This window comes from Fodinicola feengrottensis (assembly GCF_039530045.1).
Lineage (GTDB): Bacteria > Actinomycetota > Actinomycetes > Mycobacteriales > HKI-0501 > Fodinicola > Fodinicola feengrottensis.
In genome coordinates, this window is sequence record NZ_BAAANY010000002.1 from 342,044 (window position 1) to 398,073 (window position 56,030).

The 56,030-nt window shown below is 66.3% G+C and carries 58 protein-coding genes and 1 tRNA gene (2 of these 59 running past the window's edge); 32 read left to right on the forward strand and 27 right to left on the reverse strand.

Features of this window, described 5'->3' with window-relative positions; translation table 11 throughout:
* The 3 genes from ABD301_RS04060 to ABD301_RS04070 all read right to left on the reverse strand — a co-directional run.
* On the reverse strand, nt 1-962 hold the 5' portion of the coding sequence (locus ABD301_RS04060) for a sensor histidine kinase (protein WP_344307238.1). It extends 292 nt beyond the left edge of the window; 962 of the gene's 1,254 nt are visible here — the first part of the coding sequence; its start codon is at nt 960-962; its stop codon lies off the left edge, out of view.
* Nucleotides 959-1,699 carry a CPBP family intramembrane glutamic endopeptidase gene (locus tag ABD301_RS04065; RefSeq protein ID WP_344307240.1) on the reverse strand — a complete coding sequence of 247 codons (741 nt, stop codon included), beginning with the start codon at nt 1,697-1,699 and terminating at the stop codon, nt 959-961. Before ABD301_RS04065 ends, ABD301_RS04060 begins: the two co-directional genes overlap by 4 nt.
* A gap of 95 nt (nt 1,700-1,794) precedes the next feature.
* Entirely contained in the window at nt 1,795-2,265 is a 471-nt protein-coding gene (locus ABD301_RS04070) for a phosphoribosyltransferase (RefSeq protein WP_163567321.1), read from the reverse strand.
* A 141-nt stretch (nt 2,266-2,406) separates the two neighbouring features.
* Here ABD301_RS04070 and ABD301_RS04075 point away from each other — a divergent pair, with 141 nt between their 5' ends.
* Nucleotides 2,407-2,652: a PspC domain-containing protein gene (locus tag ABD301_RS04075; protein WP_163567320.1), complete on the forward strand. Its 246-nt coding sequence runs from the start codon at nt 2,407-2,409 to the stop codon at nt 2,650-2,652.
* A gap of 26 nt (nt 2,653-2,678) precedes the next feature.
* A complete protein-coding gene (locus ABD301_RS04080) occupies nt 2,679-4,229 on the forward strand; it encodes an FAD-dependent oxidoreductase (RefSeq protein ID WP_344307242.1) in 1,551 nt (516 codons plus the stop codon).
* On the opposite strand, the gene ABD301_RS04085 is transcribed toward ABD301_RS04080, so the two are convergent.
* Nucleotides 4,226-5,050: a helix-turn-helix domain-containing protein gene (locus tag ABD301_RS04085; protein WP_344307244.1), complete on the reverse strand. Its 825-nt coding sequence runs from the start codon at nt 5,048-5,050 to the stop codon at nt 4,226-4,228. The genes ABD301_RS04080 and ABD301_RS04085 overlap by 4 nt on opposite strands.
* Before the next feature lie 93 nt (nt 5,051-5,143).
* Here ABD301_RS04085 and ABD301_RS04090 point away from each other — a divergent pair, with 93 nt between their 5' ends.
* On the forward strand, nt 5,144-5,578 hold the full coding sequence (locus ABD301_RS04090; protein ID WP_163567319.1) for a PPOX class F420-dependent oxidoreductase: 435 nt from the start codon (nt 5,144-5,146) through the stop codon (nt 5,576-5,578).
* Nucleotides 5,579-5,806: 228 nt separating this feature from the next.
* Here ABD301_RS04090 and ABD301_RS04095 read toward each other — a convergent pair whose 3' ends face one another.
* Together ABD301_RS04095 and ABD301_RS04100 are read right to left on the reverse strand one after the other, a co-directional pair.
* A complete protein-coding gene (locus tag ABD301_RS04095; RefSeq protein ID WP_344307247.1) occupies nt 5,807-5,959 on the reverse strand; it encodes a hypothetical protein in 153 nt (50 codons plus the stop codon).
* 67 nt (nt 5,960-6,026) lie between these two features.
* Nucleotides 6,027-7,232 carry a TetR/AcrR family transcriptional regulator gene (locus ABD301_RS04100; protein ID WP_344307249.1) on the reverse strand — a complete coding sequence of 402 codons (1,206 nt, stop codon included), beginning with the start codon at nt 7,230-7,232 and terminating at the stop codon, nt 6,027-6,029.
* A gap of 175 nt (nt 7,233-7,407) precedes the next feature.
* On the opposite strand from ABD301_RS04100, the gene ABD301_RS04105 reads away from it, so the two are divergent.
* The 9 genes from ABD301_RS04105 (at nt 7,408) to ABD301_RS04145 (ending at nt 17,156) form a co-directional block, all read left to right on the forward strand.
* On the forward strand, nt 7,408-8,535 hold the full coding sequence (locus ABD301_RS04105; protein ID WP_344307251.1) for an acyl-CoA dehydrogenase family protein: 1,128 nt from the start codon (nt 7,408-7,410) through the stop codon (nt 8,533-8,535).
* A 23-nt stretch (nt 8,536-8,558) separates the two neighbouring features.
* The gene (locus ABD301_RS04110) at nt 8,559-9,773 is read left to right on the forward strand and encodes an acetyl-CoA C-acetyltransferase (protein WP_344307399.1); all 1,215 of its coding nucleotides are present in this window, start codon (nt 8,559-8,561) and stop codon (nt 9,771-9,773) included.
* Nucleotides 9,774-9,797: 24 nt separating this feature from the next.
* The gene (locus tag ABD301_RS04115) at nt 9,798-11,963 is read left to right on the forward strand and encodes a 3-hydroxyacyl-CoA dehydrogenase NAD-binding domain-containing protein (RefSeq protein WP_344307253.1); all 2,166 of its coding nucleotides are present in this window, start codon (nt 9,798-9,800) and stop codon (nt 11,961-11,963) included.
* Between the two features lie 81 nt (nt 11,964-12,044).
* Nucleotides 12,045-12,887 (forward strand): crotonase/enoyl-CoA hydratase family protein, encoded by an 843-nt coding sequence (locus tag ABD301_RS04120; RefSeq protein ID WP_344307255.1) that lies wholly within the window; start codon nt 12,045-12,047, stop codon nt 12,885-12,887.
* A 215-nt stretch (nt 12,888-13,102) separates the two neighbouring features.
* Nucleotides 13,103-13,420 (forward strand): AbrB/MazE/SpoVT family DNA-binding domain-containing protein, encoded by a 318-nt coding sequence (locus tag ABD301_RS04125; RefSeq protein WP_279579586.1) that lies wholly within the window; start codon nt 13,103-13,105, stop codon nt 13,418-13,420.
* A complete protein-coding gene (locus ABD301_RS04130) occupies nt 13,417-13,728 on the forward strand; it encodes a hypothetical protein (protein ID WP_344307257.1) in 312 nt (103 codons plus the stop codon). The genes ABD301_RS04125 and ABD301_RS04130 overlap by 4 nt, the downstream gene beginning before the upstream one ends.
* 138 nt (nt 13,729-13,866) lie before the next feature.
* Entirely contained in the window at nt 13,867-14,946 is a 1,080-nt protein-coding gene (locus ABD301_RS04135) for a hypothetical protein (RefSeq protein ID WP_344307259.1), read from the forward strand.
* 91 nt (nt 14,947-15,037) lie between these two features.
* Nucleotides 15,038-16,591: an anthranilate synthase component I family protein gene (locus ABD301_RS04140; protein ID WP_344307261.1), complete on the forward strand. Its 1,554-nt coding sequence runs from the start codon at nt 15,038-15,040 to the stop codon at nt 16,589-16,591.
* Nucleotides 16,572-17,156, forward strand: a complete 585-nt coding sequence (locus ABD301_RS04145) for an anthranilate synthase component II (protein ID WP_344307263.1) — start codon at nt 16,572-16,574, stop codon at nt 17,154-17,156. The genes ABD301_RS04140 and ABD301_RS04145 overlap by 20 nt, the downstream gene beginning before the upstream one ends.
* Nucleotides 17,157-17,202: 46 nt before the next feature.
* Here the strand turns inward: ABD301_RS04145 and ABD301_RS04150 are convergent, their stop codons facing one another.
* Together ABD301_RS04150 and ABD301_RS04155 are read right to left on the reverse strand one after the other, a co-directional pair.
* Nucleotides 17,203-17,964 (reverse strand): hypothetical protein, encoded by a 762-nt coding sequence (locus ABD301_RS04150; protein ID WP_344307265.1) that lies wholly within the window; start codon nt 17,962-17,964, stop codon nt 17,203-17,205.
* Between the two features lie 175 nt (nt 17,965-18,139).
* A complete protein-coding gene (locus ABD301_RS04155; protein WP_163567311.1) occupies nt 18,140-19,297 on the reverse strand; it encodes a Fic family protein in 1,158 nt (385 codons plus the stop codon).
* A gap of 113 nt (nt 19,298-19,410) precedes the next feature.
* On the opposite strand from ABD301_RS04155, the gene ABD301_RS04160 reads away from it, so the two are divergent.
* The 3 genes from ABD301_RS04160 to ABD301_RS04170 are packed head-to-tail and all read left to right on the forward strand — an operon-like array spanning nt 19,411 to nt 21,011.
* Nucleotides 19,411-19,872 carry a PPOX class F420-dependent oxidoreductase gene (locus tag ABD301_RS04160; protein ID WP_163567310.1) on the forward strand — a complete coding sequence of 154 codons (462 nt, stop codon included), beginning with the start codon at nt 19,411-19,413 and terminating at the stop codon, nt 19,870-19,872.
* 12 nt (nt 19,873-19,884) lie between these two features.
* Nucleotides 19,885-20,424, forward strand: a complete 540-nt coding sequence (locus ABD301_RS04165; RefSeq protein ID WP_344307268.1) for a molybdopterin-binding oxidoreductase — start codon at nt 19,885-19,887, stop codon at nt 20,422-20,424.
* Nucleotides 20,421-21,011: a nucleotidyltransferase family protein gene (locus ABD301_RS04170; protein ID WP_344307270.1), complete on the forward strand. Its 591-nt coding sequence runs from the start codon at nt 20,421-20,423 to the stop codon at nt 21,009-21,011. The genes ABD301_RS04165 and ABD301_RS04170 overlap by 4 nt, the downstream gene beginning before the upstream one ends.
* A 7-nt stretch (nt 21,012-21,018) precedes the next feature.
* On the opposite strand, the gene ABD301_RS04175 is transcribed toward ABD301_RS04170, so the two are convergent.
* A complete protein-coding gene (locus ABD301_RS04175) occupies nt 21,019-22,224 on the reverse strand; it encodes an MFS transporter (RefSeq protein ID WP_344307272.1) in 1,206 nt (401 codons plus the stop codon).
* Between the two features lie 48 nt (nt 22,225-22,272).
* Here ABD301_RS04175 and ABD301_RS04180 point away from each other — a divergent pair, with 48 nt between their 5' ends.
* Nucleotides 22,273-22,842 (forward strand): GtrA family protein, encoded by a 570-nt coding sequence (locus tag ABD301_RS04180; protein WP_344307275.1) that lies wholly within the window; start codon nt 22,273-22,275, stop codon nt 22,840-22,842.
* On the opposite strand, the gene hpaB is transcribed toward ABD301_RS04180, so the two are convergent.
* Nucleotides 22,839-24,290, reverse strand: a complete 1,452-nt coding sequence (hpaB, locus tag ABD301_RS04185) for a 4-hydroxyphenylacetate 3-monooxygenase, oxygenase component (RefSeq protein ID WP_344307277.1) — start codon at nt 24,288-24,290, stop codon at nt 22,839-22,841. The two genes, ABD301_RS04180 and hpaB, sit on opposite strands and share 4 nt — an antisense overlap.
* 20 nt (nt 24,291-24,310) lie before the next feature.
* Complete coding sequence (locus ABD301_RS04190; RefSeq protein ID WP_344307279.1) at nt 24,311-24,814, reverse strand: flavin reductase family protein; 504 nt, start codon at nt 24,812-24,814, stop codon at nt 24,311-24,313.
* Nucleotides 24,815-24,918: 104 nt separating this feature from the next.
* On the opposite strand from ABD301_RS04190, the gene ABD301_RS04195 reads away from it, so the two are divergent.
* Nucleotides 24,919-25,623: an IclR family transcriptional regulator gene (locus ABD301_RS04195; protein WP_344307281.1), complete on the forward strand. Its 705-nt coding sequence runs from the start codon at nt 24,919-24,921 to the stop codon at nt 25,621-25,623.
* Between the two features lie 8 nt (nt 25,624-25,631).
* Here ABD301_RS04195 and ABD301_RS04200 read toward each other — a convergent pair whose 3' ends face one another.
* Complete coding sequence (locus ABD301_RS04200; RefSeq protein ID WP_279579486.1) at nt 25,632-26,039, reverse strand: MarR family winged helix-turn-helix transcriptional regulator; 408 nt, start codon at nt 26,037-26,039, stop codon at nt 25,632-25,634.
* A 78-nt stretch (nt 26,040-26,117) separates the two neighbouring features.
* Between ABD301_RS04200 and ABD301_RS04205 the strand changes: the two genes are divergently transcribed.
* Entirely contained in the window at nt 26,118-27,290 is a 1,173-nt protein-coding gene (locus tag ABD301_RS04205) for an MFS transporter (protein ID WP_344307284.1), read from the forward strand.
* Here ABD301_RS04205 and ABD301_RS04210 read toward each other — a convergent pair.
* The 3 genes from ABD301_RS04210 to ABD301_RS04220 all read right to left on the reverse strand — a co-directional run bounded on the left by ABD301_RS04210 (nt 27,262) and on the right by ABD301_RS04220 (nt 30,247).
* Entirely contained in the window at nt 27,262-27,915 is a 654-nt protein-coding gene (locus tag ABD301_RS04210; RefSeq protein WP_344307286.1) for a GntR family transcriptional regulator, read from the reverse strand. The two genes, ABD301_RS04205 and ABD301_RS04210, sit on opposite strands and share 29 nt — an antisense overlap.
* 54 nt (nt 27,916-27,969) lie before the next feature.
* A complete protein-coding gene (locus tag ABD301_RS04215) occupies nt 27,970-29,400 on the reverse strand; it encodes an alkaline phosphatase family protein (RefSeq protein WP_344307288.1) in 1,431 nt (476 codons plus the stop codon).
* A 226-nt stretch (nt 29,401-29,626) separates the two neighbouring features.
* On the reverse strand, nt 29,627-30,247 hold the full coding sequence (locus ABD301_RS04220) for an HNH endonuclease family protein (protein WP_163567304.1): 621 nt from the start codon (nt 30,245-30,247) through the stop codon (nt 29,627-29,629).
* Nucleotides 30,248-30,533: 286 nt separating this feature from the next.
* Between ABD301_RS04220 and ABD301_RS04225 the strand changes: the two genes are divergently transcribed.
* Both ABD301_RS04225 and ABD301_RS04230 read left to right on the forward strand, forming a co-directional pair.
* Nucleotides 30,534-31,913, forward strand: a complete 1,380-nt coding sequence (locus ABD301_RS04225) for an MFS transporter (RefSeq protein ID WP_344307290.1) — start codon at nt 30,534-30,536, stop codon at nt 31,911-31,913.
* A gap of 11 nt (nt 31,914-31,924) precedes the next feature.
* Nucleotides 31,925-33,130 carry a metal-dependent hydrolase family protein gene (locus ABD301_RS04230; protein ID WP_344307292.1) on the forward strand — a complete coding sequence of 402 codons (1,206 nt, stop codon included), beginning with the start codon at nt 31,925-31,927 and terminating at the stop codon, nt 33,128-33,130.
* A 22-nt stretch (nt 33,131-33,152) separates the two neighbouring features.
* Here ABD301_RS04230 and ABD301_RS04235 read toward each other — a convergent pair whose 3' ends face one another.
* Complete coding sequence (locus ABD301_RS04235) at nt 33,153-33,749, reverse strand: TetR/AcrR family transcriptional regulator (protein WP_344307294.1); 597 nt, start codon at nt 33,747-33,749, stop codon at nt 33,153-33,155.
* A gap of 89 nt (nt 33,750-33,838) precedes the next feature.
* On the opposite strand from ABD301_RS04235, the gene ABD301_RS04240 reads away from it, so the two are divergent.
* Together ABD301_RS04240 and ABD301_RS04245 are read left to right on the forward strand one after the other, a co-directional pair.
* Nucleotides 33,839-35,038: an alpha/beta hydrolase family protein gene (locus ABD301_RS04240; protein ID WP_344307296.1), complete on the forward strand. Its 1,200-nt coding sequence runs from the start codon at nt 33,839-33,841 to the stop codon at nt 35,036-35,038.
* A gap of 183 nt (nt 35,039-35,221) precedes the next feature.
* Nucleotides 35,222-35,644 (forward strand): peptidase inhibitor family I36 protein, encoded by a 423-nt coding sequence (locus ABD301_RS04245; protein WP_344307298.1) that lies wholly within the window; start codon nt 35,222-35,224, stop codon nt 35,642-35,644.
* A 6-nt stretch (nt 35,645-35,650) separates the two neighbouring features.
* Here ABD301_RS04245 and ABD301_RS04250 read toward each other — a convergent pair whose 3' ends face one another.
* Nucleotides 35,651-36,028, reverse strand: a complete 378-nt coding sequence (locus ABD301_RS04250; protein ID WP_344307300.1) for a DUF5997 family protein — start codon at nt 36,026-36,028, stop codon at nt 35,651-35,653.
* Nucleotides 36,029-36,127: 99 nt separating this feature from the next.
* Between ABD301_RS04250 and ABD301_RS04255 the strand changes: the two genes are divergently transcribed.
* Complete coding sequence (locus ABD301_RS04255) at nt 36,128-36,757, forward strand: LysR family transcriptional regulator substrate-binding protein (RefSeq protein ID WP_344307401.1); 630 nt, start codon at nt 36,128-36,130, stop codon at nt 36,755-36,757.
* A gap of 2 nt (nt 36,758-36,759) precedes the next feature.
* On the opposite strand, the gene ABD301_RS04260 is transcribed toward ABD301_RS04255, so the two are convergent.
* From ABD301_RS04260 to dapA, 8 genes are all read right to left on the reverse strand, one after another.
* Nucleotides 36,760-37,635 (reverse strand): polysaccharide deacetylase family protein, encoded by an 876-nt coding sequence (locus tag ABD301_RS04260; RefSeq protein WP_344307302.1) that lies wholly within the window; start codon nt 37,633-37,635, stop codon nt 36,760-36,762.
* A gap of 85 nt (nt 37,636-37,720) precedes the next feature.
* The gene (locus ABD301_RS04265) at nt 37,721-39,277 is read right to left on the reverse strand and encodes a long-chain-fatty-acid--CoA ligase (protein ID WP_344307304.1); all 1,557 of its coding nucleotides are present in this window, start codon (nt 39,275-39,277) and stop codon (nt 37,721-37,723) included.
* A 49-nt stretch (nt 39,278-39,326) separates the two neighbouring features.
* Nucleotides 39,327-40,127, reverse strand: a complete 801-nt coding sequence (locus ABD301_RS04270) for a restriction endonuclease (RefSeq protein WP_344307306.1) — start codon at nt 40,125-40,127, stop codon at nt 39,327-39,329.
* A 203-nt stretch (nt 40,128-40,330) separates the two neighbouring features.
* Nucleotides 40,331-42,478, reverse strand: a complete 2,148-nt coding sequence (locus ABD301_RS04275; RefSeq protein ID WP_344307308.1) for an FUSC family protein — start codon at nt 42,476-42,478, stop codon at nt 40,331-40,333.
* 39 nt (nt 42,479-42,517) lie between these two features.
* Nucleotides 42,518-44,335 (reverse strand): glycoside hydrolase family 2 protein, encoded by a 1,818-nt coding sequence (locus ABD301_RS04280; protein WP_344307310.1) that lies wholly within the window; start codon nt 44,333-44,335, stop codon nt 42,518-42,520.
* Nucleotides 44,336-45,229: 894 nt separating this feature from the next.
* Nucleotides 45,230-46,360, reverse strand: coding sequence for a hypothetical protein (locus ABD301_RS04285; protein WP_344307312.1), 1,131 nt, complete (start codon nt 46,358-46,360; stop codon nt 45,230-45,232).
* Between the two features lie 21 nt (nt 46,361-46,381).
* Nucleotides 46,382-47,422, reverse strand: coding sequence for a cysteine peptidase family C39 domain-containing protein (locus ABD301_RS04290; protein ID WP_344307314.1), 1,041 nt, complete (start codon nt 47,420-47,422; stop codon nt 46,382-46,384).
* A gap of 72 nt (nt 47,423-47,494) precedes the next feature.
* Nucleotides 47,495-48,376, reverse strand: a complete 882-nt coding sequence (gene dapA / locus ABD301_RS04295; protein ID WP_344307316.1) for a 4-hydroxy-tetrahydrodipicolinate synthase — start codon at nt 48,374-48,376, stop codon at nt 47,495-47,497.
* 72 nt (nt 48,377-48,448) lie between these two features.
* Here dapA and ABD301_RS04300 point away from each other — a divergent pair, with 72 nt between their 5' ends.
* From ABD301_RS04300 to ABD301_RS04340, 9 genes are all read left to right on the forward strand, one after another.
* Complete coding sequence (locus ABD301_RS04300) at nt 48,449-49,330, forward strand: LysR family transcriptional regulator (protein ID WP_163567294.1); 882 nt, start codon at nt 48,449-48,451, stop codon at nt 49,328-49,330.
* Between the two features lie 201 nt (nt 49,331-49,531).
* Nucleotides 49,532-50,692: a hypothetical protein gene (locus tag ABD301_RS04305; RefSeq protein WP_344307319.1), complete on the forward strand. Its 1,161-nt coding sequence runs from the start codon at nt 49,532-49,534 to the stop codon at nt 50,690-50,692.
* Nucleotides 50,693-50,699: 7 nt separating this feature from the next.
* Nucleotides 50,700-51,812 carry a zinc-binding dehydrogenase gene (locus ABD301_RS04310; RefSeq protein ID WP_344307321.1) on the forward strand — a complete coding sequence of 371 codons (1,113 nt, stop codon included), beginning with the start codon at nt 50,700-50,702 and terminating at the stop codon, nt 51,810-51,812.
* 122 nt (nt 51,813-51,934) lie between these two features.
* Nucleotides 51,935-52,507: a MauE/DoxX family redox-associated membrane protein gene (locus ABD301_RS04315; protein ID WP_344307323.1), complete on the forward strand. Its 573-nt coding sequence runs from the start codon at nt 51,935-51,937 to the stop codon at nt 52,505-52,507.
* The gene (locus ABD301_RS04320; RefSeq protein ID WP_163567290.1) at nt 52,504-53,262 is read left to right on the forward strand and encodes a DsbA family protein; all 759 of its coding nucleotides are present in this window, start codon (nt 52,504-52,506) and stop codon (nt 53,260-53,262) included. The genes ABD301_RS04315 and ABD301_RS04320 overlap by 4 nt, the downstream gene beginning before the upstream one ends.
* 76 nt (nt 53,263-53,338) lie before the next feature.
* Nucleotides 53,339-53,812: a thioredoxin-dependent thiol peroxidase gene (gene bcp / locus ABD301_RS04325; protein ID WP_344307326.1), complete on the forward strand. Its 474-nt coding sequence runs from the start codon at nt 53,339-53,341 to the stop codon at nt 53,810-53,812.
* A gap of 131 nt (nt 53,813-53,943) precedes the next feature.
* Nucleotides 53,944-54,678 carry a YcnI family copper-binding membrane protein gene (locus ABD301_RS04330; RefSeq protein ID WP_163567289.1) on the forward strand — a complete coding sequence of 245 codons (735 nt, stop codon included), beginning with the start codon at nt 53,944-53,946 and terminating at the stop codon, nt 54,676-54,678.
* The gene (locus ABD301_RS04335; protein ID WP_344307328.1) at nt 54,675-55,364 is read left to right on the forward strand and encodes a copper resistance CopC family protein; all 690 of its coding nucleotides are present in this window, start codon (nt 54,675-54,677) and stop codon (nt 55,362-55,364) included. The genes ABD301_RS04330 and ABD301_RS04335 overlap by 4 nt, the downstream gene beginning before the upstream one ends.
* 31 nt (nt 55,365-55,395) lie before the next feature.
* Nucleotides 55,396-55,468 (forward strand) — tRNA-Leu (locus ABD301_RS04340).
* A gap of 48 nt (nt 55,469-55,516) precedes the next feature.
* Here the strand turns inward: ABD301_RS04340 and ABD301_RS04345 are convergent.
* Nucleotides 55,517-55,858 (reverse strand): hypothetical protein, encoded by a 342-nt coding sequence (locus ABD301_RS04345; protein ID WP_279579469.1) that lies wholly within the window; start codon nt 55,856-55,858, stop codon nt 55,517-55,519.
* Between the two features lie 159 nt (nt 55,859-56,017).
* A protein-coding gene (locus ABD301_RS04350) for a crotonase/enoyl-CoA hydratase family protein (protein WP_344307331.1) crosses the window boundary here: on the reverse strand, nt 56,018-56,030 show its 3' portion. Its footprint extends 773 nt past the window's final position; 13 of the gene's 786 nt are visible here — the last part of the coding sequence; its start codon lies off the right edge, out of view; the stop codon is at nt 56,018-56,020.

The window sequence follows — 56,030 nt, forward strand, 5'->3', positions numbered from 1 at the left end:
TCGACTGGCGGCGCGGGCCGACCGGGCAGGGTCGCGGTGACCTCGGCGTCGATCACCGAGTCCAGCGCGAGCGCCCGGATCGCGTCGGCCAGGCCGCGGTCGGCGAGCACCGGCGGGTGAATGCCGCGTACGAGATCACGCAGCTCGTCCAGCGCCTTCGAAGAGGCTTCCCGAGCCGAGACCAGCAGCTTGCGAGCCGCCGCCGGATCGTTGTCCAGCACTTCCTCGGCGTTGCCCAGGCTCATGCCCATCGCCACCAGCCGAGCCTGCGCGCCGTCGTGCAGGTCGCGCTCGATCCGGCGCAGCTCAGCTGCCTGCGCGTCGGTGGCGTCGGCGCGCGTACCAGCGAGCGTGTCCACCCGCTGTTCCAACTCCGCGGTACGCGACGGAGCCAGCAGCACCGCTGTCCAGCGCGCCCGCAACCGCAACATCCGTGGGCCAATCAGCAGACCGATCACGATCATGACCAACCCAATCGGCACGCAGGCCAGCGCGGTCGCTGTCGAGTTCACCTGGATGACGCCGTAGATGTTGCTGCCGCCGTCCGCGCCGATGGCCCGCCACACGAATGGCTGAACGAACGCTCCGAAGGCGCCGAAGAGTACGAACGCCAGCGGCAAGGTCGCCATCCACGTTCCGACCACCCAGTCAACGGTGGCCCAGGTCAGGTCCCGCCAGGTCGCGCTGTCCTTGAGCAGAGCCACATTGCGCTTCACCAGACCGTCCGGGAGCGGCCCGTACGGCGCCGGAATGTCGACGCCGCTCCAGCTGGCCGTACGCCTCGCTGTGTTGGCCACCGCCCGCAGCGCGGACACGGCCGGCGGCAGCAGGTAGAGGCCGACGCCGATGGCGAGCAGACAGCCGGCGGCCATCACCAGCACAGCAACCGCACCTTCGGCCAGCGCGAGACCGAGCAACAGCAGACCACGGGGCAGCACGAGAAGCCTGGCCTTGAGGTTCATCGGGTCACCTGACGATTCCCACCGACGACGACCGCCGCGATGACGACGCTGGACGCGGCGAGGATGAGCATGTTTCGCAGTCCACCTTGTTCGAAGTTGAGCAGGATCAGGATGCCCAGATTAAGCAGCCAGTGGAACACGCCGGCGACCAGCAGCGATCCGCGCCGGCTGGTGCCGCGTACGAGCACCGCCATGATCAGCGACACCGCGACGCTCATCGTCACGAAACTCAGGAAGAACGCAGGGCCGAAGGCGTAGTACTGGATGTGCCAGGTGCTCCATAGGACGCCGACGATCACCGCCGAGACGATCATCGAGAAGCGGGTCTGTAGGTGGCGCTGCAGGAACGTCCGCCAGCCCAGCTCCTCGCCGCAGGCGCCGATGAGTTGCAGCGGCGCGATCAGCCAGAACTGCTCCGGGATGGCCAGGTGCAGCGGCTGCCCGGCCAGCGCCAGCGCCGCCGCGCACACTCCGAAGAGCGCGACGACGATGCCCGCTCCGACGCCGGCGCGTACGAGTGCGTTCTTCGTGCCTTGCTGGCTGTCCTTGGCCAGCAGCCCGATGGCGGCCAGCACTCCGATCGTGGGACCGAACTGCGTCAGCATCAGCAGCTCCGGGTCCAGGTGGACGTACGGCTGCAGGACGAGCAGGGTTCCGGCGCCCAGCCAGGTGGCGATCACGAAGATCACCGTGGCGAGCCAGAATCGCGATCTCGGCAGGGTCATTACGGCGGTCACTTTTGCTCCCGAAGTAGGCGGTTCACTACCTCCTACGGTCGCCGACCGCCGACCGCCGCACACTGCGCGCGACTCTCCGGTCAGGGTGGAGTTTTCTACACCACGGCAGGCTCGGTGGACCAGGGAAAGTCGATCCACCGGTCGGTGCTGCGCCAGACGTACTCGCATTTCACCAGCGACCGCGGCTTCTCGTAGAGCACCGCGCAGCGGGCCTCGGCAACGTGGTCCGCGCAGAAGTCGCGTACCAGCCGGAGGGTCTCTCCGGTGTCCGCCACGTCGTCGGCGATCAGTACGCGCGCGCCGGTCAGGTCCACGACCTGCGGCACCGGCGGCAACACCACCGGCATCTCCAGGTGCTGGTCGACGCCGGTGTAGAACTCGACGTTCATGGTGTGCAGGTTCTTGACACTGAGCGCGTAGCCCAGCGCCCCGGCCGGGAACAGCCCACCCCGGGTGATCGCCAGGATCAGGTCCGGCCGGAACCCGTCCGCGGCCACCATCTCGGCCAACCGCCTGCTCGCCCGCCCGAACAGGTCCCACGTCAACACTTCGCGCTCGTCCGGCACCGCTCCCCCTAGTGAGTCTCCCCTGATTCTGAGTGCCACCGAACATCCGGGACAGATCAGGGTCGTACCCGATGCCAACCCACCTGCCCGCGACCGATGCTTTATTGCAAGGTCATAAGACATCGAGAGGGTTGATCCGTCATGGACACGATTCACGGCTCGTTCCGCAACCAGGGCCTCGTACGGCCACGGGACGGCCGCCTGCTGGGCGGCGTCATCGCCGGCCTCGGCCGCCGCTTCGGCCTCGACCCGTGGCCCGCGCGGTTTCTGTTCGTCCTGATCTTGCTGCTCATCCCGGGCAGCCAGATCCTGATCTACCCGGTGCTGTGGATCCTGATGCCGTCCGAGGACGCGCCGGCCATGACCCTGCACGAGGGTGGCGTGTAGACAGGCTCGCGTGCTACTTTTCGAACATGTTCGAAAAGACCTCTGTCGTTGTTGTTGGTTCCGGCGCGGCCGGCCTTTGCGCGGCGCTCGCCGCGGCGGTGGCCGGCGCGGCGGTGACCGTGCTGGAGGGCAGCCCGAAGTGGGGCGGCGCGACCGCGGTCTCGGGCGGGCAGGTGTGGGCGCCCGGCAACCACCACACGGCCGACAACCCCGAGGACGCACTGACATACGTGCTCGGCCGTACGCAGGGGCGGTCGCCGGCGATGGCGGCCGCGTTCGTACGAGCGGCGCCGCTGATGGTCCGGTTCCTGGAGCGGCACACCCCCATCCGCTTCACACCGATGGACGCGCCGGACTCGTTCGCGGAGGCTCCCGGCGGCCGGGCGGGCGGGCGCAATCTGGAGGTCGAGCCGGTCAGTCTGGGTGATCTCGGCGACCCGGACGACTTGTTCTGGCCGCCGCCGTTCTTCCAGCCCGTACTCACCAACGCGGAGATCATGGAGTTCGGCCTGATGGCCGGCGGCACGCCACCCTTCGCGGTGATGAAACGCCGGCAGGCGGCCGGTCAGGTGACGCTCGGCCAGGGCCTGGTCGCCGGCCTGTTGCACGGCTGCCGAGAAGCCGGCGTCGAGTTGCTGCGCGACCATCGCGTCACCGGCCTGCTGCCCGAAGGCGGCGTACGGGTGGGAGATCGCGAGTTTCCAGCGCCCGCCGTCGTGCTCGCCACCGGCGGCTTCGAACACGATGCTGAGCTGCGCGAACGACTGCTGGACGGCCCGTACGACCAGCCCCTGTCGCCGCCGGTCAACCGCGGCGACGCACTGCGGTTGGCTGACGGCGCAGCCGTGGACTTCGTCTCGGAGAGCTGGTCCTGGCCCGCCAGCGCCGGACCGACCACCTGGCCGGACGGCACCGCGCGCCCAGTGCTGATGCTCTCCGAGCGGATGCTCCCGCACGTCATCTGGGTCAACGCCGCAGGCCGCCGTTTCGTCAACGAATCCAGCCACAACGCGGCGCTCGCCTTCGCCGAAACGGACCCAGGCACCGGGCTCCCCCGCAACACCCCCGCGTGGGCCATCGCCGACGCCCAGTTTCGGGCTCGCTACGCCTTCGCCGGCGCCGCTCCCGGCCAGCCGCTCCCGTCCCACGTCATCCAGGCGCCGACTCTCGCCGACCTCGCCGCGAAAACCGGCATCGATTCGGCCCAGCTGGCCGCGACCGTACAGTCCTTCAACGCCCACGCCGAAAAAGGCGACGATCCCGACTTCGGCCGGGGAATCGCCGCGTACGACCACTATTGGGGCGATCGGGCGGCACCACATCCCAACCTGGGCACCATCGCGGAACCACCTTTTTGCGCGCTGCCGGTCCTTCCCGGTCTCGTCGGCACCAAAGGCGGTCTGCGTACCGACACCGACGCCCGCGTGCTGCGCTGGAACGGCCAGCCCATTCCCGGACTTTTCGCTGCCGGCAACGCGATGGCCGCGGTCATCGGACCGGCGATCATCTCCCCCGGCGCGACCATCGGCTCAGCCCTGGCCTGGGGCTGGATCGCCGGCACCGCGGCCTGCGTTTAGTTCGTCAGGGCCGTACGACTGAGCGATTCGAGCGCCACCGAAGTGGCGTCGTCGGCGGCCAGATAGGCAACCAGGCGTTGCTCGTCGGAATGCGGCAATTCCAGGCTTTCGTACGCCAACACCAATTCGCCCGCCAGCGGATGTGTCCATCGTTCGACGCCGACACGTTCGGGCAGGCTGGCAGCGTTGTCGTACCGGCTGCTGAATGGCGTGCCGACAATGACCGCCAACTCCTCGCCGAGGAAGGCGGCATGCGGGTCACCCAGAGCTGTCGCCGCTCGCAGGTCGGCCGCCCGCTCGTCAGCGACCTGATTCCAGTCGGGGTACGCGGTTTTTGCTCGCGGGTCGGCGAAAACGAAGCGGGTGAGGTTGGGTTGGTCGGCGTCCAACAGCCCGAGCGGCCGGGCCAGCCGGCGATAGCTGGAGTTGGCAGCGACTAGGTCGCCGACTCGACTGACCACCACCGCCGGGCTCGGATCAAGCCGGTCGAGCAGCGCTCCTACGGTCGGGCGGATTTCCCACGACCGCGGTTCCGTGGCCTGACAAGAGGTGCCTTTGACCAACCGGTGCAGGTGGACCCGCTCGTCGTAAGACAGATTCAGGGCGTTGGCGAGCGCAGTCACGATCTCGCTGGACGGATGCCGGTCGCGGCCCTGTTCCAGCCGGATCAGGTATTCCACGCTCACGCCGGCGAGGGTGGCCAGCTCAGCGCGGCGTAGGCCAGGGGTGCGACGGCGCGGGCCGGCTGGCAAGCCCACCTCGGCCGGCGTGACCAGCTCTCGCCGGGAGCGAAGAAACGCGCCCACTTCGTTTTCCGCCATGACCGAAACTCTAGGGTCGACCATGGTGACCTTGGCAGGGCCAGTCTCAGCGCGGCCTCCCTCCGGGCGGCCGGAATCGGCAGGCTCGAAGGCATGAGCGTATTCACCGACGAAGAAGTCGCGTACATGAAAAGCCAATTGCTGGGCCGGCTGGCCACTGTTGGCGCGGACGGCCGACCGACGGTCCGCCCGGTAGGAGTGATCTACGACCCCGAAGCCGAGGCCATCGTCATCGGCGGGGTGGTCGGGTCGAGGATGGCGAACAGCAAGAAATTTCGCGACACCACGCTGCACCCCGAGGTGTCGTTCCTGGTCGACGACATCGCCACGGTGGATCCTTGGAGACCGCGCGGGATGGAGATTCGCGGCCGCGCGCAAAACCATCTCGACGGTGGCGAACAAGTCGGCCTACGCCTGGAAGCGCCGTTCCCCTTCGAACCGGCGTGGATTCTGATCCGCCCCACCCGAGTCCTGACCTGGGGAATCGCCGCCGGATCCGGTGACCTGTCCACTCGCAAAATCACCTGAACCAAGTAGTGGTTGAGTAGTTGTGCTCAAGCGCCATCTCAAGTGGACCGTGATCGTAAGACTCGTGACGGACGAGGCAGCGGACACTCGGGAGCCCAGTGATGATGACAGCAAGGCACCCACCCAAAGCGGACCTCGTTCCGTTGGGATAGCCATCGGGTGTGTTGTCCTCGCAGTGATGGCCATCGCCTTGCTGGCGCCGACGGTGTGGCTCCTGTGGTCGTACGGTCAAGAGGTCCGCACGAGCGGCGACTCGGCGACGAGAAACGAGTTCTGGTTGCTCGCGGCCGTGGTTTTCGGCGTACCCGCGATAGGCGCCGGGATCGGCGCGCTGACCTCCCGCGGAGCGGACCACGCCGTACGGATCCTCGCCGTGCTCACGGCCTGGCGATTGCCGGTCTCGTACTCCTCATTGGTTGCTACTCCTGGTTCCTGTCGACCCTGCGGATCACTTTCTGACGAAGTTTTGGGCGGCGGACAGGACTGTGTGGGCGAGCGCCGTCAGTTCCGCACCGATCGCGGGGCGGGCGCGCAGGCGGCCGGAACGGGAGAGGTCGTTGATGATCGTCAGGGCCGCGTGCACGGCGATCCGCGACTCGGACTGGGACGCGTCCGGCGACAGCGATGACTGCAGACCAACCCACTGGGCCACGTACGCACGCTGCACCCGCAGCGACTCCAGCCGGCTGCGTTCGGGCAGGTGGGCGAGCTCGCGGTTGTAGACGTGCAGCAGCTCGCCGTGGTCCATGACCACGTCCACGTACGAGCGGATCAGCCGGTCGAGCTGCGCCGCGGGCTCGCCGGCGCCAGACAGCGCGCGGCTCGCGCCGACCGCGAGCTGGTCGGCGAGCCGTCCGCAGCCGGCCATCAGCAGGTCGGCCTTGCTGGCGAAGTGCCGGTAGACACTGGGACCAGCGATCCCAGCGGCAGCGCCAATATCCTCCATGCTGACCGCGCGATAGCCGCGCTGGACGAAAAGTTCGGTGGCGGCCGCCAGGATCTGCTCCCGCCGGGTGGCTGGAATCACTGGCTCAGCAACGAAACCCGTGGCTTCGCCGGACTCGGCGGGCACACAGGAGCTGGCGCAGACCGCCGAGGCCAGCGTATGCAGGAGTGCCACGAAGCGACGTTTGGGCAGGCTGGCGTGGTGGTCGGCGACGCTGCCCAAGACGCTCAACGCCGCCATGCAGAGCAGCTCGGCGTCGGCGGCCGGCAGGTCGGGGCGTACGAGTGTGAGCTCACCGGCCCAGCGGGTGATGAACTTGCGGCCGCGCTGGCGCACCTCGTTGCGGGCGGTCTCGTCCAGGTGCCGCGCCTGCCACCGCCACAGCGCCGAAACCCCGCGGCGTTGGACCGACTGCTCGGCCAACGCGAGCGTTACCGCGTCGAGCCGCTCGGCCGGCGTACCGGCTCCGCCAAGAGCCTGCTCAGCGGCCTCGTCCATCACTTCCTGCCCGGTCAGCAGCACTTGCGCGAGCAGGTCCTGCTTGCCCTGGAAGTGCCGGTAAAGCGCGGGGCCGGTGATGCCGGCGGCCGAGGCGATGTCCTCGATGCTGACGGCCTGATAGCCGCGCTGGGCGAACAGATCCGCGGCGAGCACCACCAGCTGACGCCGGCGGTTCGCCGGGCGACGGCCCGGCCGCTCTGAATCCATTCCGCACCTCCAGCCGGCTAAGTGAACGCTGTGGACCTCACCATAGCTGCCCAGATCCCTTGACAGCTACCAGATCCACCGCGTTATGTTAATCAGCATTAGCATCATCCACGGAAGGCCGGACGTGACTCAGACGCACGGAGCCGCACACCCCTCGGCGGTCAGGTCGCCCTGGATGGACGACGACCTGCGGGCCGTCGCCGAGCTGGCGCGCACCTTCTTCACCAAGGAGGTCGCGCCGCGCGAGCAGGAGTTCGCCGCGCAGGGCTATCCGGACCGCAAGCTCTACCAGCGGGCCGGCGAGCTGGGCCTGGCCGGCATGTCAATCCCGGAGGAATATGGCGGCGGGGGCGGCACCTTCGCACATGAGGCGGTCCTGCTGACCGAGCAGATCAGGGCCGGCGCGCCGTCACTGCAGTTCGCCGTGCATTCCGCGATCATTCCGCACTACATCGTGCATTACGGTACAGAGGAACAAAAACAGCGCTGGCTGCCCAAGCTGGCGAGCGGCGAATGGGTCGGCGCGATCGCGATGACCGAGCCAGGCACCGGATCCGACCTGCAGTCGATCACCACCAAGGCGATTCCGGATGGTGACGAATATGTCATCAGCGGAGCCAAAACCTTCATCACCAACGGCTATCTCGCGGATTTGGTGATCATTGCGGCGAAGACCGATCCGACCGAGGGCGCCAAAGGCGTGTCGCTGATCGTTGCCGAGGTCGGCGACAACCCGGAGGGCTTCCAGCGCGGCCGGCTGTTGCAGAAAATCGGGCAGCACAGCCAAGACACCGCTGAGCTGTTCTTCGACGGCTTGCGCGTACCCAAATCCAACTTGATCGGCACCGAAGAAGGTCAGGGCTTCTTCCAGCTGATGATGCAGCTGCCGCAGGAAAGACTGATCATCGCGGTCGCCGCGATCGGCGTCATCGAGGCCGCTGTCGAGCTCGCCACCGCGTACACGAAAGAGCGGCAGGCCTTCGGCAAACCGCTGTTCGCGATGCAGAACACCCGGTTCGAGCTGGCCGACTGCGCCACCATCGCCCGGGTCGGCCGGGTTTTCGTGGACGACTGCATCGCCAAACACCTGCGCGGTGAGCTGGATGTCTCCACCGCCGCGATGGCCAAGTCCTGGCTGAGCGAGCAACAGTGCGCGGTCGTCGATCGATGCCTACAGTTGTTTGGTGGGTACGGCTACATGCTCGAATACCCGATCGCGCGGATGTTCACCGACAGCCGCGTACAGAAGATCTACGGTGGCGCGAATGAGGTGATGAAAGAGCTCGTCTCGCGCACGCTCTAAATCACCGTGCTAGGAGGGAAAAGATCATGACTGAAGCATTCATCTACGACGCCATTCGTACGCCCCGAGGCCGCGGCAAGAAGACCGGTTCGCTGCACGGCATCAAGCCGATTTCGCTGGTGGTAGGCCTGATCCACGAGTTGCGGCTGCGGTTCCCGGACCTGGATCCGGCGGCCATCGACGACATCATCCTCGGCGTCGTCGCGCCGGTCGGTGACCAGGGCTCGGACATCGCGAAGATCTCCGCGATCGCCGCCGGCCTGCCGGACACCGTCGCCGGCGTGCAGCTCAACAGGTTCTGTGCGTCCGGCTTGGAGGCGGTCAACTCGGCCGCGCAGAAAGTGCGCGCCGGCTGGGACAAACTGATCATCGCCGGTGGCGTCGAGTCGATGTCGCGAGTACCGATGGGCTCCGACGGCGGCGCCTGGGCGATGGACCCGGAGACCAACTACAACACCTCCTTTGTGCCGCAAGGCATTGGCGCCGACCTGATCGCCACCATCAAGGGTTTCTCCCGCGAGGACGTCGACACTTTCGCGATGCGCTCCCAACAGCGCGCGGCGGCCGCCTGGGCCGGCGGTTACTTCGCGAAATCCGTCGTGCCGGTGCTCGACCGCAACGGTGTCGTCGTACTGGATCACGACGAGCACATGCGGCCGGACTCCACGGTGGCGGGCCTGGGCAAGCTGCCGGCGTCTTTTGAGGCGATCGGCGAATTCGGCGGCTTCGACGCGGTGGCGCTGCAGAAATACCACTGGGTCGAGAAGATCCACCACGTACATTCGGCCGGCAACTCCTCCGGCATCGTGGACGGCGCCGCGCTCGTACTCGTCGGCAACGAGCAGGTCGGCAAGGACTTCGGCATGGTGCCGCGGGCTCGCGTGGTGGCGACCGCGGTGTCCGGCGCGGACCCGACGATCATGCTCACCGGTCCCACGCCAGCCACCGAAAAAGTGCTGGCGACCGCCGGACTTTCCGCTGACGACATCGATCTCTTCGAGCTGAACGAGGCTTTCGCTTCGGTCGTCCTGAAGTATGTCGACGATTTCAAGATTCCGGACGAGAAGATCAACGTCAACGGCGGCGCGATCGCGATGGGTCACCCGCTCGGCGCCACCGGCGCGATGATCACCGGCACCATGATCGACGAGCTCGAACGCCGCAATGCCCGCTATGCGCTGGTGACTTTGTGCATCGGCGGCGGCATGGGCGAGGCCACCATTATCGAGCGCGTCTGATTCGCGTCTGATTCCGGAGAAAAAATGACTGAGAAGAACATGATCGGCTGGGACCAGGACGCGGACGGCATTGTCACGCTGACGATGGACGACCCGGACGCGTCAGCGAACACCATGAACGAGCTTTTCGGCACTTCGCTCGCGGCCACCATCGACCGCCTGGAGAAAGACAAGGACTCGTTCACCGGCGTGGTGATCACGTCGGCCAAGAAGACCTTCTTCGCTGGCGGCAACCTGCAGATGCTGATGGCCGTAAAGCCGGAGGACGCCAAGGAGTTCACCGAGCGCGTCGACCTGATGAAAAGTTACTTCCGGCGCTTGGAAACTCTGGGCAAGCCGGTGGTGGCGGCCATCAACGGCGCCGCTCTCGGCGGTGGGTACGAGATCGCGCTCGCCTGTCACCACCGCGTCCTGCAGGACGTTAAGGGAGCCGAGGTTGGGCTGCCCGAGGTCACGCTGGGGCTGCTGCCCGGTGGCGGTGGCGTCACTCGTACGGTCCGGCTGCTCGGCATCCAGAGCGCGCTCCTGAACGTGCTTTTGCAAGGACAGCGGCACAAGCCGGCGAAGGCGCTGGAACTGGGTCTGGTCGACGAGATCGCCAGCGACCGGGATGACTTGCTGGCCAAGGCAAAGGCGTGGGCCAAGGCCAACCCCGCGGCCGTACAGCCCTGGGACGTCAAGGGATACAAGATCCCCGGTGGTACGCCGTCGAGCCCGGCCTTTGCGGCGAACCTGCCGGCTTTCCCGTCCAACCTTAAAAAGCAGCTCAAGGGCGCGCCGATGCCGGCGCCGCGGAACATCATGGCGGCTGCCGTCGAGGGTGCGCAGGTCGACATCGACACCGCGACAAAAATCGAGACGCGCTACCTGTTCGACGTGGCCTCCGGTCAGGTCTCGACCAACATGATCAAGGCGTTTTTCTTCGATCTGCAGGCGATCAACAAGGGCGGCAGTCGCCCCGACGGGTACCAGCCATGGACCTCCAAGAAGGTTCTGGTGCTCGGCGCCGGCATGATGGGCGCGGGCATCGCGTATTCGGCCGCCCGGTCTGGCATTGAGGTCGTCCTCAAGGACGTTTCACTAGAGGCGGCCGAAAAAGGCAAGGCGTATTCGGAGAAGATCCTGGGCAAGGCGGTCAGCCGCGGCCAGCTCACCCAGGAAAAGGCCGACGAGGTCCTCGCCCGGATCACGCCGACCGACAAGGCCGCGGACGGCGCCGGCGCGGATCTCATCGTCGAAGCCGTTTTTGAGAGCGCTGACCTGAAGAAGAAGGTCTTCGCCGAGGTCGAGCACGTGGTCGCGCCGGACGCCCTGCTGGGCTCCAACACCTCCACGCTGCCGATCACCGGCCTCGCCGAAGGCGTGCGGCGGCAGGCCGACTTCATCGGCATCCATTTCTTCTCGCCGGTGGACAAGATGCCGCTGGTGGAGATCATCGCCGGCGAGAAGACCAGCGACGCGGCGGTCGCCAAGGCCGTGGACTTCACTTTGCAGATCAAGAAAACCCCGATCGTCGTCAACGACAGCCGGGGCTTCTTCACCAGCCGGGTGATCGGCACTTTCATCAACGAGGCAGTGGCGATGGTCGGCGAAGGTGTCGCGCCTTCGTCGATCGAGCAGGCCACCACCCAGGCCGGCTACCCGGTCGGCGCGCTCGCGCTGATGGACGAGCTGACTTTCACGCTGCCACGGAAGATCCGCGAGGAGACCAAGGCGGCTGTCGAGGCAGCGGGCGGAAAATGGACCCCGCACCCGGCGGAAGTTGTTCTGGACAAGCTGATCGACGAATACGACCGCAAGGGCCGCTCCACTGGCGCCGGTTTCTACGACTATGTGGACGGCAAGAAGGCCGGCCTGTGGCCAGGCCTCAAGGACGCTTTCAAGTCCGGCACCGCGGAAATCCCGTTCCAAGACATGCAGGAGCGGATGCTTTTCGCGGAGGCGCTGGAAACCGTCAAGTGCTTCGACGAAGGCGTGTTGCGGACCATCCCGGACGCGAACATCGGCTCCATTTTCGGCATCGGCTTCCCGCCGTGGACCGGTGGCGTGATCCAGTACATCAACCAGTACGAGGGCGGACTGACCGGTTTTGCCGGCCGCGCGAAAGAACTGGCCGATCGTTATGGTGAGCGCTTCAACCCGCCGCAGTCGCTGGTCGAGAAGGCCGAGCGCGGCGAGTCGTACGAGTAGATTGTTCTTGCACCTCCGGGCCGGTCACGTGTGTGTGGCCGGCCCGGCTTCTTTTCGGCAGCACCGCCTTGAGAGGGACTTATGAGCATCGCCGGTTTGAAAGACGAAAAACTGCTCGCGTTGGAGGTCGAGGTCGCCGACCACATCGCGACAGTCACGCTGATCGGGCCCAGCAAGGGCAATGCGATGGGTCCGGACTTCTGGCGGGAACTGCCGATCGTCTTCCGGGCCATCGATCGCGATGACGACGTACGGGCCGTCATCCTGACCGGCTCCGGGAAACACTTCTCGTACGGCCTGGATCTGCCGGCGATGGCCCCGAATTTTGCGCCGCTGCTGGCCGACGGCGCACTTGCCAAGGCGCGTACCGAATTTCTCGCCCACTTGCACGGCCTGCAGGACTCGGTCAACGCCGTCGCAGAATGCCGCAAGCCAGTGATCGCCGCCGTCGCCGGCTGGTGCATCGGCGGCGGCATCGACGTGATCGCGGCGACCGACATCCGACTGTCCACTGTGGACGCCAAATTCAGCGTACGTGAGGTCAAGGTCGCGATTGTCGCGGACCTGGGCAGCCTGCAGCGGCTGTCGGGCATCATTGGCGAGGGCCACCTCCGCGAGCTGGCGTTGACCGGCAAGGACATTGACGCCGTACGCGCCGAGAAGATCGGCCTCGTCAACGACACGTACGAGGACAAGGACGCTCTGCTGGCCGCCGCTCACGACATGGCCGCCGCGATCGCCGCCAATCCGCCGCTGGTCGTACAGGGCGTCAAGGACGTCCTCGACGTCACCCGCGGCCCCCAGATCGCGGCCGGCCTGCGATATGTCGGCGCGTGGAACTCCGCCTTCCTGCCCAGCCGCGACCTCACCGAGGCCATCCAGGCCTTCGTCGAACGCCGTCCCCCCACCTTCACCGGCTCCTGACGATCGCCGCAGGGCCGGCGATTTTCGCATGTCGCCAGCCCGGCGACGTTTTTCCACAGGACAACTTTTCGTCCACAGATTCGGGTTGGCAGCACGTACGGCGCCGGATCCGGCCCGACCATGGAGGCATGACAGCACTCACGCAACTCGCCCCCGCTCCCGCTTCCCTGAATCCAGGATCACAGGATTCATGGATTCGTGCTATCCTGCACCCCATGGATACCCACGTTGCCTTCGTCGCGATTCAGCCGAAGAACGGCACGGTGACCATTCCCGCGCACGTGCGGCGCAAGTTCGGCCTGGACAAGCCCGGAGCCCAAGTGGAGATCGTGGTGCGCGAGCGGGAGATCGCGCTCATCCCACATCTCGCGGTCCCGGCTGGGGATGCCTGGTTCTGGACCGAGGGCCACCAGGCCGCTGAGCGTGAGGTGGACGAAGATCTCGCCGCCGGCCGCTCCACCGAGTTCGCCTCCGACGAAGAATTTCTTGGATATCTCGACAGCCTTGAAAGCGACAACCCGGCCGAGAAATGAGATTCATCACGACACCGCGCTTCGCACGTGACTACGCGAGGTCTGCGCCAGAACACCGGCGACTATTCCAGCAGGCACTGCGCGAACACTTCCTGCCGGCGGTGCGCTCCGGAGCTCTCCGCCGAGACACCACATGGCCGGCGACCCTGCGCATCCACAAGCTGAAGGAAACCTCGATTTACTCGATGACCTGGAGTTTCACCTCGCCGGACGGACGAGCGACATTTCACGTCGAAATCGGCAAAGACGGCAAGCCGACGCTCGTCTGGAGGCGCATCGGCAACCATGACATCTATGAGAAGCCATAGCTGGTAAGCACGAGTGATGGCAGACAAAGTCATCACCGCTCGACGACCGGTCCGCTGTGCGTCGGATCCAACTGGTCATGGCCCGAGGCAAGCACTAAAACACCCGTACGGTCAGGCCAGCACCCGTACGATGCCGCCATGGGGGAACATGTCGACACCATCGTCGAAGTCGAGATTCCAGCACACGTCAGGTGGCACGCATTCAAGGCCAACAGCAGGACTCTCACGACAGGTGTCTGGATCTGCACGATTCTGTGCCTCGCGGCCGTGGCACTGGCCGTCTCGACGCTTGGTTCCCGACCGATCCAAGACCTTCAGCCGACTGCCGGAAACTGGGCCGTATTCCTGCTGACAGTGTATTTCACCGTCATGATCACGGCACGCAGACTAGCCAAGCTACGACTGAAGCCTTCAGACCGTCGCACGGCCGGCTCAGCTTTCTTTCGGGCCACTGCTGATGAATACACGCTGACGACCGAGAGCACGATATTCCGCTGTCCGGTGGAAGCCATTTCGTCGACTACCCAAACGCGTCGTTTCCTCAATCTACACGTCGACGAATCAATGACGTTTTCGTTGCCGCTGAAGCTGCTCAGTCCCGAACAGCGCCAGCGACTGGCGGACAGCGCGTGCCCCAGTGGGGAAGAAGTGTTCGCGTTAACCCCAAGCCGTCCTGAGGTGTCGGAGGCGGCACTCGTGGTGATTGAGCTCGCGGCCGATCCCGTCCCCCATACACGTGCCACTGTGGCGGTGCTTGAACGTACGCCTCGACGAGTGGCCAAAATAATCGCCTACGCTCCGATCGCCGTGGTGATGACGATCCTCCTGATCTGTCTGGCCGCCACCGGATTCCGGCCGAACCTGAGTTCGGACGGCCTTGACATCCCCCGGCTCCTCCCGCCTCTCTTGATCCTTCTCCTGGTCGGCGTTCTCTACGTCGGACTCATCCGCGGGGTGAGCCGAACCAGTCCCCGACGACCTGACGCGCCGTGCACGGTGGAGGTGACCTGTCGCGAGATCGTGGTGAGAAGGGGGCAGTGGTCGTACTCGATGGCTTTCCGGACACCGACGCAGGCTTTCCTCGCACACGCCGACCTGGTGTTCTGGTCGGACGGTGACATCATCGGGCTCCCACTCGCGATTTTGGGGAAGCACAGGTTCGCAGCAACGATGGCCGCGTTGAGGGCAGCCGGCGTGCCAGTCATTATGGCCGGGTAGAGTGACCCCATTCACGCTTCGGGAGGAGGTTGGACGTGCGCATTCCTAACATCTGGGTCACTGCAAGCTGGCACCTTGAGGGCTGTTCGAGTTGGCGCCTGAGCATGCTGTCCGCCTCGACCCGGCGCGGCCGGTGACCCGGCCGGACGCCGCCCGCACAGAAACGACGACCGTGGAAGTCCGCGGTACGTCGCGTTCGGTGGCGTTTTTCGACCCGCTGGCGAGCTTTGTGGCTCTTCGCGAGGCGTACGGTGAAAACGACCTTTATCTGCTGGAGTCGCTGTCTGGTCCGGAGACGGACCGGCGCAGCTCGATGATCGGCATCGGCCGGATTCTGACGATCACCGTCACTATCGACAAGGTCACGCTCGACGGCGCTCAGGAGCTGGTCGAGCGGGTCAAACAGGCGTGGCAGCGGGCCGGGGTCTTCAAAGAAGAAGACACCCTGCGATCCCGCAAGCATCTGTGGGATTTGTTGCGCGCGGTGCAGGGTGTCTTCGACGTGACAGCGTTGACGCCCGAGCAGCACAGCGGTTTCGGGCTGTTCGGCTACTACGGGTACGACACGACCTGGGCGGTCGAGGACCTGCCGATGCTGATCGAGCACGCCGGCGACACCCCAGACATCGTGCTCGCGGTCTACCAAGGCCAGCTGGTCCAGGACCTGGCGAAACGGCGGGCCCGCATTGACACGTACGACGGCGGTGCGGCCTGGGCGCCGCTGGACGTGGACGCGGTGCTCGACCGGCTGACCGGCATTCCGCTCGACGACGGCACCCCGCGGGTGCCCAAGCCGACGAAGGTCGAGCAGCCGACCACCCACGAGCATTACGTGAAGGGCGTGGAAACCGCGCTCGAACACATTCGCGCCGGTGACATTTACCAGCTGCAGCTAGGACAGGAGCTGCGCGTCACCACCAGCGCGGATCCGCTCGCGGTCTATCGCCGGCTGCGCGCCCGCAATCCCTCGCCGTACATGTATTACGTGCCCAACGGTCCACAGACGCTCGTCGGTGCCAGCCCGGAACTTTTCGTACGGCTGGAAGAAGATCTGATCACCATGCGGCCGATCGCCGGCACCGTTCGGCGCGGCCGGGACCTCGCCGAGGACGAAATGCTGGCGGCCCAGATGCTCCGCGACGAGAAGGAGGTCGCCGAGCACATCATGCTGGTGGACCTCTGTCGCAACGACATCGGACGGGTTTGCCGTACGAACACACTGGAAGTGCCCGCATTGTTGACGGTGGAGGCGTATTCACACGTCAGCCACCTGGTTTCCACCGTGATCGGCCGACAGATGTCCACTATGGACGTGTGGGACATCATGGCGGCGACCTTCCCGGCCGGTACGATGACCGGAGCCCCGAAAGTACGGGCGATGGAGATCATCGAATCGCTCGAAACGACCCGCCGCGGTGCGTATGCCGGTGCCGTCGGACAGATCAGTTTCGACGGCCAGATGAATCTCGCGTTGAACATCCGCTCGACGCTTTATCACGACGGCGTCTACCAACTGCGGGCCTCGGCCGGCATTGTCGCGGATTCCCGGCCGGACCGGGAATGGGCGGAGACCTGGCAGAAACTCGGGGCGCCCTACTGGGCCATCACCGGTGAGGAGGCAGCCGATGCGGGCGTTCGTGATTGACGCGTACGACAGTTTCGTCTATGTCGTCGCGCAATATCTGCGGCTGCTGGAAATCGAAGTCCAGGTGCACCGCAACGACAAGATCGACTACCACGACGTGCTGGCGGCCAAACCCGATCTGCTGATGCTAGGCCCCGGCCCGGGACATCCGGCGGACGCGGGCTATGTCGACATTGTGCGCGAGGTCAGCAAAGACATCCCGACCATGGGCGTTTGTCTTGGTCAGCAGGCGATCGGGCTGGTTTTCGGCGCCGAGGTCAAGCGTGCGTCCCATTTGATGCATGGGAAAACCAGCGTCATCGAGCACGACGGCAAGGGCTGTTTCAGTGCGTACGAAAGCCCTTTTACCGCGACCCGCTATCACTCACTGATCGTCGACAACGTCACCGGTGACCTGGAAGTCACCGCGCGCGCCAAAGACGACGGCTATGTGATGGGGCTGCGGCACCGTGAATGGCCGGTCGAGTCGGTGCAGTTCCACCCGGAAAGCATCAGCACCCAGGAGGGTCTGAAGGTTTTCCGCGGCTTCGTCGAGACGTACGTCAGCACCCCGGTCTCCGCCTGAGCTGCGCCCACCTGACTAGCCGTGAAAGGCCAGTCAGGTGGGTACGTCATGAGCTGCCTCCGCTGGCCACCAAGGCGGTCAGCGGCCCCACGATGACCGCGACGACAAGACAAACGATTCCGACGATCGCTGTCTCGCTGGCAATCGGAAACAGGCTCCCGGCGGTCTCCCCATCGACCGGGACGAAGACGGCCACTAGCGCGATGACCCCCGGGACCACCTGCAGGGCGCCAAAACCCACGCCGGTCAGCAAGCCGGCACGCGCCTCCCGGCCAACTGCCGCACCCGATTTCACCAGTGCCCAGACCGATCCAGCCACCGCGAACACGGTGGCCAGGCCCCCCACCGCCATACTGAGGCCGAGAATCAGCTGCGTCGCATGAGGCACCGCAACCTCGTTCATCACCATCATCGCTGCTAAGAAGCTAGTGGCCACACCAAAAAGTTCGGACACCAGGACGACGACGGCGGCCGACAGAACGACCGCGACCGCAGCACGCATCGGTCGTACGAGCGTGACCAACGCGCCAAGCGAAGCACAGACCAAGGAGATGATGAACTGGGCTACAGCCACCGGAACAGCACCGGTGAGCACCACGATAATCGCCGCATGGACGATCCCGGCCAACAGCCCGACCCCGACCGCGACCGGCAGCGCGATCGCCAAACCATCGTGACCGGATCGAAGTGTCATCGCCAAAATCGCGCAGGACGCGGCGAGAATGGCCACCATGACGGCCCGGTTCGGCACGCCGACAAGGATTCCAGGCACCACGTAGCGGATGGGGTTCGTAGCGTTCAGCGCCATAAACCCGACAGTCATCAGGACTGCGATGGCAGACAGGACGATCGCGACTCCTGCGGCAAGCCGGCCTTTCGTCGCGAGTGCATCTGATGAAGGTGAAAGAACGGTCATCGGCTAACTCCCCGTGTGTAGCTTCAACGCCCGTACGCTACCGCCCGCCGACCTCCGGAAAAGCGGATTAGGAGGTTTGCTGGACCAGTTCCGCGCGGAGATGGGGATAGGGATCCGTCAGTTCGTCGCGACGCCCACGGACTTGCCTGCGGATGTGCAGAACGGCGTGGGTGGCGACGTAGTGACGGCCCTTGGTCTCTCCGACCGGACGAAGCAGACCCTCGTCGACCAGACGCCCGAGATCCCGTGAGGCAGTACGTTCCTCGATGCCGGTGCTTTTCACGTAGGTCGACCGGCGCAGGCGATAGCCGTTAATCGCGTCAAAGAGGAGGTCAGACACGCGTTCAGGCAGTCCATGGCTGGTCACCAGGTGATCGATCTCCTCCCAGATCGCGCCGGTCTCCTTGATCCGGCCAGCGATGGTTTGGGCCTGCATGTGGTGCGCCCGCAGATTGAACGCGACCCAATGGTGCGCGTCTCGCTCCGGATGCCAGGCTCCCTGTCCCGTACACGCCAGCACGCGGTAGTAGTCGTCGGCATTATGCCCCAGCCACTCCTCAATGCTGGAAAATGCAGGCTCGACAATCGCGTCACGAGAGAGCACCTGCGTCTGCAAGGCCCTCGCCATCCGACCGTTGCCATCACGGAACGGATGGATCATCACCAGGTTCAGATGAGCCATGGCCGCTCGAACCACGGCATCCGCCTGACTGTTTTCGCGCAGGCTCAACGCCAACTCACTGACCAGAGCCGGGATCTGCGAGGCGAGTGGTCCTTCATAGACAACCTGGCCCGTTTTATCGTCACGCACATAAATCGGTCCGGTCCGATATTGCCCTGGGCTCTTGGCCAGATCGTGGGACAGCATCATGTAGTGCATGCTTCGCAGGCTCGACGTGTCGAAGTCGAAGTGCGGATCGGCAGCCATCTGCAGGACGAATCCCAGCGCCTGCCGATAGCCCCTGATCTCGGCGAAGGTGAGGGCATCGGCGCTGAGTGGATCCACGTCATCCAGCGCCGCCGCCGCGTCGTCCTCGTCAACGACATAGCCTTCGATGCTGTTCGACCCCCGAATCGCACGTGCGAGCATCGTCCGCCGCAGACTGCCTTGCCAGCGACGCGGAGCACGCAGGTGGCTGGCCAGGGCACGCCTCATGCCATGGATCTCGGCTAGTACGACGTGATCGACGCTGTCCAGGGGCGGCGCCTTGAAGATGGTCATCATTGTCCTAATGTCTCTATTCTTAGGACAGCATAGTCCAGCCAGCGGCTATGGCGTACATCCGACCGCGGCCGCCTGCTCGGCGGCGGGCCGGCCCGGCGCATAGGCTTGGAGATATGAGTCCTCAGATTGCCACCAACACGGCCGTTGACAAGGCGGCGCTCGTCGAGTTCCTGAGCAGCCGCCACAACGCGATCGTGATCACCCGACGCAAGGACGGCGGGCCGCAGGCATCCCCAGTGACCTGCGGTGTCGACGGCGAGGGGCGGATCGTCATCGCGACTTACCCGGACCGCGCCAAAATCCGCAACGCCCGGCGAGACAATCGCGTCAGCGTACTCGTCATGTCGCCCGGTTGGTCCGACCCGTGGGTGCAGGTCGACGGCGAGGCCGAGGTGCTGGACCTGCCCGAGGCAATCGAGCCGCTGGTCGACTACTTCCGGTCGATCTCCGGTGAACACCCGGACTGGGACGAGTACCGTGCGGCCATGCAGAAGCAGGGAAAGTCACTGCTGCGGGTGACCCCGCAGCGGTGGAGCCCGGTGGCGACCGGCGGTTTCCCGGCCAGCCTCGCCTAAGCAGGAGGTTTCATGCGTACGATCCGCTTCCTCGCGCTGTCCGCCGCCGCGGTGGCCACTGCGGCCGCGCTGTCCAGTGCCGCCGCACCGACCGCCGCGGCGCCAGCCACTCCGGCCCATCAGTGGTGCAAGGGCGGCGCGGTGATCAGCGGAAACGTCTCTCGGCCGGGCTGCGCGAGCGCCGCGAGCCTGGCCAAACTGGCGCAGAAAACAGTCACCGTGACCTTCTCCTCCAGCGCCGGCAACCAGACGCACACCTTCAGCGGCCCGCTGCTGCTCGATGTGATCACTGCCGCCAAGCCACGTTTTCCCAGCACTGTCAAGAATGTGCAGCTGCGGTACGCGGTGCTGGCGACCGGCTCGGACGACTACCAGGCGACGGTCGCGTGGGGCGAATTCGATCCGAAGTTCGCCGGAAAGCAGATTTTGGTGGCCACCAAACAAGACGGCGTGGCGCTCGCGATGCCGCGGCTGGTCGTGCCAGGCGACACCGCCGGCGGCCGATATGTCTCCGACGTGGTCTCGCTGCGGCTCGGTCGCCCGTTCCTGTGAGCGTACGGGCGCCGCGTCCGCCGGTCGCCGGCCTGCTGCTGGCGGCCGGCGCCGGCCGGCGCTTCGGGATGCCCAAGGCGCTCGTACGACACCGCGGCGCGCTGCTCGTCGAGTCGGCCGCGGCCGTACTAGCCGACGGTGGCTGCTCCCCCGTCATCGTCGTTCTCGGCGCTTGCGCTGAAGAAGTAGCGGAAAAAGCCGAGCTTGCGGGCGTACGTACGCTCGTCAACGACGACTGGCCAACCGGCATGGGCTCCTCTCTGCGGCACGGCCTGGACGCGCTGGCAGGCGACCCGGAGTTGGCCGCCGCGCTGATCCTGCCGGTCGACACGCCAGGCATCACGGCCGCCGCGGTCCGCCGCGTCGCCGCTTTCGCCAGCCCCAGCGCACTGGTGCAGGCCAGCTACTCCGACGTACGCGGCCACCCGGTGCTGATTGGCCGCGACCACTGGGCGGGCGTACGCGAAGTGGCCGTCGAGGACCGCGGCGCCCGCGACTACCTCAAAAGTCACGTCGTCGCCGAAATCCCCTGCGAGGACATCGCCGACGGCACCGACGCCGACCGCCCAGAAGACCTCCCCGACTGACGGTCGGTCAGGTGCGCAGGGCGGCGGCCGGGAGGTGGCGTTCCAGGGCGCGTACGGCGACGGCGGCCAAGGCAGCCAGTGCCGCGATCACGATCCACGGAAGGATTGTGGCCACCGCGAAAAGCTGGGTGAAAAGCGCCGGCGCCAAGACGTTCGCGAAAGCCCACGAATACTGGAAAGCGGCGATATAGCGACCCCGGCCGGCGACCGGGCTGGCACCTGCGGACAATCCGTTCGAGGTTGGGCCGTGCGTCATTTCGGCCGTGGTGAAAGCGGCGGTCACCACGAAAAGCAGTGGCACGACCAGGATCGACGGCGTGCGGACAGCCAGCGCCAAGCAGACCGCCCAGCCAGCCCACAGAATTCCGGAAAACATCATGATGCGAACCCGGCGGCGGCCTTTCAGCCATCTGACAACCTGGGTTTGCAACAACGCGATGGCGACCGTGTTGGCCGCGAAGAGGACGCCGGTCACCCAGCCAGGCTGGTGCAGTCCGAGGTCCACGTAGATGGGTACGCCGACGCCAAGCATCACCGAGCACAGGGCGAAAATCGTGTTGATGCCGATCAGAGCCAAGTAGGGTCGATTACGCCCGAGCGGCACCGACGGCTCGTTCGCCTCTTTCTCATGAGTTGCCGGATTTCCTGACTGGCCAACGAGCATCACCACCGCGGCCGCCACCACGAACGAGAGCCCGTTGACCACGATGACAAAGTGGTACGCGGCATGCGTACCGAGCAGGACCAGTCCGGCGCTGATCAACGACCCGACGCCGATGCCGGCATTCTGCACGGCGCCGAAAATACCGAACCAGTGGTCCCGGCGCTCCGGTTCACTGCGTTCGGTCACCAGCGTGAAAACCGCGGACCAGAAGAACCGCACGCCAACCGCGACGGTGAGCGCGGCGATCACCAGCCAGAACGGCGTACGGACCGCGAGATAGCCGAGGAAGCCCGCGCCCTGCAACAACAATCCGATGACCACCACCAGGCGCGACCCGATCCGGTCGACCAGCATGCCGACCAGCAATGGCAGCGGCAGCGAGATCAGGTTGGCGACGGTCAGGCAGATGCCCACGGTGCCGGCCGGAATGCCGGCCACCACAATGAAATAAAGCAGTGAGACCGGCAGGAAGATGCCCGTCCCGACCATGTCGATCGCCAACGCGACAATGACGGGAGCCATCGCGCGGGACCGGACGGCGGTAGTCACGAGGTGCCAGCGTACGCGACCGCCAGGCCTACCGGAAATGACTTTCCAGTGACGATCCGACGTACGAACGCCGGTGCGCTGGCGGCGACCACGGGTGACCTGGGCAAGATCGGTGCTGTGAATGGGCGTACGCGTGCGGAGCGGTTCGGCGACTTCCTGACCGGCTGGGTGGACCGGCTGCCGGCGGGCTCCCGCCGTGTGATGCCGCGCGACCTGGTGGGTTTCGCGATTCTCGGTGCCTTCACGCTCGGCATCGATCTCGCGCTGCTTTCGTTGCTCCGCGCGACAACTTCGCTTCCGTTGGGAGCGGCCATCTCGATCGCTTACCTGACCGCTTTCGGCCTGAACTTCGTGCTGAACCGCACGATCAACTTCCAGTCACACGCACCGGTCGGCAAGCAGGCGATCAAGTACGCGTTCGTGGTTCTGGGTGACTATCTGCTCACGCTCGGCGTAACGACCGTACTTTCCGGGCTGGGCCTGGACTTTCGCATCGCCCGGCTGACCGCTTCCTTCTGTGTCGCCATGTTCACGTACAGCGCGTCCCGCTGGTGGGTCTTTCGCGAACCCCGCAGGGAACCCGCCACGGCGGCGGATTCCCTGCGGGAAAAGGCCTAACCCCGGTGCAGGAATTCCTGGACGCGGTCGACATACGGCTGGCGGTCGTAGCCACTGACCAGCGCACCAGCCATCCGGACCGGGTCGCCGAAGAAGTAGTACTCGTACAAAGCCTGCCGGCCACCAAAAGCGGACACCGCCAGGTCCCACGCGAGCCGGAACAGGCGCACCCGCTCAGCGCCGTCCAAGGTAGCCGACTGCAGATACTGCGCGATATCGGCCGATGCCGGGCCGGACACGTCCGCCTCGGTCGGCAGTGACATCAGGCCGCTGGCGCCGAGCTTGCGGATGATTTCCGGGAAACGCTGGTAAAGCTTGGGATAGTAGTTGCGGGCCGCGTTCAACGGCTCCCATTTCGGCGTCAGCACACCGTACGCGTTGACCGTCGCGTCCGCTTCCGAAGCCCGCAGCAGGCCGCGCAAAATCTCCAGCGCGACAATGATCTCGGCGACGTTTTCCTGCACGTGGCTGAATTTCTCGATGCCGATCGCCTCGGTCAGCGCGGACACCAGGCCCAGCACGAATTCGGTCTTCGCGGTCGTACGCGTGACGACCTGGTGGGACATGTGCACAACCGCGCCGGTGTCGCTGTAGAAGGTGTTGCACAGCTCCGGATGCCCGAGCATGAACACCCGCTCGTACGGCACGTGGACCTTGTCGAAGATGACGACCGCGTCCATCTCCTCGAAGCGAGTGGACAGCGGGTGGTCGAAATGTGAGCCGCCGTAGTCAAAAGACTCCCGACAGACGAACCGCAGGCCAGGCGCGTCACACGGAATCGCGAAGGCGAACGAATAGGGCGCGTCCTCGGGCGTACCGCGCAGCACCGTCGACGGGAAGACGAGCAACTCATCAGCGGTCGGTCCGATGGTCGCCAGCATGCGCGCGCCTTCGACGACAATTCCGTTGTCATCCTCGGAAACAACGCGGGCGGTCAGCTTGCCGCCGAGCTGCTGGCCGCCGCCCGTGGCCCGGTTGGCCTGCGGCGGGATCAACGTGTGAGTGGTCAGCAGGTCCTGCTCGCGCACCATTTCATAGTAGTTTTTGATGTTGTCGGCGAACCGCGGATCCGCTTGGCGGAACCAGTCCTGCGCCTGCGACAACGCCATCAACGCACTGTTCAGGTAGTCGCCCGTACGGCCAAGCGAGCCCATGCTGTAATCGGCCCAGGTCTTCACCATGGTCCGGCGAGCGACCAGATCCTCGGCGGTTTTCGGGACCAGGAAAGAGGTTCCGACCCGGTCACCGCTGGTCGGCGACACATACGTGAGCTGGTCGCGAAACCGTTCGTCGTGCTGCAGATCGAAAAGCTCGGCATACGTGCGTACGACGTTGCGAAACGCCGGGTGTTCAGGGATCCCGCTGGTGACTTCCTCACCGTTGATGTGGACGGTCGGCCGCGCGTTGGCCAGCCGCTCCACGTACTCCTTGCCTGTCCTGGCACCCATCGAGGTCCGCCTTCCCAGCTCTAGAGGAGAAATTCCATCCCGGTGTCCGGTTCCGCGACACCGGTGAATCTGCTGTTCCCGTACGCGAGCGCCTCGCCGTCCCGATACGCCACATCGGTGACTTCGCCCACCACCAACGTGTGATCGCCGCCGTCGTAGCAGCGCCATGGCTTGCACTCCAGGCACGCCAGCACACCGGCGAGCCGTGGCACCCGTACGCCCGCCACCCACCGCGGGTCGACCGGCCGCACACCGGAGAAGCAGCGGGCCACCGCTTCCTGTTCGGCACCGAGCACGTTGACGCAGAATTCGCTGCTGAGCAAGGCATCGTGCGACCGCGCGCGGTGCGCGATGCTCACCAGCACCAACGGCGGCGTCATCGACACCGACGTGAACGAGTTGACCGTGATCCCGCGCGGGCCGTCGGCCTCGAAGGTCACCACCACGACACCGGTGATGAACCGGCCCAGTGCCGCTCTCAGATTTCCGGCTGCCAGCCGGTCGGCAGGTGTGTCACGCACCATGACTCGGAGTGTAGTACGAAATCCGTACGCCGTGTACCCCTTCCGTACACACTCCTTCTCGGATTTGCGGCCACGTGCGCGTTCCGACCGGATATCGTGCGGGAATGAATACGCCGGGTAAGCCGACGCCCACCGAGCACGCCGGAGCCCACTCGCTCACCCTCGAGCGCGGCCTACGCGTGCTGAAGACGCTGGGCGACCATCCGGACGGGCTGTCGGTGTCGCAGCTGGCCCAGACCCTGCAGACGCACCGGGCCGGCATCTACCGACTGCTCGGGCCGCTGGTTGAGCAACGTTTGGTGATACGACTGGAAAATGGCCGCTATGTGCTGGGCCCTGGGCTGATCGAGCTGGCCAGCCGAGTGCGGTCCCGGTTGCGCGAGGTGACCGTGCCGATCCTGCAACGGCTGGCCGACGGGCTGCGCGCCACCACCGCGCTGACCCTGCGGGACGGCGACGAAGCGGTGGTCGCCGCGGTCCTGCAGCCACGCAGCACGGACCTGCACATCGCGTACCGCACCGGCCTGCGCCACCCGATCACCGTCGCCGCCTCCGGCATCGCACTCCTGTCCGGCCGGCCGGCCCGCCCCGGCGAGCGCGACACCGTCACCCAGGCCCGCAAGGCCGGCTACGCGATTTCGCACGGCGAGCTGCTGGCCGGCGCGAGCGGCGTCGGCGCGCCGATCCAGCTGCCCGGCCGCGAGGTCGACGCGAGCATCAGCGCCGTCTGGGTCGACGACCGCGACCCCCACCTCGCCGGCCGCGAAATCGTCAAAGCGGCCCGCCAAATCACCTACGAACTCGGCTAACGCCCGGGCTAGCTCGAAACCAGCGCTCGCAGGAGTTGGCGGAGGGACTCCTGCTGGGACGTGGTGAGCGAGGTCAGCGGGGACTGGGTGTCCAGCCGTTTGAGTACGTCGGCGCGAAAGCGATGGCCGGCCGAGGTGAGGACGATCTGCTTGGCACGCCGGTCGGACGGGTGCGGCTGACGCTCGATCAGGCTCTGCTCTTCCAGCCGGTCAAGGATGAAGGTCGCGTTGGACGGCTCGCAGACCATCCGGGTGGCGAGCTCGCGGGCGGTGATCGGCTCGGAAAGCTCACGCAGCGCCACCACCTGAGTCGGCGTGATGCCCAGCTCGTCGGCGATGTGGCGCACGTGGACATCGAGCCGCTGCGCGAACTGGTGAATCAGCTTGCACACGTCCCGGTCCATCTCACTGTCCACACAGCGACTCTAGCGCGTACGCTTCGAACTGTGATAGTTCTAGTTCGCATTATGTGAACTCGAATCATTGGAGTACGCGTGCCTGTCTCCGTCTTTTCCCTCATGCTGGTGGTGTTCAGCCTCACCACCGGCGAATTCGTGATCGCCGGCATCCTTCCCGAGGTGGCCGGCAACCTGTCGGTGTCGATCCCGGCGGCCGGTCTGTTGGTGACCGCGTACGCGCTCGGGATGATCATCGGCGGCCCGGTGGTGACCGTACTCACCGCACGGCTGCCCCGAAAACCGCTCATCATCGGCCTGATTGTGGTCTCCATCCTCGGAAACCTGGGGTCGGCGCTGGCCCCGAACTACGCTCTTCTGCTGATCGCACGATTCTTCGCCGGGCTGATCGTGGCGACCTTCTTCGCTGTCGCCATCGCCGTCGCCGTTTCCACCGCGCCGCCCGGAAAAGAGGGCTCCACGGTGGCGAAACTGACGCTGGGCCTGAACCTCGGCATCATCCTGGGCACCCCGATCGGCACCTTCGTCGGCCACACTTTCGGCTGGCGAGCGACCTTCGCAGCGGTCGCCGCGGTCACTGTGCTGGCACTTTTGTTGGTGCTTCTGTACGTCCGTACGCCAACAACGCCGTCAGCCGGATCGGTCCTGGGTGAACTGCGGGTGCTCGGCAATCGGGGCGTACAACTCGCGATCATCCTGACGGTCGTGGGCAACGTCGGCATCGTCACGGTTTTCTCTTACATCACGCCACTCCTGACCGGTGTCAGTGGTTTCAGTCTGGCCGCGATGCCGGTTCTGCTGCTGGTGTACGGCGCCGGCGCGGTGGCCGGCAACTTCCTCGGCGGCTGGCTGACCGACAAGGCGCTGATGCCGTCTTTGGCTGGCCTGCTGGCCGTCCTGGCCTTGGCCCTCGGACTTTTCTGGCTGCTGAGCGGATTCCCGGTGGCCGCGGTCGCGCTGACGTTCGTCATCGGCCTGCTGGCTTTCGCGATCGTCCCCGGCACCCAGACCCGGGTGCTGACCGCGGCCGCCGGCGCACCGACGCTCGCGCTGGCGGTCAACGCGTCCGGCTACCAGTTGGCGGCGGCCTTCGCCGGCTGGCTCGGCGGCGCCATCATCGCAGGTCCGGGCGTACGCGCGATCTACCTCGTCGGCGCCGCGCTGACGGTCGCGGGGCTCGCCATCGCGCTCGGGTCACTCGCCGCCGACCGCCGGGCGGCGGCTATGAACGGCGTGCCTGCCACTCGGTGAAACTCTGCACGGTGTGGAGCTTGTGTTCGCGGGCCGCCGTTTCGATGGCGGCCGGGCCGGCGCCGGTGGACATCAGGTCGATCAGGCCGTCGTGCTCCGCGATCGAGGCCTTGCCACGGTACGGGATCTGCAGGAAAACCGTCCTGCGGATCCGATCCAGCCGGGCCGTGGTGGCCTCGATCAGCTCGACCAAATAGGGACTCGGGCAGCGAGCGTAGATGGCGGCGTGGAATTCTCGGTTGAGGGCACCAAAAGTCAGCGAGTCCATCCGGTCCAGGCAGTCCACCATCCGCGCGTTGATCTCGCGCAGCAGCCGCAGGTCCTGCGCTCGTACGAGCGGAGCGGCGAGCACGGTCGCATAGCCCTCCAGCACCGCGAGCACCGACAGCTCCTCGGTGAACTGGCCCGGGTCGACCGGCGACACCCGAGCGCCGACCTGTGGTTCGAAGATGACCAGGCCCTCGGCCTCCAGTCGGCGGATCGCCTCCCGGGCCGGCACCGCGCTCACCCCCAGCTCGCTCGCGATGCCGTCGATGACCAGCCGAAAGCCCGGGCCGTAGGTGCCGGCCAGGATACGTTTGCGCAGCTCGTCGTACACCAGCTGCTGCTTCGTCGGCCCTGCCACCCCCCTACGTTAGCCGTCCCCGGCCCGCCGGCGTCGGATGCCGAGCGATCGACCTCAGGGAGTGTGCGGGCGGGTGCCCGGCTCCTGCTTCGGCGGGGTCTGGGCGGCGCCAGGCAGGGTCGGCGCGGGCAGCGACCAGACCTCCTTCTGCGCCTGCTGCAGCTGCTTGCGGGTGTCCGGCAGCCGCGGCGGGTACGGGCGAGCCGACCGGAACCGGAAAGCGGACGTGAGGTCCCCGAACGTCTCCCGCCGCCAGTCGCTGATGTTCGGCTCGTGCACGCCGGTCAGTTTTTCCAGGAAACGCAACACCGAAGTGTGGTCGAAGTTCTCGGTCGCCACCCAGCCGCCGGCGGTCCACGGCGACACGATCACCAGCGGCACCCGATAACCGGCACCAATCGGCAGTCCGCCGATGAATTCACCGGCGGTGCCGGCCGGCGGGGTCGGCGGCACGACATGGTCGAAAAGGCCATCGTTCTCGTCGTAGTTCAGGATAAACGCGGTCTTGCGCCACACCTTCGGGTTCGACGCGAGCGCCTCGATTTTGCGGGCCACGAAATCCGCGCCGGCGGCCGGCAGGTAGTTCGGGTGCTCAGATTCGTACGAGGTGGGAATCAGCCACGAAACGGTGGGCAGCCGGTCGTTGCGTACGTCATCCTCGAAGTCATTCGGATGCCCCTTGCTGACGCCCCGGTCGTAAAGCGGATCGCCAGGTTTGGCGTCCAGGAACGGCTTGAAGTTCTCCAGCATGTTGCAGCCGTAGTTGTCGATGGTCTGGTAGACTTTCCAACTCACCTGCGCCTGCTGCAGTCGCTCCGCGTACGTCGTCCAGGTGTAGCCACCCTTGGGCGCCACATTGCTGATGATCGGGCCACCGCCGAGCCCGGCCGGATCGATGGTGCCGGTCATCCACATCATCCGGTTCGGCCAGGTGGGGCCGAAAACTCCGCAGTGGTAGTGGTCACCGATGGTGAATGCCTCGGCCAGCGCGAACTGGAACGGGATGTCGTCGCGGTTGTAGTAACCCATCACGTACGGGCCGTTGGCCTTGTCGGCGGCCCGGTGCGCCGGCAACCACTGGTCCATTTTCCCGTTGTTCCAGGCCTGGTGCTGCACCGACCACGCGTGGCTGGTGGACGGGATCGCCTGCGCGCTGCTGGATTTGGTGTCCAGGTGGAAAGGCAGCAGGTAACCGTCCGGGTTCACCGCGTCCGGCTGGTAGAAGACCGACTTACCGGTGGACAGCGTGATCGCGGTCGGGTCGTCGAAGCCGCGTACGCCTTTCATGGTCCCGAAGTAGTGATCGAAGGACCGATTTTCCTGCATCAGCAGGACAACGTGCTCGATGTCGCGCAGATCGCTGTTGCGCGGTGCCTCGGCGGCCAGCGCACGTCGTACGTTCGGTGGCAACAGCGGCGAGGCGATCGCCGCCGCACTGGTCGCGGCGGCCGCGCCGAGCAGGCGGCGACGGGTGAGTTCGGGCATGGTTGGCTGCCCTTTCGTGGTCCGAGGGGATTACAGGTCCGGGGGAATCTGAATCGCGGCAATTTGCCGTAGCCGGTTCGAAAGGCGAACGACAGGCCAACATTGGAAGGCCATCGCGTACGAAATTGCCCGGCAACCGCGATATACGGTGACTTAGCCGGGCAATTCGCAGCCGAAGTCTAAGACAGACTTAAACCCTAGTCTCCAGCGATCTGGCCGCAGGCTGTCAGCAGCGGCCGAGCATCGAGGAAAGCGCGCTCTTTTCCGCTGAAGTCACCGAAAGTTGATAATAGAACTTTACCTCGACCCAGCGGGTGGCATAGGTGCACCAGTACGACTGCAGAGGCGGCTTCCACACGTCCGGCGACCGATCTCCCTTGGACTGGTTCACATTGTCGGTCACGGCCAGCAGCTGCGGCCTGGTCAGGTCGTTCGCGAAAGCCTCCCGCTTGGCCGTCGTCCAGGTGCTGGCCCCGGTCATCCAACTGTCCGCCAGCGGCACCATGTGATCGATATCGACGTCCGACGGCTTCGTCCAGGTGGCACCGTCGTACGGGCTGGTCCAGGAGCCGGCGGTCGGATAGCAGTTGCTGCCAACGGTGACATTCGTGCCGTCCCGTTTCAGGACTTCCTCACGGGTGTCACACGTCCCGGAAACGATGTGCCAGTGCGGAAACTTGTCCCGACTGTAGCCAGTCAGCGGACCATTCGGCTTTACCGTCAACGCGGCCAGTTCCTGGCCCGGGGTGTCCGCGGCGGCTGGCGGCACGAACACCGCCATCGTCGCGACAGTGAGTAGGCTGACGCTCATCGCGGTCAGCGTGGGGCGGAAGAATTTTCGTCTCATGGCCCGATTCCCTCAATATTTCCGGCAGGTGTCGGGACGCCGCGAACCTGTCGGCGAACGGTCAAAGCGGGGGTTATGGCGCGGCGCCCAGGCGAATTCACCATGACACATGGCGATACAAAAAATCTACAGGTCCAGGTAAACATTAGGTATTAAGTAACAAGCTGGCAAATGACCACCTCTTACCGGTGTCCAGATGTGGCCCCTGAATGGACAGGTTGCAACGTTGTACGCGACTACCTAACAATTAGCGTCGAATGATCGCCCATCGATCGAGAGGACTTCCATGACCGTCGCGGCAACGGGTTCGGTGGCGGCCCGGTTGGACCGGCTGCCCCTCAGCCGGCCGCACTACGGACTGCTTTTCCTCGGCGGCCTGGGCTACACGTTCGACGGCATGGACGCCGCTGTGGTGGCGTTTCTGTTGCCCAGCGCACAAGCCGCTTGGAGCCTCAGCAACGGCCAGCTCGGCCTGATCGGCTCGGCCACCCCCTTCGGCTACCTGATCGGCGCCACCATCGCGGGCCTGCTCGGCGACCGGATCGGCCGGCGCCGGGTCATGATGTACGCGCTCGCGTTCTACGCCGTGTTCTCCGTCGTTTCAGCCGCCGCGCCGAACTATCCGTTTTTCGTCGGCGCGCGGGTGCTCGCCGGCGTCGGCACCGGCGCGGAAAGCGCGATCATCGCGCCCTTCCTCGCCGAGTTCGTGCCGGCCGCCCGACGCGGCTGGTTTGTCGGCGCGCTGGCCGGCTTCTTCTCCTTCGGTTACGTGACGGCCGCGTTGATCGGCCGCTTCGTGGTGCCGGCCGCCGCGGACGGCTGGCGCTACGCCCAACTGCTGACAGCGGTGCCAGTGATCATGTTGCTGTGGTGGCGCCGGTCGCTGCCCGAGTCGCCCCGTTTCCTGGTCTCCCAAGGACGTACGGCCGAGGCCGACGCGGTGGTGGACGCGATCGAGAAACGGGTCCAATCCGCCACCGGCCGGCCGTTGCCGCCGATCCCAGCCACCGCACCGGAAACCGAACGAGCTCGCACGGCGGTCGGCCTTTTCGGGGCGCTGCGGTTCCTCTGGAGCCGGCCGATGGCGGCCCGTACCGCGGTGACCTGGCTGATCTGGTTCGTGATCACGTTCTCGTATTACGGTTTCTTCTCGTGGATCCCCACCCTGCTCGTCCAACGGGGAATCACCGTCACCAAGAGCTTCGAATTCTCGATCATCATCTACCTGGCCCAGATTCCCGGCTATTTCTCGGCCGCCTGGCTGTGCGAGCGAGCGGATCGCAAGAACACCATCGCGATTTATCTGGCCGGCGCGGCGGTCAGCGCGTACTGGCTGAGCCAGACCTCCACACCGCTGACGATCACCATCGCCGGCGCGGTGCTGTCCTTCTTCCTCAATGGCACGTACGCCGGTGTTTACGCGTACACACCGGAGGTTTTCCCGACCTGGATCAGGGCCACCGGCGCCGGCCTGTCCAGCGCTTTCGGCCGGATCGGCAGCATTCTCGCGCCGTCGCTGATCGGCCTGTTCTCAGCCAGCCTCGGCTTCGCCGGAGTTTTCGGCCTCACCACGGTGGTATTGGTCATCGGGGTGGCAGGTACGGTGATTTTCGGACTGTCCACCGCCGGTCGCTCACTGGAGGACCTGAGCGCTCGAGCTCAATAAGGGAGACGGTTTTGCTGCTGCGTAATGCTTTGCTTCTGGACGTACGAACCGGTGACCTGACCGAGAGCGACCTGCGCTGCGCCGACGGCCGGATCGCCGAGACCGGCACCGCTTTGGCAGCTCCCGATCACGTACCGGTGCTGGACTTGGCGGGCGCGGTGGTGATGCCCGGCCTGATCGACGCGCATGTCCACGTCACCGCCGCGACCGCCGATCTCGGCTCCCTTTCCACCTGGTCCCCGTCCTATTTGGCGGCGCACAGCGCCCGCATCATGGGCGAGATGCTGGACCGCGGTTTCACCACCGTCCGCGATGTCGCTGGCGCCGATTTCGGTCTGGCCGACGCACAATCAGAAGGACTCATTCGCGGCCCAAGGCTGATTTTCGGCGGCCGTGCGCTCAGCCAGACCGGCGGCCACGGCGACGGCCGCACCCGCGGCGACAACGCGCTTCCCTGCGGCGCCGGCCTCAGCCGGATCGCCGACGGCGTCGACGCGATCCGGGCGGCCGCCCGCGACGAGCTCCGCAAAGGCGCCCACCACTTGAAAGTCATGGGCTCCGGCGGCGTCGCCTCCCCCACCGATCGGATCGACTCGACCCAATACTCGATGGACGAACTCCATGCGGTCGTCGCCGAAGCCGAGGCCGCCAACCGCTATGTCACCGCGCACGCGTACACGGCCCGCGCGGTCAATCGCGCCCTGGAAGCCGGACTTCGCTGTGTCGAACACGGAAACCTGATGGACGCACGGAGTGTTTCACTCTTTACTGAGAAAGATGCCTTTCTGGTGCCAACCCTGGTCACATACTGGGCACTGAAGGAAGAAGGCATGACCTACGGCCTGCCAGAGTCCAGCTGGCGCAAAGTCGACGAAGTCCTCGACGCCGGCCTCGCCGCCCTGGAACTCGCGTCTCGCGGTGGGGTGAAGATGGCGTACGGGACGGATCTCCTGGGTGGCATGCATCGGCACCAAAACCACGAATTCCGGATCCGCTCGCAGGTGCAGACTCCCATCGACATCATTCGCTCCGCCACCACCATCGGCGCCGACCTCATCGGCATGACCGGCGAAATCGGAACCCTGGAGGTCGGCGCATACGCGGATCTCCTTGTGCTGGACGGGAATCCTCTCAACGACATCGCCACCCTCGCCGATCCCACCCGCATCCGTACGGTCATCCAGGGCGGCACAGTCGTACGCGACAGCGAGCGATAAAACGGCGACCGTACTCACGATGTCAGCAGGTCGTTGCTCCGAGGGCCCGGAGAATCATTTCGGTAACGCGGTCGAGATAATCGTCCTCAACCGGGCCACGGCGCACGATCATCCGCCAGTACATCGGGGCGGCGAACAGGTCGGCGGCTAGTTCCAGGTCGACGTCGGCGGGCAGTTCGCCGCGGTCGATGGCGCGGCGAAGGGTGGCGAACGCGTGCTCGCGGCGCGGGCCGCCAATGGCGTCGACGACCGCGGCGGCTCGTTCGGGATGCCGCTCGCCCTCGGCTATCAGGTCCGCGAGGACGCGGCGGAACTTCGGGTGGGTGATCCAGCCGGTGACCGCTTCCACAGTTGCCCGGACATCGCCACGCAGCGAGCCGGTGTCGGTGATCTCGGCCAGCGGGACACTGAGGTCGGCGAGGACGGCCATCACCATTTTGTCCTTGGACGGCCAGCGCCGATAAAGAGCGCTCTTGCCGACGCCGGCGCGGGCCGCGACACCTTCCATCGACAGCCGACCGACGCCTTTGTCGACCAGCTCGTCGAACACGGCGTCGACGATGGCTGTGGTGACTTCGGGCTGCAGGACAGCTGCTCCCGACGGTGTGCGACGCGTCATAACCCCACCCTAGCGTCTGGACGAGACGGTACCGTCCGTCGTACGGTTGGCCGGGACGATACCGTATCGTCCAGATGGAGGGACTCCTCATGAAGCAGCTTCTCTTCCCCCATGACCAGCAGTTCTGGTACGAGACGCTTCGGGTCTTCGGTCACGCGGCGTACGGCGGCGCCGACTTCGGCGAGGTGGTGGCGACTGCCGACCGGATCGTGGCGGGCGACTACGACAGCTGGCACGACGCGTGGCTGGCCACCGCGGAACGGCTCGCCAGCGAGGCGGCGAAGGCACATCCGGTCACCGCGCGGGAGCTGAACCTGCGCGCGTCGACGTACTATCGCTCGGCGGAATTTTTCCTGCACGGCAAGCCAGAAGACCCCCGCATCGCATATGCGTACGAGCGCAGTGTCGAATGTTTCCAGGCGGCACTCAGCGAAAACATCGTGCCGGTGGAGATCCCGTACGAGGGAACCGTGCTGCACGGGTATTTCTACCGCGCTCCCGGAGACGGACCGAAGCCTCTCCTGGTGATGCACAACGGTTTCGATGGTGCGGCCGAGGAAATGCACTTCTTCGGCGCTCTCGGCGCCGAACGCGGCTACCATGTGCTCACGTTCGACGGGCCGGGGCAGCCGGCCGCCATTCACGGTAGTGGACTGGTTTTCCGTCCCGACTGGGAAAACGTGGTCGGTCCGGTGCTGGACTATGCGATCACGCGACCAGAGGTGGATCCGGCCAGGATCGCGTTGCTGGGACTGAGTCTCGGCGGCGCCTTGGCGCCACGGGCGGCCGCGTACGAACCACGGATCGCCGCGGTAATCGCTGTCGACGGTGTGTACGACGCAGCCACCGCCGTCACGTCCGCATTGCCTTTCAGCCGGGAAGAACTGGCCAACAGGGCGAACGCCGCAACCGATCCCGAACTCGACGCCATCTTCGCGGTGGCCCGGAAGCAAAACCCGACCATCCGGTGGGCACTGGACCACGGCCGGTATGTGATGGGCGCCAGCAGCGATCGCGCTTTCGTGGCGAGTTACCTGGACTATCACGTACGCAACGGCATCGCCGAGCGGATTACCTGCCCGGTCCTGGTCTGCGACGCGGCCGATGACCTGTTCTTCTCCGGTGATGGGAAAACCAAGCCGGAACCACAGCAGCTGTTCGACCACCTCACCGGCCCAAAGACCATGCTGCGATTCACCGCCGAGGAAGGTGCCGACGCGCACTGCCATGTCGGCGCGCAACGACTGGCCACTGGTCGGATCTATGACTGGCTCGACGCCACTCTCTGACAAACTGCCAGTTTTTCCTATGATAACTGTCATATTCGGAAACCCCGGCGGTTTCGATGACAACCACAAATTTCCGATGTGGGGGGAGAATTGTCGCCAATTGGCTTTAGGGGTTGACCAATACCTATTCGCCACAATATTGATAAGTAGTCCGGGTTCTACTTATCGAGGAGGCCAATAGAAATGCGAAAAGGCATCTACGCATTGCTCGCCGCCAGTATGGCGATGGCGTTGTACGCGCCGGCACTGCCCGCCGCGGCGGCACCTCAGCCGACGAGGCCGCAGACAGTGCGGCCGATGGATCCCGACGGCTTGCTCTGGGCCTATTCCGATGCCAACTTCAGCGGCCGGAGCTGCTCGTGGGGCGGCGACTCCGCCGGGTGGTCCAGCTGCGGGTTCAACGATGTCGCCTCATCGGTGCGAAACAACGGCTACACCGGCCAGTACGACGCCGTACGGTTCTTCAAGGACGGGAACTACAGCGGACCCTCGATGTGCCTGAGCCGCGGCGACTCGTGGTCAAACCTCGCGAACCAGCGGTGGAGCGACGGCTCGAATGCCAACGATTCGATCAGCTCGCATTTCTGGACCCACCTGTGCAGCTGACCGGGTTCAGGAGTCGGCCTTCTTTTCCTTGATCCGCAAGGCTTGTTTCTGCACGTCGGCCTGGGTGGCGCGCTCTCGCAGCAGCCACTCAGGCTGGTCCGCCTTTACTGCTTCGATTTGTTCGGTGGTCAGCGTATCGGTGATTCCACCGCGCGCCAGGCCCGCGATCGAGACACCCAGCTTCGACGCGACCACCGGCCGCGGGTGCGGGCCGTCGCGGCGCAGGTCTCGCAGCCACTCCGGCGGATCGGCCTGCAGCGCGTTCAGCTCCTCGCGCGAGACGACCCCCTCCTGGAACTCGGCGGGAGTGGCTTGGAGATACACGCCCAGCTTCTTGGCGGCGGTCGCCGGCTTCATGGTCTGGGTAGTCATGCGGGACGTCATACCGTCAAGGCTACCGAGCGCGTATGCGCCCATGACCACGCCCGGTAGCCTGGCGCCGTGACAGCTCCCGCTTTCCGACTCGCGTACGTGCCCGGAGTGATGCCCGGCAAGTGGGTGCGGACGTGGCAGGAGCGGCTGCCCGAGGTGCCGTTGACGCTGGTCACGGTGTCCGCGGCCGAAGCCGCCGACCTGCTTCGCCAGCGGGACGCCGAGGCTGGGCTGGTACGCCTGCCGATCGATCGTACGAGCCTGTCCGTGATCCCGCTCTACACCGAGACGCCGGTCGTGGTGGCCCCGAAGGACCACCTGGTGGCCGCGGCCGAGCAGGTCTCGGCAGCCGACCTGGCCGACGAGACCCTGCTGCATCCGCTCGACGACTTCCTCACCTGGGAGCGCCCGCCGGGCCAGCCGGCGCTGCAGCGCCCAGCCACCACGGCGGACGCGATCGAGCTGGTCGCGGCCGGCGTCGGGCTGCTGGTCGTGCCGCAGTCGCTCGCCCGGCTGCATCACCGTACGGACCTCATCTACCGCCCGGTGTCGGACGCGCCGGCCTCGGACGTGGGGCTGTCCTGGCTGGAAGACGAAACCACCGACCTGATGGAACAGTTCATCGGCATTGTCCGCGGCCGTACGGTCAACAGCACTCGCGGCCGCCCGCCCACACCTCCGCAGCCCAAGCAGCCCCGCAAACAAGCCGCCAACAAAGCCAAAGCCCGCCGCCGGTCGTAGAACTACCCAGTGGCGCGGCTGGTGCCGAACATGGTGTCCAGCGTGACCGGCTCGAGTTTGCGTTCCTTGATCAGGTCTTCGATTTTGTCGAACATGTGCGTGATCGTCGGGTGATTCGCATGCCCCAGTACGATCCGCCCGCCGGTCATGTATTCGTTCGCGAAATAGAGCAGCTTGTCCGGAGTCAGCAGTTTCGAATCACCGAGAGTGCCGTCCCACAACAGGATCTTGGTGAATCCAATACCCGCGACAATTTGGTCTGTTTCCTTGTTGTGCGTACCAAAAGGCGGCCGGAAATACGGCCGGGAAGTGATCCCGAACTTCTTGTTGATCCATTCTTCGTTGCGTTCGATATCACCGCGAATGGCGGCCTCGGACCGGCCGACGATGCTCTGGTGGGTGAAGGTGTGGTTGCCGATCTGCACCTGGCCCTTTTCGATCAGCGGAGCGAGCTTGTCCGCGTGCGGGTTCCAGATCTTCTGGTACGTGCCGTTCGGGTTGAAGGTCAGCGGGATGCCCGTCCGGGCGGCGAAGTCGGCATAGGCGGCGACCGTGGCGGCGTCGTAGCCGTCGTCGACGGTCAGGATGATCCGCTTGGTGTTCTTTGGCGGCTCCCACTCCTTGCCGGCCGTGGAGTTCACCAATTCCGCGACCCCCGGCCGCGGCTTGGGGATCGGCGGCAACGAGTCCGGCGCGGCCGGCGACGGGTTGTCGGTGTGGCTCGGACCGGCCGCGACCGGCGAACCCGACGTCGGGGACGAGGCCGCCTGCTGGCCGCCGCAGCCGGCGGCCAGCCCCAGCACCCCGAGCGCCATCACCCCGAGGAAGCGGCGGCGGTCCTGGGCCAGATCAGCGGTGATCCTTCTGTCAGCACTCACGGGAATGGCAAACGTACGCGGACGCACCGGAGTTCCGAAAGACACAGGAAACACACAAGATGACCGGATGCCTGTTCTTTACCCGCTATTGACCAAACGTCTTGCGAAGGTCGTTCTTGAGAACCTTTCCAGACGGGTTACGCGGCAGTTCCTCGGTGACCACGATCGACTTCGGGCATTTGTAATGCGCCAGCCGGCCACGGCAGAATTCGATGATCTCGGCCGCGTCGATTCGCTGTCCGGGCACCGGAACGACCACCGCTCTCACCGCCTCGCCCCATTTCTCGTCGGCAATGCCGATCACCGAAACGTCCGCGACGCTCGGATGTGCGGCCACCGCGTTTTCCACCTCTGACGAGTAAATGTTCTCGCCGCCAGAAATGATCATGTCCTTCAGCCGGTCGTGAATAAAGAGATAACCGTCCTCGTCGAGGTAGCCGATGTCGCCGGTGTGGAACCACCCGTCGCTGTCGATCGCCTCGGCGGTGGCCTGCGCCCGATTCCAATAGCCGGTCATCACCTGCTCGGTACGCAGCTGCACTTCACCAGACACGCCCTGCTCGGCCGGGGCGCTGGTGCCGGGATCCAGGATCCGCACCTCGACACCCGGATTCGCCTTGCCGGCGGACAGCAGCCGGTGCCGGACCGCGGGGTCGCGGTGGTCACCGTCGGCCAGGCTGGTCGCCACTCCGCTGACCTCGGTCAGACCGTAGACCTGCATCAGGCTGACCGTGGTGGGCAGCAGCTGCACACAGCGTTCCAGCAGCGGCAACGGCATCGGCGAGGCGCCGTAGGCGAGCGCTTCCAGCTTGCCCAGCGCGTGGATCGCCGGCTCGCCGGCGGCCAGCAGCATGCCGATCAGCGCTGGTACGAGGAAAGCCTGATTGGCGCCGTTTTCCTCGATGGCCGGCAGCAGATAAGTCGGATGCGCCTCGCGTACGAGCACCGTCGGCACGCCCGCGTAGAGCGCGATCAGCGAGTACGACGACCCGCCGACGTGAAACAGTGGCATCGCGACCAGGCTGACGCGGCCCTCACAGGTCTGGAAGAGCTCGGTGCACGCGCGCGTGTGCGCCAGCAGCGCGCGATGGCTGAGCACCGCGCCCTTCGGGAATCCGGTGGTGCCGGACGTGTAGAGCTGATTGACAGCGTCGTCGGGCTGGACGTCAACGACGCCTTCGTACGCGGGCGCCGAGGCCAGCAGTTCCTCGTACTCGTCCGGCGAACCGCCGACCACGACGACCTTGCGAACGGTGTTTATCCGGTCCGCGATCTGCTTCCACACCTCGACGAACTCGTGGCCGACAAACAGCACGGTCGCACCGGCGTCTTCCAGGACGTACGCGACTTCGTCAGGCGCCAGCCGGAAGTTCACGACAGTGTTCACCGCGCCGACGCGGCTGGCCGCCTGGGTCAGCTCCAGGCAGGCGACGTGGTTCTTGTCGTACGAGGCAACGCGATCACCCGGTCGTACGCCCGCCGCCACCAGCGCCGCGGCCAGTTTTTCGCCGCGCTGCTGGAACTGGCGCCAGGTCCACTTCTGGTCACCGAAAACCAGCGCGAGCGCGTCCGGCTTGCGGTCAGCCCAGTGATCGACCATGGCGTCCAGCCGGCGAATGTCTGCAAGGGCGTCAGCGTCCACGCGAGGACCTCCAGGTCATCGAGACAAGATGACCTGTGTCGTACCACAGCTATGCAGTTTCCGGCGACCGTTTCCGGTCACCCAAAGCGCGGCGGCGGGTAATGTCCGGCTTCTGGGTGGAAATCGACGACCACGGCGAAGTCGTCGGCTGCTTGCGCAGATCGATGACGTCTTCGTCGTACGTGTGCGCATAAGGATCGGCGTCCAGCGCGACGATCCGGCGCTCGTCCCCACCGAAGGCGGTGAGCTCCACGTCGTAAGGCATCACGCCGGTGACGAGCCACTCGCCGAGCGCGGTCCGGTCGACGGTGACCATTTCCAGGTCCTCCGCCAAAATAGCCGCTGACGGCAGCACCTTGCGATTCGTCACCAGAACCGCCACATCAGCGCCATAAACATCCATGGCGTCGTGATCCAGCGCTTTCACATGCTTGGGGCCAATGTTCTCCACCACGTATTGCTCACACCGCAGCAGCACCCGGCGGCCCAGCCGGTCAATCGCACGCACATCCGGCACGTCCCGGTCAACCTCGTCGGCAGTGCGGATTTCCACGTCGGTGAAACCGGCCGGCGCCAGCCTGCGGGCCATCTCGGCGACGAAAATCTGCGGGTCGAGGTCGTCGAATTCGTCCAGCGCGGCATTGAGCAGCCCGCGTTTGCGGCGGGTCGGCGAGGTTTTGAGCATAAAGAGCATCAGCACCACACTGCCCACCGCCAGCACGGCGAAGGACACCTGCCAATGCGCGACCGCCCATCGAACCAGCACGAAAAGGGCGATAACGGCGACAGCTCCTGCCGCCAAGACAACAATGGGGGCGTAACCGCCCCAGCCTTTCTTCTGCCCTGCCACGACCGGCCTCCCGGTGCACACCACGTCGACAGTCCGTGAAAATGACAGAACTGCTGCGCTGCAGCCTGACACCAGATGACCCAAATGTACCTTATCTACCCCAAAACGGATAGTCATGGAGTGAGATATGGTTCACGGTCAGTGATCCGTGATGAGTTTATCTTGCACAGGCGGCAATCGATAGTCCTTGCCGTTAAAGGATCTTACTCGATCCTGATGCCCAACGGCGTTGCCAGACCGGTCACAGTCCGGTCCAGCCGGTCGAGGTGATCGACCAGCACGGTGGTCCGCTCATCCATCGGGGCAGGCTCGGATTCCCCAGCGCGCTCCCGCCGGTGCGCACCGATCAGCTCGGACGGGCTGGCGCCCTTGCGCACCGGCTGATCCGGCTGGCCGTAGTCGGCGCGCAGGCCGTCCGCGATCAGCCGCAGGTTGTCCCGCATGCGTACGTTCGCGAGCGCGAGGCCGTCGTCGCCGGCCAGCGCGGCTGTCTCGGCGTTCGCGGCGATGCTGCGTACGTGGTACGCGGCGGCGTCCAGCAGCGCGAGGGTGAAGCGGGCATCGCTGCGCCGGGACCGCAACAGGGTGGCTCGGTGCACGATCGGCTCGGCGATCTTGTGCAGCTCGGACAGCCCCGTGTCGATGTCCCGGGCACCGTCCACCAGGTTCAGGGCCTCTGCGTCAACGAGCACCCCGGCGAGGTCGGAAAGGAAGTCACGGATGCCCTCCAGGAGCTTCGCGGTGGCCTCCCGGGAGGCCGCGGTGGCCGTCGTAGGCAACACGAGGACGGCCGCGGCCATCCCCGACACAGCCCCGATCGCCGTCTCTTCGAGGCGCAGCAGCAACAACTCCGGCGTGAACGTCCCCAACAGGCTGTAGAGCATGCCCAACATGACGGTGATGAAGAAGACCATCAGCCCGTACGAAAGTGTCAGCGCGTAGAAGCCGGCGAAGATGCAGACGAAGGCGAGCACCACGGCCAGTTCCAGATGGCCGCCCAGCAGGCTCGCCACCACGGTGCCGGCGACCACGCCAATCAGCGTGCCGGCCACTCGCCGGAAGCCCTTGACCAGCGTCTGGCCGGCCGAGCCAGTGCCGACGAAGACCATGAACGCGGTGATCACCGCCCAGTACCAGCGCTGTTCGGACAGCAGCTCGCCGGACAGGATCGCCAGCCCGCAGCCGACGGTGGCCTGGATGGCTCGTCGTACGGTCGGCGTCAGCCGGTCGCTCAGCGTACGTTTGGCCGGCGTCGCCGCTGGTTCAGCCGCGGGTCGAGCGGGACTGACCGGCTGCTCGGCCGGCGCTGCCGCGGCGTCGAAGGGCTCGCGGGCCCGCTCGATCGCCTCCACCACCTCGGCGATCGCCCACATGGTGCTGCGCGCCGGGCCGGCCGTACCGACGTCCAGCCAGACCGAAGCGGCGGCCAGCCGGTCCGGCGCGTTCGGGTCGCCGGAGTCGATCCACACTCGCAGCTCATGCAGCTGCGCGGCCAGCGGCCTCCGGTCCTCGACCGGAATCCGCTGCTTGTAGACCTGACCAACCTCGGCGGCCAGCCGCTCGACGGCCAGCTCGGAGTCCAGGATCCGGCGTTGCAGGCCCGCCAGCTCGCCCTCACCGGTGGCGTCCAGCTCGGCCTCGATGACTAGCGCCGCCTCATGCAGCCGCGCCACCCGGCGCAGCACCCGGCGGGCGTCTCGTACGTCCGGACGCGGTTGCTCCACCAATCGCAGGGCCGCGTCCAGGACTTGTGAGAGTCGTGCGCGGTAGGAGCGGCGAACGTGCTGGATCATCGGCGCGGTGGACGTACGGGTGGCGAGGACCGTCACCACCGCGGTGGTCCCGAGCGCGATCACCAGCGCCAGATAGAGGACCGGCAGCTCCGGTGGTTTTGCCCGGATGAACAGCGCGAAGAAGAACATCATGAAGGCGACCGTGCCGGCCGGCTGCCCGTACACCGGACGGCCGAATGCCAGCAGGGCGGCGAAAATCACCGCCAGGAACGCCAGGTCGGCGACAATCGCGAAGCCGGACAGCAGGGTCGCCACCGTCAGCGAAAAAGCCGCCGGCACGAACAGCGACGCGATGATGCCCAGGCGTTTGAGACGGGTCGCCGCGAACCGCTGGGAAGCCGAGATCATCGCCGCGCTGGCGCCGAGCAGCACCACCTGCGGCGCCGGCCGCAGCAGCACCAGGATCAGCCCGATCGCGATCGCCGTGCTGGCCGCGACACCGATCGCGTACCGCAACCTGTTCAGGCCCGGATCGGAGGCGAGCAGCCGGCCGGAGGTCGCGCCGAGGAACTCCCGAACCCGCGGCACGGGCCCGTACGCGTTCCCGGCGATGCTCACGCTTCGCCATTCTGCCAGTCAGGCGATCATGTGGTCTGGCTAGGGACGTGGCAGTTCAGTGATCTCCCTCAACCGGTGAGTGTCCACTTTGGGCACTCGTTCGAAGGTCGTCAGGCCGTTGATTTCCTGTTCCACATCGGTCAACTGGGTGTAGCAAAAACCCTGCACTGCGGGCGTACCCACGATCGCCTCGATGAGCTGGCGATAGCTGGCAAGGAACTCCTCCGGCTCTTCGGCGGTCGTGTAACCCCAACCGCCGCCGTCCACCGCGAACGCTATACCGCCGCATTCGGTGAGCAGGATCGGCTGGCCGGAGTACGAGCTGCCGGGTACGAAGGCCGGCATGCTGGCCGACTCGGCGGCCACTGCCTCGGCCGGACTGCGGTAGTTCACCGCGACGACCTCGCCGGTCCGATAGTCGTGCAAGGTCAACAGATCGGTGTCCGCGTGCTGCCAGCCGTCATTGGACACGACCAGCCGGGAAACGTCCAACGAGCGGGTCAGATGATACATCGCCCGCAGGTGCGCGCGCTGGCGTTCGTCGGTGTCCAGCTGCGGCACCGCCCAGCTCTCGTTCATCGGCACCCACGCCACGATGCAGGGATGATTGTGGTCCCGACGAACAACTTCCTGCCATTCGGACGTGATTCTGCCGACGTAGTCACGCGAATACGCGTACGCGTTCGCCATTTCGCCCCACACCAGGAAACCCAGCCGGTCCGCCCAGTAGAGCCAGCGCGGATCCTCGACCTTCTGGTGCTTGCGAGCTCCATTGAACCCGAGTTCCTTGGCCAGCTCGATGTCCCGGCGCAGGTCGTCGTCGCTGGGCGCGGTCAGCACTCCGCCCGGGAAATATCCCTGGTCCAGCACCAGACGCTGGAAATAGGGCCGGCCGTTGAGCAGGACTTTGCCGTCCTTGGCCTCGATACTACGCATGCCGAAATAGCTTTCGACCTCATCGGCGAGAATGCCGTCCGGCGAATAAACCCGGATTCTGAGGTCGTACAAGTCAGGCTGTTCCGGGCTCCACACCGCGAAGCCGTTCCACCCGCCGACATTCCCGCCCGGCGCGGCCACGTCGAGCCGGCGGACGGTCAGCGTGTGCTGGGTCCGCGGCCCGTCCGCGGTCAGCGTCTCCACTCGTACCGGCTCGCCATGCAGCGACAGGTGCAGCTCGACCCGCGCCTCGCTGGTGTCACCGGCCAGCGCGATCTCCAGCGCGGCGGCGCCGGTGTCCAGGTCCGGCGTCAGGTGCAGCTCGGTCAGGTGCAGCGGGGCCACCGGCTCCAGCCACACGCTCTGCCAGATGCCGGTGGTTGGCGTGTAGAAGATGCCTTCGGACTGGGGCAGCCAATATTGCTTCCCGCGCGGCAGGTCGAGCGCGGTCATCTGGTCCGCGACCCTCACGACCAGTGTCGATGTCGCTCCCTCAGCATCCAGAGCGTCGGTGATGTCCGCGCTGAAAGGCGTGTGCCCGCCCTGGTGGTCGGCGACCTGGATGCCGTTGACCCACACGGTCGCGTGGTAGTCGGCCGCGCCGAAGTGCAGGAAAATCCGGTCGCCAGGGCGCGCGTCCCCCGGCCGAGTCACCGTCCGCGCGTACCAGACCAGGTCATGCTGACCATCCGACGCGATCCCCGACAGCTTCGACTGCGGCGCGTACGGGACGAGAATCCGCTGGTCAAGCTGAGTGCCGGCGAGTTCCTGCGCGGTCAGCGCGAACCACTGCTCGCGGAGCCCCACCCCATCGTCGTCGAAGCCGAAGGCCCACTCGCCGTTCAGGCTGGACCACCGATCGCGGCGCAGCTGGGGCCGCGGATACTCCGGTCGGGGCCGGTGTGAAGGAGGATTACTCACCACTGGGGCACCTTGCCTGCCGTTCTCTGGGTGACTGCTGGCCAGAGGATCATTCCAACGTTGTACATCTCTGACAATCGTAACCCGCCCACTGTCCGGATGCGGCTCCCGCCAAACGTGACCTTTCCGGCCCGCCTGCGGTCTCGCGCCCAAGGTCAAAGGCGAAGGTCAAGGTCTGCCCTGCGGGCGGCGCCTCTAGGAAGAACTGGTTTGGGTTTGGTCGTTGCGTTGGTGGGTGGTTGGGCCGCTGCCCACACTCGCGGAAAAGCACATCCCCTCGCGATATCCGTTGTTGATCTTGGTTAGTTTGCCTACCCAAACCAGGCATTTCAGGCCGATGTCCGTTTTGGGTAGACCAACTAACCAAGATCAACAACTATCGTCCCGGAGAGTGGGACGAGCGCGCCGCAGGGGCCCCACCAGTCCCAGCTGTCACAGGTCGGGGGTCGAGTGCGGTACAAAAGCCCGCACTCGACGTCGAGCGGTGCACAAGGTCCCGCACTCGGCGAGCGATACCCGGGAAACGGCTCGGGAAACGCGACAAACAGGGCACAGAACTAAGCAACGTCATCACCAACAGCGCGAGGTGTCCGGTCTCCCCGTCGGCGGGCGCAGCCCTGCACATTTCCTGGCCCGGCGGCGGGGCACCCAGGCCGGGGCACGGCACCCAAGCTCCGCCGCCGGGCCAGGAAATGTGCTGCCCTTGGGCGCCGACGGGGAGAACGGACCACCGCAACCCCGTACCCAAGCCCCCACGTTGCAACTCAACCGGCAATACCCGGGATCCACCCTCCCCCGAGGCAACCGCCGCTTTTGACCTTGACCTTCGCCCTTGACCCTGACCGTCGACCTTCGCCCTCGGCTTGCCTTCGCCCTTGACCTTGGAGTTTTGGCCTAGCCGCGGGCCTGCGCCGCCAACACGTCCGTGTGTGGACTACCGGCGCCGGTGTACTGCCGCATGAAGCTCACCCATCCGTCGGCACATGCCACGCTGGTCGTTGCCGACAGTTCTTCGCCTGGGCTGCGATAAATAACCTCGATGGGGTGGCCCGGCCGCCACCGACGAATCTCCACCGTCGACGGATCCGCGCGGTGGTCGTAATAAACCCAGTCTCCGCACGTACGCAGCGAACCGACCACGCCGACATCCACCCGGAACGGCGAGGCCCGGCCAACAGCGGCCAGCACTGGCGCATGCTCGACATCGGCGTCCGCGTCCGACGCGTCGGACCAGGCCGACCAGTTCCCCACCCCAGCGCCGGCATACTGTCGGCAGGCGGCTAACGCCGGCACGTCCGTCGCGGCGCCACCACTGGGCAGTCGTACGAGCCGCCGACAGCCCGCCGGCTGACGACTTTGCGAAGCGTTCTCCGAATTCTCCGCGAAAGTCACCGAGGAATCCCCGGTGCGCAGAAATCCCGGCAGCCAGCCGACGGGAGCGCAGTACCGTACCGAGGCGGCCACCTGTCGTACGTCCGCCACCGCCACACACCCGCGGCCACCCTGATCAGTGACGTATGCGTAGCGGCCGTCGCCGGCGACCACCTCCGGGTCCACAGTGGACACCGGCGGCTGGTCTGCGACCGAGGTGGCGGTGCCGGTGGAGAGTTGGTAGCGGGTCACCGCGTACCAGGGTTTGGGGCGGTAAGGCGGTTCCGCATCCGCGTCGACCACGATCGCGTAGCCATCAGTCAGAAAAACGTCCTCGACCTGCCATCCGTCCGCGCGATGCGGCACCTGATGGCGTACGACGACCTTGTTCGTCCTGGTGTCCAGGATGGTGGCCACCGCCGGGTTCGCGGGATCCGGCCGAACGTAATAGCGGCCGTCGTAGAGCAGCGGGCCAGCGTCACCTGAGACGACTGGTTCCGAGCGCTGAAAGGGAAAAGTCCACAGCGCCTGCTTGACCGCCGGCGCGGACAGCGGCCGCGCCGACGGGGTCGAGGACGGAGTCGAAGACGGGGTGGACGCGGATGGCGGCGCGGCGGTGCAGCCGGCCAGCAGTACCACCAGGGCCGCCGCCACAACAGCTCCGCGCCGACGCACTTAAATCACCAACCGCCCGAAAACTCCCGGCATCGCGTTGTAACTTGCCTGGTTGGCCGCGAAAACCAGGGTGACGGGCAGCTCTTTTGGCCCACCAGTGTGCGCGCCGCCGGAGGTGTAGGTCGCCTCGTCGTAGACCTCGGTGAAAATCACCGTCCGGGCGACCGTGTCATATCCGTTCACCGGCTGGAAGTGGCCGCCGTGGTTTACCCGTACGTACGGGAAAAACGCTTTGTAGAGTTTGACCTGCTGGATCGCCGGATGGTTGTTCGTGTAGATGGCTTCCCGCACATAGGCCAAATAGTCGTTGGCGCTGCTGGCGCCGGTGGAGATATCAGTGTAGGGCGTGCTGTCGCCCCTGCTGGTGTAGTAATTCAGGACCGCCGGCATCTGGGACACGTCGGTGCCGCCGTCCTGGGTGGTGCCCAGCCGAAACGCCCAGGTGCTCTGATCGACGGTCGTGCTGTGCCCGTACGCGACAGCGGCGACGCTCGCCGGCCCGCAGTACCAGTTGGTGTCCTGCTCCGGGAGCCCCATCGGCAGCACCAGCCGGGTCGGCATGCTCGAGCTGGTAGCCGCCGACATGACGTGCCGGGTCGTCTTCGCGACCCCGTTGGCCTGCTTGACCGCGGCGGCGATCTCCGCCTTCTCGTCGACGGCCCGCTGGTCGTACGGCCGGGTCGCGACCCGATGAGCGACGCCGAGCAGCGTCGCGACCCCGTCGTCGCTGTCCGGCCCGGTCGACGCTTTCCGCAGCATCGCGTCCACCTGCTCGGGCGTCTGGCGCGGCGACATGAAGCCGATATGCAGGCAGTACTGCTGGTCCGCTCCGACATCTTCACAACGGATGACGGCCTTGAGCAGCTCCAGCGGCGTCGCGCTGGCCAGCTGAGCGTCGGACGGCACACTCGCGTCCACCGAAGCGACGGCCCGCTGCCCGATCACCGCGTCCGAGGCACTGACCGGCACGACGCCACCCACCACCAGCGCGGCCGCGGCCACCACGGACCCGGCCCGTACGTACTGACGAGACGTTCCCATAAGACACTCCCTACCGACATAACAGCCGATAGGGAGCATAAGCCTCAGTAGCTGATTTTCACCACACGTGACTCAGCAGTCACTCTGTTCGTACGCCTGCAGCGCCGCTTTGGTGGCCTCGGCACTGGCCGGCAGCAGTGGCAGGCGTACGCCTGGGCTCGGGATCTGCCCTTTGGCGTGCAGCACCGCCTTGACCACCACCGGGTTCGGCTCGGCGAACATCGCCGCCGACAGCGCCGCCAGCCGATGGCCGAGCAGCCGGGCGCGGGCCACGTCACCGGCCCGCCAGGCGCCGACCAGCGCGGCGAAGCGGTCGGTGGCGACGTGCGCGGAGGCCAGAATCCCGCCGGCGGCGCCCAACGCGAGCAGCGGCGACACATACAGGTCGTCGCCGGCGAAGACCGCGAACGACTCAGGCTTGTCGGCCATCAACCGGACGGTGTCCTCGTCGACCGCCCCGACCGCCTGCTTCATCCCGACAATGCCGGGCACCGCCGCGAGCTGCCGGAGCGCCTGCCAGCCGAGCACCTGGCCGGTCCGGTACGGGATGTTGTAGAGCATCAGCGGCACCGGACTTTCGGCCGCCAGCCTGGTGAAATGCGCGACCACACCAGCCTCGCCGGGACGCGTGTAATACGGCACGACGGTCAGCGCGGCGGTCACCTCCGGCCACTTCGCCAACGCCTTTACTGCCTCGACGGACCCGGCAGTGTCGTTAGAGCCGGCGCCGGCGATCAGGAGCGCGCCACGGTCGCGGCAGACCGCGGCGACGGTGTCCATGACGGCGTTCTTCTCCGCCGCGGTCAGGGTCGCCGGTTCCCCGGTCGTACCGAGCGGCACCAGCCCGGCGGCGCCGTCATCCAGCACCCGGTGGGCGAGCTCTTCGAGCGCGTCCAGCGCGACGCTGCCGTCCTTGGCGAACGGGGTGATCAGCGGAATCAAGAGGCCTTCCATGCGCACCAGGCTGCCGCTCCACCGCTCGGTAGGTCCAGTTCACATTTGTGCCGACGACCGTAAGCTGAACTGATGCTCGACGTACGCAAGCTGCGCCTCCTGCGAGAGCTCTCCCACCGCGGCACCATCGCCGCCGTCGCCCAGGCACTCGCGTACACACCGTCCGCGGTGTCCCAGCAGCTCGCCGCCCTGGAGCGGGAGGCCGGCGTGCCGCTTCTGCACCGCACCGGCCGCCGCGTCGCCCTCACGCCAGCGGGCACCCAGCTCGCCGTCCACACCGAAGCCGTCCTCGCCGACCTGGAACGCGCCACCGCCGCCCTCGCCGCCAGCCGGGAAGTCCTGACCGGCCACCTCCGCATCGGCGCCTTCTCCACCGCGATGCGTACGATCCTGCCCGCCGCCCTGGTCACCCTCGGCCGCGATCACCCCGGCCTCGACCTCACCGTCCGCGAACTCGACCCCGCAAACGTCGCCGACGCCCTGCGTACGGACCAGCTCGACCTGGGTTTGATCAGCGCGTACGACTATGTGCCGGTCGAGCCGGACCCAGCACTGGAGACGACTCCTTTGCTGGTGGAAACCATGTATCTGGCCTCCACGCGCTCCACCACCATCGTCGACTGCCGTGCGGCTTCCTGGATCCTGGCCAGCCCGGAAACCCTGTGCCACACTATGACGGTCCGCGCCTGTCAGGCCCACGACTTCACCCCTCGCGCCCGACACCACGCCGACGACTTCGCGACGGTGTTGGCGCTGGTCGCGGCTGGGCAGGGGGTTGCTTTCGTCCCCGAGTTGGGCGCTGCCGACCCGCCCGCCGGGGTGGTGTTGACCGCCCTGGAAAGTCGGCGCCGAACGTTCGTGGCGTACCGCCGTGGGACTGGTGAGCACCCCGCTGTCGTTGCCGGAGTGTCTGCTCTCCGGCAAGTTTGCTCTGGATTGGTGCCCGGCTTTTAGAGAGTCGCGCCAGCCCCGCGGACAACGGGTCCAGCGTCGAGTGCGGGACAAAACCCCACACTCGACGTCGAGTGTGGGGTTTTGTCCCGCACTCGACGAAAATCCCGCCCGACCGCACCACCCGGCCGTACCCCAAAAATTGATCAACTCTGGGTAGTGGAATGGATGCGCGGCCACGCCGCCGCCGACTACCCTTGAAACATGACAACCCGGGCCGCGCCGTTCAAGACCGCGGCGTCGGAGGGCGTCCAGCCGGCGAGCATTACCGCCTTCGTCGGTGCGATCGTTTTCTCGGTCGTGCTGGTGGTGGTGTTGGGGCTCGGGGCGGCCCAGGTGGGGCTTTACTCCTGGGACAGCGTGGGCGGCGCGAAGCCGTCGCCGAACCAGTTGACGACGATGGCGTGGCTGGTGATGTTGTCCGCGAGTGTCGGTGGGCTGGCGGCGAATCGGCTGGCCAGAAGGGTTTTCCGGCTGTCCGCGCCAGGGCCGATCTGGTTCAGTACGGTCGGGGTAGCGGTGGGGGCGGTGCCGGCGGCGATTTGGCTGGTGGTGCACGCGGCAAACGCGTCCGGGATGGCTTCGACGCCGTCGGCCACCGCTGGGCGGATTCTGGCGGTGCTGTCGGCGGCCGTGGTCGGAGTGTTGGTGGTCGCGGTCCGGCCGTATTTGCGGTTGATCGGCGGCAGCCTCGCCGGGAGCACGGCGCTGGCGGTGGCCTTCGCGATCGTGTCGCTGTTCGCCCGCAACGGGAACCCGCGGCTCGGATTGCTGCAGTTCGGGTTGGTCGACTCCGAAAGTGCGCCGAGCTATTTCAGTGCGCTGTTCATCGAAGCGGCGGTCGCCGCGATGGTGCCGGCCGCGATCGTCGCGTGGGTCGGGCGGCGGCGGGACCAGCCGTGGGGTGAGGCGGCGCTGGCCGGCGCCGCTGGACCGTTTCTGCTCGGGGTGTCCTACCTGCTCGCCGGCAACGGGACCATTGACGCGGTCGACCAGACCCGGCCGTGGCTCTATGTGCAGGCGGCGGCGGTGCTGGCTTTCTTGGTGGCGGCGCTGGTGGCCCGGCTGACGGCCCGCGACGACCACGTGGCCGTACGAACGCTGCCCAACCGCTACGCGCTCTGGGCGTGCGGTGCCGTTGTGGGCGCCGTGCTCGGCATGATCGCCTCGATCGTATTCTTCAACCTGGGACCGATCCCGTTCAGCTTCGGGCAGGCCGGCCAGCAGGTCAGCGGCAGCCTCCGGACCACGGACAACTCGGTGCTGATCAGCGCCACGGCGACCCTGATCGGGCTCGCGGTGGCGATCGTCGTGGTGATCGAAGCGGTCTGGTGCGTCGTCGCCAGCCGAAGACGGCAAGGGTGAACCGCGAGTGAAGACAGTGCCGACCATGGTCGGATCCGGTCAGTCCAGCATGCTCGCGGCACGGTGGTACGGCCGTAAGGACATCCGGGTCGTTGAGGTACCAGTCCCGACCGATCCCCCACCTGGCTGGCTGATCGCCCGAGTGGACGCGTGCGGGCTCTGCGGCACGGACATCGAGGAATACCTGCACGGCCCGCTGCTCACCCCGGTCGACCAGCCGTTCCCGCTCACCGGTGCGATCGCGCCGCTGACCCTCGGACACGAGCTGGTCGGCACGGTCACCGAGGTGGTCGGCGACGGCGTCAAGCTGCGGCCCGGCACCCGGGTGGCGATCGAGGGCAACCTGTTCTGCGGCGAGTGCGAGTGGTGCAAGGCCGGCCGGCACAACATCTGCCCGTTCTCCGGCCAGCTCGGCCAGCGTACGGACGGCGGCCTCGCGCAGTTTGTGGCCGCGCCCGAATACTGCTGCATCCCGTACGCGGACGAGCTGCCGGTCGAGCAGGCCGCGCTGGCCGAGCCGCTGTCGGTGGCGGTAAGGGCCGTCCGGCGCGGCGGCATCGGCCTCGGCTCCCGCGTCGGAGTGGTCGGCGGCGGCACGATTGGCCTGCTCACCGCCCAGGTGGCCCGGATCGCCGGCGCGGACACCGTGCTGCTGGTTGAGCCGCATCCCGGCCGGCGGGCGCTGGCTTCCTCCTTCGGCGCGGCGGTGGCCGTCACCCCCGATGAGGCCGAGGCCGCGGCGGGACCAGCGACCGGCGGCCACGGCCTGGACGTAGTGCTCGACTGTGCGGGCGCGAGGGCCGCCACCCCGCTGGCGATCCGGCTGACCCGGCGCGGCGGCCGGACCGTGCTGGTCGCGATCTATCCCGGCGACCTCACCTTCGACCCGCTGGACTTCCTCGGCAGCGAGAAGGAGCTGGTGGCCTCGATGTCCCACTCGTACACCAGCGACTACCCGGACGCCGTGCGGCTGTTGGAGACGGGCCGGGTGGACGTACGCCCGCTCATCACCGACCGGGTCGCACTGCCGGACGTGGTCAAGGCCGGCTTCGAGGCGCTGGTCGCGGAGCCGCAGAACCACCTCAAAGTGGTCGTAGACCCTCGGCAGCCGGACGCGTGACGTCCTCGCCGCGTACCCTCTGGCAAGGAGTGGGCCGGACCGAGAACCAATCGGCACCTTCGCGCGTCTAACCGTCTAAGGTGCCCTTTCGGGCCCACGAGCGAGACGATAGGACCAGATTGATGACGCAGGTGAGCGTTCAGCGACCCGCCGGTCGGACGGCTTGGTGGCCAGCGACCCAGCCGTGGCTGTCCACCGTGCTGCGGCTCGCGCTCGCGGTGATCTGGATCCTGGCCGCCTGGCCCAAGGTCACTGACCTGGACAACAACATCCGCAGCGTGCGCGCGTACGAGCTGGGCATCCCGGACACGTTGGTGCAGGTCATCGGCATTGGCCAGCCGTTCCTGGAGCTGGTGCTGGGGCTGCTGTTGATCGTCGGCCTCGGCGTACGGCTGATGTCCGCCGCGTCCGCGCTGCTGTTCGTCATCTACATCGTCGGCATCATCTCGGTCTGGGTCCGGGGCCTGCGGATCGACTGCGGCTGCTTCTCCTCCGGCGGGCAGTTGGCCGCCGGCGTCGACCCGCAGTACGCGATCGAGATCGCCCGGGACCTCGGTTTCGTCGCGATCGCTGTCGTGCTGGTGATCTGGCCGCTGTCGAAACTGTCGGTGGACGGGCTGATCCGCCACCTGAGCACATCCGGTTTGACCGCCGCCGATCTTGCGGACGGCGACGAGGACGAGGAGAACGAGTGAGCAAGAACAGCGGCCGACCCAACCGGGCCCGCCAGGTCGCCGCCCAGCGGCTGGCCGCCCAGCGCCGCAGGCAGCGGATCGTCACCACGTCGATCGTCGGTGTCGTGGTGATCGCGGTGCTCGCGATCGCCGCCATCGTCGGGGTCACGGTGTACAACTCCACGCACAAGCCGACCCTGCCGCTGGCCGCCCCGAAGGGCGGCACGGTCACCGGTGTGTATGTCGGCAAGTCCACCGCCAAGGTGACGGTCGATCTCTACATCGACTTCATGTGCCCGATCTGCCACCAGTTCGAGACGACCACGGGTCCGACGATCCAGAAGATGGTGGACGCCGGCACGGTACGGATCTATTACCACCCGCTGGCGTATTTGGACCGGTTCTCGTCGGGTACGAACTACTCGTCGCGCGCTTCAGCCGCCTCGGCCTGCGCCGCGGATGCTGGCCTGTTCGACCAGTATCGCGGGGTCCTTTACGACAACCAGCCCGAAGAGAACAGCACCGGCTTGACCAACACTCAGCTGATCCAGTTCGGCCAACAGGCCGGTGCGCCAGCCGCGGCGTTCGAGAAGTGCGTGAACGACGGGAAATACGCGGCCTGGACGGCGCACCTGACCGACAGCGCGTCCAAGGGCAAGATCACCGGCACTCCGACCGTCAAGGTCAACGGGACCGTGGTGAACGGCGGCACCGCCGACAGCGTGCCGACCACCCAGCAGGTCACCGACGCGATCAACGCGGCCCTGAAGAAGTAGTCCTCCGCGCGTACCCGGCGTTGGCCAATGTCGGGTACGCGGACGGAGTGTCAGGGTGGGGTCGTACTGTGGCGCCATGACGGATACGAACCGGCTGGCGGCCGGTGCCGCGGCGCCCGACTTCGACCTGACCACCGACACCGGCGAGCGGCTGCACCTCAAGGACCTGCGCGGCAAGCACGTCATTCTGTATGTCTATCCAGCCGCGCTCACCCCCGGCTGCACCACCCAGGCCTGCGACTTTCGGGACAGCCTGGACGCGCTGCACGTGGCCGGCTACCAGGTCGTCGGGCTTTCCAAGGACAGTCCGGAAAAACTCGCCAAGTTCCGGGACAAGGAGCACCTCACCTTCCCGCTCGCGTCCAACGAGGATCTCGACGTGCTGAAGGCCTATGGGGCGTACGGCGAGCGCAAGCTCTACGGGAAGGTCGTCACCGGCCCGATCCGGTCCACCTTCGTGATCGACCCCGAGGGCAAGATCGAGCACGCCATGTACAACGTGAAGGCAACCGGCCACGTGGCGAAACTTCGCCGCGATCTGGGGATATAACGCACGTCACTGGAACTCCGGGAAAGTCGGCGACGACTTGCACTGCGAGGCCGGCGGCACGAAAGCGTCGGCGCCCGCGGACTTTTCTCGAGGAGTTGGGACCAGTGACGCTCCCCCGTACGACCCCCAGGATGTGGCCCCGTCGGCTGGCCGCGGTCGCGTTGGCCGCCGGCATCGGTGTCGGCAGCGCGCTCGCCTTCGCCGGGCCGGCGTCCGCGCACGTCCACGTGATCCCGGACTCGACGGCCGCCGGCAGCTACCCCAAACTCACCTTCCGGGTGCCCAATGAGGAAGAAAACGCGGACACCAACAAGCTGGTGATCACCGTCCCGACCGACCATCCGCTCCGCTCGGTGTCGATCAAGCCGCACCCCGGCTGGACGGCCGAGACCACCCTGGTGACGCTGCCCAAACCGGTCAACATCGGCGACGCCACCATTACCAAGGCGGTCAGCACGATCACCTGGACGGCGACCGCCGGGCAGGGCATAAAGCCTGGTCAGTTCGATGAGTTCGACGTGTCGGCGGGGCCGCTGCCCAGCGGTACGAAGGAGCTGTCGTTCCCCACCGCGCAGTACTACTCGAACAACACGATCGTGAACTGGAACCAGCCCACCCCGGCCGGTGGGCAGGAGCCCGAACACCCCGCGCCGGCCTTCGCGGTGACCCCGGCGGCGGCGGGTGCCGATGCTGACGGCGACGCACCGGCCGGTCACAATATGGGCGTGTCAGCTTCTGATTCCACCGCCTCCGCGAGCGGCTCCGACGGCCTGGCCCGCGGCCTCGGCACGGCCGGCCTGGTGTTTGGGCTAGCCGGCGTCGGCGTGGCCGCCTGGGCCTTGTTGCGCAAGCCCGCGAACTCGTGAGAGGTCGGCTGGTACGCCGGATCGGCGTTCTCACCGCGGCCGTCACGCTCGGCCTGTTCGGGGTGCTGGCCACCGCGGCACCCGCCGCGGCTCACGACGTACTCATCTCGTCGAGCCCCGCCAACGGCGCCTCGGTGGCGGCGCCGACCCGGGTCACCTTCACCTTCAACGACGTGGTGCTGAACAACTTCGCCGCGGTCGTGGTGACCGGCCCGGACGGCAAGCAGTATCAGGACGGCGCGCCGCGGATCATCGACACGTCGGTGTCGGTCAACGTGAAGGCGCTCCCGGTGACCGGCGCCTACACCGCGTCGTACCGGATCGTCTCGGCGGACGGCCACCCGGTTTCCGGGGACATCAAGTTCACCGTGACGACCACCAAACCCGGCCCGGAGGACCCGAACGCGCCCGGCGTACCGGTGACACCGTCGACCTACACGTCCGGCGGCGGCAGCGTCACCCCGTACGTCATCGGCGGTGGCATCGCCATCCTGCTGTTGGCCCTCGGGGCGGTCATCCTCGCGTCCCGCCGCCGTCCAACGCCTCCCGCCGAGCCTCCTGCCGCCGAGCCTTCTCCCGCCGAGCCTGAGGTGGTGGAAGAACCGGCCGGTCGGCACCGCGACGAAGCGGCCGGCAGCGACAACCCGTCCGGTGGATCAGCCGACGCGGGGCGTACGGCAGAATGAACCAGCCGCCGGTTTCTCGAGCCGGCGACTGGGGGCCGTAGCCCAATGGCAGAGGCACACGGTTTAGGTCCGTGACAGTGTGAGTTCGACTCTCATCGGCCCCACGTAGGTCACCGGCGCGCTCCGCGCAGGGTCTGAGGAGCCTGCCCGGCTCATGCGGACGCGGGATTCGGCAGATCAGTCTCCGGGTCGAAGACAAAGACCGTGGCCCGATCGGGTACGCGGTCATCCCATTCACGGACGCTGAAACCAGATTCCGCTGGCTCGATGGCGACGTCGAAGGTGCTGTCATCGGGAAACCGGAGAGTGAACAGCGGACTTATCCAGTAGGCGAGCTGCAGGTTTTCGCGTTCGCTGGCGTCCACGAGCGCGCCGTGCACATCCCAACCGCCACCGTCAAGCGCATCGGCCCTGACCGTTGCGGGAAAGTGGCCGAAGCACGTTGAGCGGTTGACCCACCATTCAAGCTGAGCGGTTCCCTCGTACGTCTCCATGCCGCCGATAGTCGCACGCGTAGGGCTGCAACCGCACTGGCCTTTTGCCGGTCCAGACGCTCGAAGGAAACGGTGAAGCGCTCGGAGACAAGAACTCTAAGCGAACTAGCGGTTTTAGCGCTCATTCGACAGAAGGCTGTAGACCAGTGCACGCTGCGGCTATTGACCCGTG

Bases quoted from the DNA above. Each gene is read 5' to 3' on its own strand.
- ABD301_RS04225 (WP_344307290.1), top strand. From the start codon at position 30,534: ATGACCGTCGCGGCAACGGGTTCGGTGGCGGCCCGGTTGGACCGGCTG.
- ABD301_RS04115 (WP_344307253.1), top strand. From the start codon at position 9,798: ATGACTGAGAAGAACATGATCGGCTGGGACCAGGACGCGGACGGCATT.
- ABD301_RS04250 (WP_344307300.1), bottom strand. From the start codon at position 36,028: ATGACGTCCCGCATGACTACCCAGACCATGAAGCCGGCGACCGCCGCC.
- ABD301_RS04160 (WP_163567310.1), top strand. From the start codon at position 19,411: ATGAGTCCTCAGATTGCCACCAACACGGCCGTTGACAAGGCGGCGCTC.
- ABD301_RS04085 (WP_344307244.1), bottom strand. From the start codon at position 5,050: ATGGCGGAAAACGAAGTGGGCGCGTTTCTTCGCTCCCGGCGAGAGCTG.
- dapA (WP_344307316.1), bottom strand. From the start codon at position 48,376: ATGGAAGGCCTCTTGATTCCGCTGATCACCCCGTTCGCCAAGGACGGC.
- ABD301_RS04080 (WP_344307242.1), top strand. From the start codon at position 2,679: ATGTTCGAAAAGACCTCTGTCGTTGTTGTTGGTTCCGGCGCGGCCGGC.
- ABD301_RS04120 (WP_344307255.1), top strand. From the start codon at position 12,045: ATGAGCATCGCCGGTTTGAAAGACGAAAAACTGCTCGCGTTGGAGGTC.
- ABD301_RS04300 (WP_163567294.1), top strand. From the start codon at position 48,449: ATGCTCGACGTACGCAAGCTGCGCCTCCTGCGAGAGCTCTCCCACCGC.
- ABD301_RS04195 (WP_344307281.1), top strand. From the start codon at position 24,919: ATGAATACGCCGGGTAAGCCGACGCCCACCGAGCACGCCGGAGCCCAC.
- ABD301_RS04305 (WP_344307319.1), top strand. From the start codon at position 49,532: ATGACAACCCGGGCCGCGCCGTTCAAGACCGCGGCGTCGGAGGGCGTC.
- ABD301_RS04245 (WP_344307298.1), top strand. From the start codon at position 35,222: ATGCGAAAAGGCATCTACGCATTGCTCGCCGCCAGTATGGCGATGGCG.
- ABD301_RS04165 (WP_344307268.1), top strand. From the start codon at position 19,885: ATGCGTACGATCCGCTTCCTCGCGCTGTCCGCCGCCGCGGTGGCCACT.
- ABD301_RS04145 (WP_344307263.1), top strand. From the start codon at position 16,572: ATGCGGGCGTTCGTGATTGACGCGTACGACAGTTTCGTCTATGTCGTC.
- ABD301_RS04150 (WP_344307265.1), bottom strand. From the start codon at position 17,964: ATGGCGCTGAACGCTACGAACCCCATCCGCTACGTGGTGCCTGGAATC.
- ABD301_RS04290 (WP_344307314.1), bottom strand. From the start codon at position 47,422: ATGGGAACGTCTCGTCAGTACGTACGGGCCGGGTCCGTGGTGGCCGCG.
- hpaB (WP_344307277.1), bottom strand. From the start codon at position 24,290: ATGGGTGCCAGGACAGGCAAGGAGTACGTGGAGCGGCTGGCCAACGCG.
- ABD301_RS04240 (WP_344307296.1), top strand. From the start codon at position 33,839: ATGAAGCAGCTTCTCTTCCCCCATGACCAGCAGTTCTGGTACGAGACG.
- ABD301_RS04135 (WP_344307259.1), top strand. From the start codon at position 13,867: ATGGGGGAACATGTCGACACCATCGTCGAAGTCGAGATTCCAGCACAC.
- ABD301_RS04190 (WP_344307279.1), bottom strand. From the start codon at position 24,814: ATGGTGCGTGACACACCTGCCGACCGGCTGGCAGCCGGAAATCTGAGA.
- ABD301_RS04235 (WP_344307294.1), bottom strand. From the start codon at position 33,749: ATGACGCGTCGCACACCGTCGGGAGCAGCTGTCCTGCAGCCCGAAGTC.
- ABD301_RS04125 (WP_279579586.1), top strand. From the start codon at position 13,103: ATGGATACCCACGTTGCCTTCGTCGCGATTCAGCCGAAGAACGGCACG.
- ABD301_RS04090 (WP_163567319.1), top strand. From the start codon at position 5,144: ATGAGCGTATTCACCGACGAAGAAGTCGCGTACATGAAAAGCCAATTG.
- ABD301_RS04255 (WP_344307401.1), top strand. From the start codon at position 36,128: ATGCCCGGCAAGTGGGTGCGGACGTGGCAGGAGCGGCTGCCCGAGGTG.
- ABD301_RS04130 (WP_344307257.1), top strand. From the start codon at position 13,417: ATGAGATTCATCACGACACCGCGCTTCGCACGTGACTACGCGAGGTCT.
- ABD301_RS04345 (WP_279579469.1), bottom strand. From the start codon at position 55,858: ATGGAGACGTACGAGGGAACCGCTCAGCTTGAATGGTGGGTCAACCGC.
- ABD301_RS04315 (WP_344307323.1), top strand. From the start codon at position 51,935: ATGACGCAGGTGAGCGTTCAGCGACCCGCCGGTCGGACGGCTTGGTGG.
- ABD301_RS04215 (WP_344307288.1), bottom strand. From the start codon at position 29,400: ATGCCCGAACTCACCCGTCGCCGCCTGCTCGGCGCGGCCGCCGCGACC.
- ABD301_RS04100 (WP_344307249.1), bottom strand. From the start codon at position 7,232: ATGGATTCAGAGCGGCCGGGCCGTCGCCCGGCGAACCGCCGGCGTCAG.
- ABD301_RS04075 (WP_163567320.1), top strand. From the start codon at position 2,407: ATGGACACGATTCACGGCTCGTTCCGCAACCAGGGCCTCGTACGGCCA.
- ABD301_RS04220 (WP_163567304.1), bottom strand. From the start codon at position 30,247: ATGAGACGAAAATTCTTCCGCCCCACGCTGACCGCGATGAGCGTCAGC.
- ABD301_RS04155 (WP_163567311.1), bottom strand. From the start codon at position 19,297: ATGATGACCATCTTCAAGGCGCCGCCCCTGGACAGCGTCGATCACGTC.
- bcp (WP_344307326.1), top strand. From the start codon at position 53,339: ATGACGGATACGAACCGGCTGGCGGCCGGTGCCGCGGCGCCCGACTTC.
- ABD301_RS04330 (WP_163567289.1), top strand. From the start codon at position 53,944: ATGTGGCCCCGTCGGCTGGCCGCGGTCGCGTTGGCCGCCGGCATCGGT.
- ABD301_RS04105 (WP_344307251.1), top strand. From the start codon at position 7,408: ATGGACGACGACCTGCGGGCCGTCGCCGAGCTGGCGCGCACCTTCTTC.